Origin of the sequence: Fodinibius sp. (genome assembly GCF_034521915.1) — a bacterium.
GTDB lineage: Bacteria > Bacteroidota > Rhodothermia > Balneolales > Balneolaceae > Fodinibius.
In genome coordinates, this window is the sequence record NZ_JAXHLU010000004.1 from 403,360 (window position 1) to 445,000 (window position 41,641).

Sequence of the window (41,641 nt, forward strand, 5' to 3'; positions counted from 1 at the left end):
TTGGCGAAGCGACCGTCGAACACCGTAGAGTCAGGTCGAATGACCAGCTCCATGCCATCAGCGGGTGTTGCATTGCTGATGAAGTTACGAGCCTGTGAATTAAATCCATTTGAAATATTTACCGAGGCTGTAGAAAATGTTTCTTTACCTGCTACTCCATCGTGTAGCGCTTTATTCCACTGGCTCGTAAAGTTGTTTGAATAATAATTTTTCCACGTATTCTGAACCAGGTCATAACCTTTTGCTTGTTCTCCGTTCAGAATAATATTCAGAAATTCAATTTCGCTTATTCCGGAATACAGAGGTTCAATTTGCGGTTGGATGATAGAGCGTGTTCCTGAATAGGAATATCCATCGCCCCAAGCCTCAAGAAAGTGAGCCCTGTTTATATGCCAGTTGGCCAGCTTTGAAGTTTCATCATAATAATTAGAGAGATGGATAACCTGTCCGGCATTTTCAAGAGCATCTTCAAAGTTTAGGTCAGCCGGTGCCGTGAATGCAGGATTCGTTCCCACAAGCACAACTGTATCTACATTTCCATTGTTCAAATCTTCAACTAAACCGGCAAAAACTTCACGATTGTTTTGGTTATCAACATGTGGAACTTCAAGATAATTAATGGTTTCGCCATTGTTGCCAAGCGCAACATTCATCGCTGCTACGGTGGCATGAAGTTCTGAACTGTGATCGCGTCCGACTGTTAATATAGAATTGCCTCGGTTGTCAAGCAGTTCTTCAGCCAGAATAGCGGTCCATTCGTGATCAGAAAATTTGTTGCTATAACCACTAAAAGCGGACAATCCATTCACAGAATTGGAAAGCTTAGCCGCCAGTGCATATATAAAGAGTTCAATTTCGCCAGATTTAATGCGCAGGCGATTGTCAGCGTTGGAACCGGTAATGCTGAACGTGCTTTCAACAGCATAAAACCGAGACATGTCGTCATCTTCAGACATCACACGACGCCGATCAGTAAAACGCTTAGTGTTTTCAACACTGTTCTTGTCAGCGGCCGGATTCAGAAAGTCATCATCAAAACTTACGATGACATCAGCTTCATCATACTTATTATATGTTCGTAATCGCTCACCGAATGCTATGTTAGTACCTTCAAGGGCATTGTCTTCTCCAAATGGCTCATATGTAATCCATTGCGCATTGGGGAATTGATCCAGCGCCTGATCCTTCATCCTGTTATAAGTAGGAGAAGAGTTCGTTTCAGAAATAAAAGCTATGTTTTGGTCAGTATCAGAAAAATGATCGTTACAAAATTCTGCGAAAGCACTAACCGAAGATCGCTCTCCGTCTTTACGGACGTAACGTGAACGGTCAGGATCAAACATATTTAGGATCTCGGCCTGACCAAAGATGCTGGTATTCCCGCTACTGGCCGGGTGCATCTCATTCCCTTCAATTTTTGTGGGCCGCCCTTCGTTGTTTTCAACAACAATACCATTTAGCGCATCCTGAAATGGCGAAGCGGAAGCGTAATATTGTGGTACGCCTTCTACTAAATCTTCCGGTTGCTTACTAAAGGGTACAATTTTTTGTACCGGTCGCCGGCAGGCAGCAAATCCGGCAAGCGCAATGGAAGCTCCCATCACACGCAGAAAGCTGCGTCGTGATACTTTATCGTTAAGTTCGGTGGCATTTTCAGGAAATTCGCGCTCAACGAACTTTTCATACTCATCATTACGAGCAAGTTCGCCAAGGCTTTTCCAGTAATTGGGATTTTTTACTTCTTCGCTCATTCCGTTACGATTGCGTTAATTCAGATTCGTTCGGTTAAATATTTCTTCTTATTAATAATGGCAACTTTGACAATAGGTAGGGGGAGCAATATTGTGTTTTGCTACAAGCTCACGTCCCATTTCAATCTGATCTTTTTCCGGTTCATATCCCATTGTAGTGACTTCTTCAACCGGACGAACATTTTGCTCCGGATTACGGTGACAGTCAAGGCACCAACTCATACTTAAAGGCTCTTTTTGGTAGACTACTTCCATTCGATCAACACGTCCGTGACATGTTTCACAACCTACCCCAACATTGACATGTGCTGCGTGATTGAAATAAGCGTAGTCCGGAAGATTGTGCACGCGAACCCATTCAATAGACTCTCCCGACTCCCAGCTGTCACGAATTTTTTGTATTTCTTCGGGCTTATTTTGTCCATCAATCTGATTGTGACAGTTCATGCATGTTTGCGTAGCCGGCACATTCGCGAACTTAGAATCAAAAACGTTGGTGTGGCAATATTGACAATCAATATCAAGTTTGCCGGCATGCAGTTTATGGCTGTATTCGATGGGCTGCTCGGGAGCATAGCCTACATCGGTATATTCGGGAGAAAAGTAATACCAAACTCCTGCTACTGTTGCTGTCGCGAAAATAATGAGCCCGAGCAAAATACGTTGAGGTACTTCATTTGCCCATCGGGGAAAAATCTGAGCCATGGGTTAAGTGATATTTGTCGTTACTTTTAAGCAGTTGTCCTCTAAAAGTTTTCGGCATGAAAGTATGGAAAATCCAACTCTTTTAGAACCCATAAAAATGAGCTCCCTAATATTTAAATCGAATCTAAATAGGATAGAGATTGTTCATTCATGCCCAAGAAATTAGTGAGCTAAAATATAATCTATTTAGCAGAAATGCCTAATTGAATTATAGAATTCCGGGGAATTATACCTGTAAACTTGACAGACATTTAAACTAAAATGATCCTGTAGAAAAATTTAATATTATGTATCTTCAGTCTACCAAAAAATGTGTGCGATAATACCAGTTTATGGATTCCAAGAAACCGGTTACGATTGATCTGTTAAAAAATCTTAGTCTCTCCAAAGCCATTGGTGTAATACTATTAATTAGTAGTGTGGCATTCGGCTTTTTAATCTGGCTTATTTATTACAAAGGAGGGAGCGACTACAGTTCGAATCTGATTACGAGTCTGCCTGCACTCAATGCACTATTGAATAGTACGAGTGCAGTACTGCTGATATTTGGATATCGGGCAATACGTCAGCGAGATTTTAGCAAGCATATGAAATTTAACCTCACTGCTTTTGTAACCTCAACTTTTTTTCTGATCAGTTATGTGATCTATCATAACTTTCATGGCAGTACCCCATTTACGGGGGAAGGATTTATTCGACCGATATACTTCTTTATTCTCATTTCTCATATTATTTTATCAGCAGTTGTAATGCCGATGATATTAACCAGTTTTTATCTGGCCTTTTCTGGAAAGCTGAAATTGCATCGCAAGGTGTCTAAAGTTACACTGCCAGTATGGTTGTATGTATCTGTAACAGGAGTGGTGATTTTCTTTATGCTGCGAGCGTATTCCTAAAATTGTAAACTTGTGATTTTAACATGATCTAAGGGGTAGACCAGGAGACTTCCATCCCATCAGAAGTCATAGTAGCTGTTGCGGTAATCTCGACATTTTCATTAGTACCGTTTCCAGTGACGGTTAAGGTATTTCCCGATCCGGAAATTTCGTAACTGCCGTTTTCGTTTTCAGGGTCAATAGATAAAATATGCTCCTCGGAAATTCCATCAAACGAATTCCCGCCACCTCCCAACGCGTCTGGCTTCTTGTAATAGATCTGGGCATCATTGATAACCATCAGTATGTCTTGACGAACTGCCGATTCGTTGGAGTTGTCCCGTGCGTCTTGCATCGTATCAATAGCAACGACGGTTGCTACGCCCACGAGAATACTTACCAGTATGACTAAAAGTAATTGTTGCTGTCCCATAACTCATCTGTTTGAAATATTTCTTTCAAATAAGGAAGAATTTCTCTTTAGATAAACTTGGTTAGCATATCTTAATACATCCTAAAAAGGTCTTTACAGCATCCTAAGCATGGATAAGTACCACTTTTTAAAAAATTAAAGAACTTTAAAGCTATAGGAATTACTTTTTGCGCAATTAGAATAGCTCTCTTAAATAAATTCATGTTGTTCTGCAGATAATTGCGTATCTTCTCCGCAGCTGGTGTTACTTAATATCCCACCTACTCGTTAAACAGGTTCTTACAATCCTTTCTTTGGTCTGTCGGCGCCTCTGATATATACGGTTTTTGGATAGCGGTTTAGAAGACCGGTACTATAAGTATGTTTTTGTGGCGTCAGGTATTCATTAATACTCAATTATATTTTATTTATGACAGATTTAGATTTTAACGAACTTAATATTTCCGATCCTATTCTCAAGGGAATTGAACAGATGGGATTCGAAAAGCCAACGCCCGTACAGGTACAATGTATTCCATCGCTTTTGGATGAGAAGGATGTTGTTGGTCAGGCCCAAACAGGAACTGGAAAAACGGCCGCATTCGGAATTCCGGTGGTACAGAAAACTGATCTTGATATTGCAAATGTACAGACCATCATTATGTGTCCCACTCGTGAGCTGGCGATCCAGGTTACGGGAGAACTTATCAAGATTGGAAAGCACCTTAATGGATTGAATGTTGTTCCTATTTATGGTGGGCAATCCATATCGCGACAGATAAAAGCTCTCAAACGAGGTGCCCATATTGTTGTCGGAACTCCGGGGCGAACTATTGATCACCTTCGCCGTGGGACGATGAAGCTGAATAATTTGAAGCGCGTCGTTTTTGACGAGGCAGATGAAATGTTGAATATGGGATTTCGGGATGATATGGAACAGATTTTATCTTATGCCGATCATCCGGTACAAACAATCATGTTTTCGGCGACGATGTCGAAAGGGATTCGCAAAATTATGAATCGCTACATGAACAATCCGCAGACGATTACAATAGAACGTAAGAAAGTAACAGCTCCCAATATTGAACAGTATGTGGTAGAGGTTCGCGACTCTGTTCGCACCGAAGCTATTTGCCGGTTTATGGATATTAATGATTTTAAGTTGGCGCTTGTCTTCTGTAATACCAAACGTAAAACTGAGCAGGTAACGAGAGAGCTTAAGTCACGAGGATATTCCTCAGATTTTATCAACGGTGATTTAAATCAAAATCAGCGCGATCGTGTGATGGCAAAATTCCGATCCGGAGCAATCGATATTTTAGTGGGAACGGATGTTGCTGCTCGAGGGCTGGACATCGATGATATCGAAGTGGTATTCAATTATGACATCCCGCAAGATCCCGAGTATTATGTGCACCGTATTGGACGAACCGGGCGTGCAGGGCGATCGGGTATGGCGATTACGTTTACCACCCGTCGCAAAAGAAAGGAGCTGCATACCATTGAAAAGCAGATCAAGAATCAGTTGAATCCGCTTGAGATGCCTTCAACGGCTGATGTTAGAATATCACAAATGGCCGGACGCATGGAAGAAGTCGTAGAAGTGCTTGAAAAGGGAGATTTGCGTCCTTATATCGAGCAGCTTGAAGGATTTACCGATGATCGATTTACGACTATCGAAATTGCGGCTGCACTGCTTAAGATGAATACTTCAGTGGAAGATTCTTCTGATGATACTGCTCAAGTCGGGCAGTATGATGATTCTGCAATGATTAAAGTTCATTTTAATGTGGGTAAAAAGAATAATGTATATCCCGGTGATTTAGTCGGAGCAATTGCAGGCGAATCCGGGATTCCGGGGAAAGTGATCGGTAATATCGATATTTTTCCCAAGCACTCTTTTGTTGATGTACCCGGTCAATATGTAAATCAGGTACTCAATGGAATGAATAGAAACAGAGTGAAAGGCAAAAAGGTGCACGTTAAAGTAGCATAGCACATTTTTCCGAAAAATATTAAAGCAGGTGTCTTCCAGGGCATCTGCTTTTTTTATTCAACTTGGGTTCTCCAATACAAACCAGCATTTCTATATAATTACCGAATTTATAGAAATGAATAAATAATTAACTGGGTGAGGACTGTTTGCTTGACATTTTCCTTTTTAAAGGGGTTAGGGGTACCTTCATAATTTGGTATAGGAATAAAAATAACCTTTGTAATGATTTCTTTTTCCTCTAGCTACTCTACTAATTCCACTTCCATTTTTATAACCCATTTGACGGGCAGCTTCAGCAGCAGATTCATACTTTTTTATAAACTTGGTTTTGTCTTTTGAATACTGATATACAGTTTTTCCAGGACTGCTATCTTTTTTAGACTTTGACCTCTTTTTGACTTTACTACTGATTTTTTCATCAATTTCATTTTTCGTCAACTCTTGATAAGACCAAACATAGCCTAGATAAGTTTTCTGATATTTCCCAATTACTGCACCTGAAATTTGTTTGTAATTCCAATCAGGATTTTGACGACAAGCCTCTCTAGCTGAAATCCAAGTATTTACAAGCTCATAACTTTCAGGATTATATTGATATACTTTTTTAGTATTTGGTTTTTCATATGAGTCGATTTGTTGGGGAATATTTTCTCCTTTTTTGTATCGCCACTGGTATTCTCCCGCACGATAATAATCACCTTCTGCTACTCTTTTTATGATATTTCTAAACACACCTGTTTGTTCAGCTGCTTCATCAGTGGTTCGAAATGTGTTGATATAATTTCCTTCTAAGTCATATTGAATAACTGGCTTAGCTTTTTCTTCATAATGTTTTAATAAATCATTCTGTTCTTCCGCAGTTTTAATCTTTTTTGGGAAATCGTCTGTTTCTTGATAACGCCATTGAAAGCCATAAGCGGTTATGTAATTATCATTTTTGGCACATTCTGCAATTTTATTTCCTCCATTTTCAATATCCAGCTTTTCGGCAGCAATAGACGGTGTTCTAAACTTCTGTATAAAGTTACCCTCCTTATCATATTGTAATACCCAATAATCACTTGGCACAGGGCCAATATGTTGGGGAAAATCTTCAGACTTCTTATATCTCCATTGATAACCAAAAGCAACATTTGAAATACCTAGACAAACTCTTGGAATTCCTGAAACAGAATTATCACTTACATTTAAATGTAGATTTGCCTCTTTAATAGAATCCCACTCTCTGATAAATTTACCTTCTAAATCATATTGCAAAACTTTGGTATAAACATCATAGGTTGCTTCACCTCCTGTTGTTTGATTGTAGCCATCCTTGTACGCACCTAATTTTTTAATCCATCGAATTTCCTTTTCATTTAATTTTTCTTCGTATATGTCTCTATGTGAAAATTTGAAGTCTGGATTTATTTTTAAGCAATCTATAATTTCATACTCGAAACAATTCATTCCTTCAGTTCTCATTGCATGGACAATTCCATTTTTTGAGACATTTCTTTCAGAATGTACTGCATTTCTTCTGCTCTCAATCCTTTTCTTTAAATCTGTAGTTCTACCAACATAGATTTTTCCAGTCTTTATATTCTCTACCTTATAAATTACCCCGTAGATATTCTTATCTCGAAGTTCAGATTCAGAATAGATTTTATCTTTATCTATCTGCATATAGATCTTGAAATTTGATTGGTACCCCTAACCTATACTTATCACAACAAGCACAGGTCGTAATAATATTATGACAACCTGTTTTCAGTTTGTTAAATAATTCATCTAAGTACAAATTAATATTAGTGCCCGATATTATGTGAACTCTTGTTGCTATAACAGGTACGGATAATATTCTTGCTGAAAGGAGAGATATATCGTGCTATTTTACTTCCTGCGGACGAGCGGCTCCCAAGCCAAAAATAAGTTTAGCTCCTACAATAATTAACAGAAAAAGAAGAGGGATAAACCATGCGCCGGTGAAGTCGTACATAGCTCCGAACAGGGTAGGTCCGATGGCAGCAAGTAAGTAACCGATGGATTGTGACATTCCCGACAATTCGGTAGCTGTTTCACTGTTGGATGATCGGAGTACAATAAACAAGAGTGCCAGGCCAAAACTGCCACCAAGTGCCAGGCCAATCAATGATGCCCAGAGAGCAACCAAGAATGGATCGGGAAACATCAATCCTATTAAACTTATAGCTTCGGCAATTATAAGTGTCCAGACGATCTTTCTCTGATCGTTAATTTTTTCTGCCAAGACTGGGATAAAGATCGTACCGACGACACCCATAGCCTGTGATAGAGAAAGCATCCACCCGGCGTTACTGGGAGAAAGCCCGCGATCTTGAAGAATTTCCGGCAGCCAGGCTAAGACCACATAAAATGCAAGAGATTGGAGTCCCATAAATAATGCTACTTGCCAGGCCACAAGTGAACCTCCCAGTTCTTTCATGGATGTTAAAAAGTTGCGCTCCTGTTTTGGAACTGTCAGATCTTTTAGCTGGGGAAGCCAAACGATAAAAGCAAGGATAGAAAGGGCTGCCCAGGATCCAAGCGACCAACGCCATCCCCAGCCTAAGTCATGGGCTAGGGGTACGCTAACCCCGGCTGCTACAGTTGCTCCAAGTCCCAGCATGCTGGAATACACGCTTGTCATAATTCCGGTATGATTGGGAAAATCGCGCTTAACCAGGCTGGGCAGCAGTACATTGCCAAAAGCGATTGCAATGCCCAATAATAACGTTCCCGCAAAAAGAGCCCAGTTTGCAGGAACAACCCGAAGTAGAATACCTCCGGAAAGCAAGGCCATAGCCAAAGCCAAGGTCCCTTCAATTCCCATGCGTTTAGTGAACAGCGGCGTTAATGTTGAAAGTACACCGAACGCCAGCAGGGGTAGTGTGGTGAGTAATCCCAGCATGGCATTAGAGAGCCCGGTAGCTTCTCGGATGGTACTTATCAGTGGGCCAACCCCCGCCAGTGCAGGACGCAGGTTCAGGGCAATAAGCACGATGCCCGAAATAAGTAAAATGTTTTTGAGACGAGAATTTTGTTCAAATGGGGAAGATGCAGCCATCCGTAAAGTTGAGAATTCTAAAATTTATATCGTTATAATAAGGCGAGCCAAAGATACAAAACTGAAATGAGTATTCATGAGCATTATCGTTTCTGATAGCTGCTAATAAATTTGTGGTAATGTAGAGTGTACACCTCAAATGAACAGCCTTTAAAGACTAAATTTTATGAGACAAATTGTAAACACATCAAATGGGGGATACGAGGTGCTGGACGTTCAGGAAGTTGCAGACCTCCAGCCCAAATCAAATGAAGTTATTATTAAGGTAAAAGCTTCAGGATTAAACTTTGCAGATATTTTAGCGCGAAAAGGGCAGTATCCGGATGGGCCTGATAAGCCTTGCGTAATGGGATATGAGGTTTCGGGAGTAGTAGCATCCATTGGCAATCAGGTTGATGAGGAATGGCTGGGGAAAGAGGTCATTACCTTTACACGTTTTAAGGGTCAGGCCGAGCAAGTAGCAGTACGTGAATCGCAACTGTTCGAAAAGCCTGATCGATTATCATTTGAAGAAGCGGCAGCCCTGCCGGTTAATTATTTGACAGCCCATATCTTAATTACTGTGATGGGATCGTTGCAATCGTATGAATCTATTTTGATTCACAACGTGGGCGGGGGCGTAGGAATTGCCGCTTTAGATATTGCTCAGCATATAGGCGCCACGACCTATGGCACGTCCAGCAAACGAAAGCACGAATTTTTAGCCGAACGCGGACTCGATTATGCCATCGATTATCGCAATAAGGATTGGTTTGAAGAGTTAATGGAATTGACCGATGGAAAAGGAGTTGAATTAATCACCGATCCTTTGGGAGGTAAAGAATGGAAGCGAAGTTACAAAGCACTGCGTGCAACGGGACGTTTGGGGATGTTTGGTATTTCTTCTGCGAGTGAGGGGACAAGCGGAGGAATAGGAGCAATGTGGAGCATGTTAAAAACAGTTGTACAGATGCCGTTTTATCATCCTCTTCCATTGATTGGCAAGAATCGAGGCGTATTTGGCGTTAATTTGGGACACTTGTGGCACGAGCCGGAAAAAGCTAAAGTTTGGATGCAGGAAATACTAAAAGGAGTAGAAGAGGGGTGGATTAATCCGCATGTGGATGCGATATTTCAGTTTGAGGAAGTGGCTGAAGCGCATCGTTATATCGAAGAGCGAAAAAATATCGGAAAGGTTATTTTAAGACCTTAGCAATAAAAATTATCAGATATGGAAATTGTGTACTTAGATATGGATAACGTACTGGTCGATTTTGAGCATGGCATCGATCAGCTTTCTGAGGAAACCTATAACGAATATGAAGATGATCTCGATGAGGTGCCCGGATTCTTTAGGGATTTACCACCTGTCGATGGTGCCATCGATGCCTTCCACAAATTAAACGAGCAGTATGATGTCTATATCCTTTCAACAGCCCCGTGGCGAAATCCATCAGCATGGATTGACAAATTGCTGTGGGTAAAGAAACATCTGCCCCAAGCAGCACATAAGCGCCTTATTTTGAGCCATAACAAGCACCTTAACAGGGGCCATTATCTTATTGATGATCGTACGGCTAACGGTGCTGGGGATTTTCAGGGCGAACATATCCATTTTGGTCAAAAGCCGTTTCACGATTGGGATGCTGTATTAAATTATCTGCTTGAACGTGTTTAGCGGTTAGATTAGATGGCAAGAACCAAGAAATACCTGCCGTGTCATCCCGGACTCCGATCCGGGATCTCGTAAGGACTATATCGTTGATCTGGCAAGAGTTTTAATCAACGTTTCTTGTCCCTGCGAGATCCTGAAACCCCGAAAAGTCGGGGCAGGCCAAGTTCAGGTGACACATTCACTACTTTTTAACCGCTAAATCCAACTGCTCAAACAGTTCTTCTTTGATCGGATTATATTCCATCACAGTTAGGAAGTGCTGGTCCTAAGTTTTTTGGACTTGAGAAAATTGATTGTGATTCGGTTAAAAACCTCGGGCTTTTCCACATTTACTACGTGACCGCATTTTTCCACTACCTCTAAAATAGATTTTGTGTGCTCCTTAACTACATTTTTGACCGGAGGAAGAAACAGATAATCCTCACTGCCCATAATATATAAGGTGCGGATTTTTAGTTCTTTTTCCCGAAAATATTTGAGTAGCGGATTCACCTCGTGTGTCATATTAAACCACTTGAGAAACTCTTTTTTATAAAGTTTTTTTGCTTCTCGAATAAAAAGATGTCTGGATTCGGAGTGTCGTTGACGAGGCATAATAATCCAGGCAAAAAGCTTATACAGCCACATAAATGGCACTACTTTTTTGAACATATGACCCAGCCAAACTAAAAATCGCGATCTGATATTAAGCCGCATAATGGCTCCGCACATTATCAGCGATTGTACTCGCTCGGGCTGCATTTCACCAATCGTTCGGATGATGATGGTGCCCAGTGAAACTCCGACAAAATGTGCTTCTTTGATGCCGATTTCGTCCAGCACATTTATAATATCTTGGCTGGCCATTTCAAAAGAATATTCTTCCTCATAATATTTTTGAAGCATGCCCTTTGATTTCCCATGTCCCCGGAGATCCACCATGAGCACGTTAAACTCTTTTTTATAGGCACGCAGCTGTTTAAACCAGATCGAAGAGCTTCCGCCTGCTCCGTGGACAAACACGACCCAATCGGTATCTTCATTTTTGAAAAAAGTCTTGTAATAAAGCATAAGTTGCTACTTAAATAAACTAAAAACTACAAAGAGCTGATTAGGTTTCAAATGGGAAGTATGAAAATTGGATAACGAAGTTATGAATATTTGTTTTTTTCTGCTTGTTGAGACAGTTTTTCAATCATACGAGAAAAAATAAGCGAATGAAATGGATATATGCCATACCAATAGAGCAAACCTAGTAATCCTTTTGGAGCGAAATAAGCTGATTGTACTAATTTTGTTGTTTGCGAATCTTGTTCGATAGCCTGAAATTCAAGCCATGCTTTTCCGGGCAACTTCATTTCGGCACGTAGCCGTAGCAATTCGCCGGGTTTAATAGCCTCTACGCGCCAAAAGTCGAGTGCATCACCTACGCGCAATTCTTTGGGATGGCGGCGGCCACGTCTAAATCCCACTCCTCCGACCAATCGATCCAAAATACCGCGTAATTTCCAAGCCCATTGGAATACCGGCCAACCTTTTACTCCACCCAAACTTGAAAAAGTATCAAAAACCTGTTGTGAAGATGCATTCACAGTTTGTATTCGTCGTTCGATATTAAGTCCTTCTTTAGTTTTTAGTATGACCGGTTCTTCATCACCTTTACTACTGATAAGTGCGTCATTCCAAGTTGTTTCCACATCATCGGTATCAATACGTGCCATAGCAAGTTCTACGGCCCGCTTGTAGGAGAGGGGCGTTATTTCGGGGAACAGTTTTTGAGCTTTATCGTTTTTAACAATTACGTCGTTTTTAAGTCCTTCGATTAACGGCCGAGCCAATGAGGCAGGAACGGGTGTCATCCAGTGTACCCAGTATGATGACAGGGTAGGTGATAAGACGGGTACCGGGATTAAAATGCGCTTTAACCCATTAACTTCTGCATAAATTTTCATCATATCAGCATAAGTAATAACACTGCTGCCGCCGATTTCTATGATTTTATCACGTGTTTCAGGCTTTTTGATTGTTGACACTAAATATTGCAGTACATTGCGAATGGCAATAGGTTGGACTTTACTGTATACCCATGACGGACAAATCATCATAGGGACACGCTCTGTAAGATAGCGGACCATCTCGAATGATTTACTACCCGATCCGACTACAATTGCAGCACGAAATTCGGTTACCGAAACCTCTGATTCTCTTAAAATAGCTCCCGTTTTTTGTCTCGAAGCCAGATGTTCAGATAATTGGTCATCAGGGTCACCGAGGCCACCTAAATATATTATTCGATCCACATTTTGTTCGCTGGCAGTCTTGCCAAAATTTCGGGCAGCTTGAATATCTCGGTTATAGAATTCTGAGCTGCCTTCACCACTCATGCTGTGAATCAGGTAATAAGCAACATCAATATCTTGTAAGGCAGCTGGTAATGTTTCGGGTTGTAGTACGTCTGCTTCTACTACTTCGACCTCGTCAATCCAGGGGCGCCCCTGTAGGCGATCGGTATCTCGAGAAAGTACACGGACGCGATATCCTTTTTTGAGTAATTCCGGTACAAGACGTCCACCGATATAGCCTGTAACACCTGTAACGAGGCAGCGTAAATTTTCTTTCAAAGGAATATGTGATTTAGTTAAAGTTTAAAAATATAACAGCAGTAAGGATAAAAAAGGTCCAAAGAAGTAAAAATATTACTGTTCAATTTTTAATAGATGATTAACTTTTGTAGAATGCAATTTATTTTCAGTTTCAGTATTTGCTTTAGGAATTTTTTATCTACATTCGGCTATGAAAAAACCACGTTCACAAAAACAATGGCCGGGCATAGGACTATGCGCGCTGATATTTTTATTACCATTCTTATCTCCCATTGAAGATAGTTTTGGACAAGCGACAGATGATGCTTTTTGGTCTTTTTCGAAAATTAGATCTGATACGAATGCCGATAATGAGCTCGATTATCTAGGTGAAGAGGTAACAATAACAGGCATCGCTAATATTAGCACCAGCTTGCTCCATGAACATTACCTTCAAGCTTTTGTTCAAAATGATAGTGCTGGAATGTCAATTTTCTCAAACGAAATTGATACTCCTTTTGCACCAGGTGACAGTTTGGTAGTAAGCGGGAAAGTTCAGCGCTATAACGGTCTGGCAGAGGTTAATGCAGATTCTTATCGTGTATTTAGCAAAACTTCCCAAGTACCGGCTCCGAAACCTTTGAAAAAGGCCATAGCCAATCCATCTGAATATTTAGGTATGTTAGTGGAAGGGGAGGGAAGCATCATTGAAAAGGGAAGTACCTTCAACGGAAAATATCTGAGAATATCATCAGGAGAGTTGGGAAGTGGCACTATCATGGTATATGTATCCAACTTTCATCGCTTATTCAATCAGTTTAATTTTGATGTATTGAGTGCCGGAGACAAAATATTAGTCAAAGGAATTATTTCTGAGAATAATCCCGATTTTCCGGATAAAAAAACTTATAAACTGTTCTTGCGAACACCTGGAGATCTGGAATATGTGGAGTTTCCCAAATATTATATGTTGCTGATTATTGGCGGCTTGGTACTCCTGACAGCACTTATCATAGGCTGGGTAGTGGTCTTGCGGAAGCAGGTGGATAGCAAGACCAGTAAAATTCAGCAGTCGCTTGAAGAAAAAGAGATCTTGCTTCAGGAGATTCATCACCGAGTAAAAAACAGCCTGGCTATTGTTTCAGGACTCATTGAGCTGCAGTTGGATAGCACTGATAGTGATGAGGCAAAAAGTGTACTTCAGGATAGCCAAACGCGAATCCGATCGATGGCCTTGATTCATGAAAAATTATACCAGACAAAATCGCTTTCTGATATTACCTTGAATACGTATGTCAAAGAGCTGGTTGAAGCCATTCACAGTACTTTTACAGAGTATAATGAAGCGGTTGATTTAAAATTTGAGCTGGATGAGATTGAACTGGATATTGACCGGGTAATACCCTGTGGACTCTTAATTAATGAGTTAGTGGTAAATGCATTTAAACATGCATTTAAAAAGGATAAGAAAGGAATATTAGAAGTCGGCCTTTTCAGGGAGAATGGGAATATTAAACTAAGTGTCGCAGATAATGGCCCGGGGCTGCCCGATGATTTTGCCATTAAAGATAAAGGTAATTTGGGCTCGATGCTCATTTACACATTTGCTGAACAATTGGACGCAGATATTGAAGCCGGTAATACTACTAAGGGATCAAAATTTGTGTTTACCTTTCCAACGAATTGAAAGGAAAAAAATAAATTGAATGATGGAAAAGGGGAGCGGTAGCTACTGAATATTACTCTTTGAATTCATGGGAAAAACATTCCCGGGATTTGGGCCGAGGACTTCACAGTACTTAATGGCCTCATTCTTTTTAGGAAGGGTAACATTTTTAAACTCTGATGTTCGGAACGAGTCTTTTATGAGATCGTGAGTACGCTCACTTATAATAATAGAATTTGGCTTATCCTTGCTGATCTTTTCCAACCTGGATGCAATGTTAACCGTATTGCCAATTACTGTATATTCCATAAAGTCATCGGTTCCAACATTTCCTACAATAACCTCTCCACTATTAATGCCGATACCGATGCTAATTTCGGTACCCATTTTCTCACTGTATTTTATGTTGATACGATCCAGCAGACCAATCATGTCAAGGGCAGCAGAAACGGCATTTTTATGGTTATTCAGGTGAGATACCGGAGCGCCAAAAACGGCTAACAATCCATCACCGATATATTTGTTTATAGATCCCTTATTTTCTTTAATGGCAATTGAAAGCACATCCCAGTAATCATTTAAAAATTGAACGACCTCTGATGGGGGAAGTTTACTGGTCATTTTAGTAAAGTCTCTCATATCTGCAAATAAGACCGAAACCACCCGAGATTCTCCGGGTTTTATCATGTCCTCTTTTTTAGTATTTAATGCCTGAGAGACCACTTCACCGGGGACGTATTTCTTAAATAGATCCAGAATATCTTCCTGCTTCTCTTCATAGGAGGATATTTTTTCCGAGAGTTTTTTATTCTCAAAATGAGCCTTATGAATTTGCAAGGCATTGTCAATAGCCATTTGGAGATCCACGTTTGTAAACGGCTCAGAAATAAACCTGAAAATAAGACCTGTTTTGTAGGCACTTTCCAGAGAATTAGTATCCTGGGATCTGCTTATAATAATATTGGTCAACTCCGAAAATTTATGAGAAATGCTTTCGCAGAATTGTAAACCACTCATTTCCGGCATCATCTGTTCCACAATTACGACGTGGATATCATAGTCGGTTAGAGTACGATGGGCTTCCTTAATGGAAGATGCTGTAAACACATTATAGGACTCAACATAGGCCTGCCGAAACCGGCTTAAAACCTGCTGGTCATCAGAAATAAATAATATGTTTCCGTTATTTTGATACATATAGTTTATGAATGTCAATATATATGCGTATCAGCTAATATAGGTAAAGGGGTTTATTTTCCCAATTTTGGAAAATATGGCCGATAAAAGCTTTTGAAAGGCTTTTCGGGAGATAAGTAGCTATTCATTCATCAGATCAAGCAAGTAATCGGTTTGTTGTTGCTCTACTTTTTGAATAGTAGATTTTGTTGCTTCTGCTTTCACTTCTTTCAGGGCCACATCGTTAAGGTCATTCTCCTCGTCATTCATCTCGGCCCAAAGCCGGTGAAAACGGGCTGCTTGTATAGCTCCTTCTAATGGATTGGGGTTGATGCATTCGCGAGCGGCAAGATAGGCGGGTGCATTTTTGTTTCCCTGCATCATTCCGGTAGTATCAGTGGCAATAGCAGTGCCTTCGGTTTCATCGTATAGCTCTTGCAGCTCTTTTTTGTCAGCTTCTTCCTGTATAGCCTTCTCAGCAAGATCAAGTATTTTTTTCTGTATTGGTTTTAGGTCATCATTAATTTGCCGGGCACACCATACAGCAAATCTTCGAAGCAAGATGGGGTTTTCCTCTTCGTTTAGATATTTTAGCAGTGATGTAACTTGATCATCCTCTTCGTTAACTCGATTACCTGTCTCACCATCAATGACGATGATTTTGTGGTGCTCAGTATCGTAAATATAAATTAGATCTTGCCTTTTGTGCTTCATAAATAAATTGTTTCTTCGTTTTGTCTTTGAGTTTACAATAACAAATTGCATTTCCCAACTATTCCATCCATAATATGGCAGAATTTGAAATATAGTTATTTTGATGTCTCACGATAAAAAAGATCAGATACGCTCGCTGTTTTCATGGGCCCTTTTTGATTGGGCAAACAGTGCTTTCTTTACGGTTATACAAACCTTTGTTTTTGCCACTTACTTTATGCAATCGGTGGTTCAAGACGAAACACTGGGTAGCACATTATGGGGAAATACGATTGGAGCAGCGGGTATTTTAATTGCAGTTTCTGCTCCTTTTGTAGGAGCTATTGCAGATCAGATGGGACGCCGAAAACCGTGGATAGCCTGGTTCTCGCTGCTTTGTATTTTGGCTTCTGCTGGTCTTTGGTTCGTGGAGCCCTCGCAGGATTTTGTGATATTGGCACTGGTGCTGGTATTTATTGGAACGGTTGGTTCTGAGTTCGCTATTATTTTTTATAACGCCATGCTACCCGATTTGGCCTCAAAAGAGCGGATGGGGCGCTGGTCGGGCTGGGCGTGGGGACTCGGATATGCCGGTGGACTTGCCTGCCTGGTAGTGGCGCTTTTTGTGTTTGTGGATGTAGAAAATCCTCCCTTTGGATTAGATAAATCCATGGCAGAACATGTGCGCGCCACTTTTGTAATGGTCGCGGTTTGGTATGCCCTATTTTCGCTTCCTTTGTTTGGATTTTCCAGGGATCGACCTCGGACGGGAATAGCATTAAAAAAGGCCGCTAAATCCGGGTGGAAGCAGCTTAAAACATCTATAGCAAATGTACGCAAATACAAATATATCGTCCGATTCCTCATTGCTCGGATGATTTTTATTGATGCATTGGCAACGGTTTTTGCTTTTGGAGGTATCTACGCTGCAGGGACTTTTGATTTTAGCGAACGCGAAGTATTGATATTTGGTATCGGTTTAAATGTAACTGCCGGACTGGGAGCGGTCTTGTTTGCCTGGCTGGACGATAAACTGGGTAGCCGCACAACAATGTTATTTTCACTAATTGGACTTATTGTTACAACCACTGGTGTTTTGATCGTTACAGAGCTTATATGGTTTTGGGTATTTGGGCTGGTGTTGGGGATATTTGTCGGGCCTGTACAGGCGGCCAGTCGAACATATATGGCACGTGTATCGCCGCCCGATTTGGAGAACCAAATGTTTGGATTAATGGCGCTTTCAGGCAAGGTAACCTCTTTTGCAGGTCCATTATTAGTGGGTTGGCTCACATATATTTCCGATAGTCAGCGTATAGGGATGAGCGTAATAGTAGTATTATTTGTGATCGGTTTTATAACCCTGTACTTCGTGCCCGATGCCGAAGAAGCACGTCCAAAAGAGTAAATCATTTAATTTTGAAATTAAACCATGTTTTTAATCGGGAAAATGCTAAATTAAGCTCATATTTAAAAGGATAAGTTACATCCGGGATGGGGATAAGCTTCATCCAATTACTAACAAACTAACAGAGAATAAAATGAGTCGATTAGACGAAATTAAAGGTATTATCACAGGTATTGAAGATGATATGGTAAAATTTTATGAGAAAGGAAACAAAGCAGCCGGCACCCGTGCTCGTAAAGGGTTGCAAGGACTAAAAAAGCTTGCCCAAGAAGTCCGTCTTGAAATTCAGGATATTAAAAACAACGGATAATTTTTTCCTATCTTACTTTGAAAAGCCACGTAATAGTGGCTTTTTTTATATACGCTTTTTCTTTGCTGTAATCTTTTGAAGGTTTAAACCTCATGCGTTCATCACCGAAAAATAAATTATCACACGATGCCATTAAGGCATGGCGGGTTTCATTATCGATATTCATTTTATTTTTAGTTCTTGGCCTATTTTTTCTTTGGGGATATAAACTACTATCACCCGAAGATGGATTTTTCTCAATGTGGACTCTCATAGCTATAACAGTAATACTTATCGTTATTACGGGGCTGTGCATATTTTTCATTCCTGAGATTCGCTGGCGGCGTTGGTCTTATCAGGTTGATGAGCATGAGGTTGATTTACAAAGCGGCATTTTTATTATTACCCGCACCTTAGTGCCTATTAAAAGAGTGCAGCATGTGGATACCCGACAGGGTCCCATTCTCCGATCCTATAATTTGGCAGATGTCACGATTTCTACGGCAGCAACAACACATCGTATTCCGGCGCTGAATGAAGAGGTCGCAGACCAGGTGCGTGATCAAATTTCTAAATTTGCCCGATTGGCCGAAGAAGATGTTTGAACTACAGCGACAACATCCTGCTGCCGCTCTGGCTAACGCCTTTGATATTATCCGGGCGAACTTTATTACCATCGTGATCCTTATTTTCGTGGGGAGTGGGGGAAGGGAGGCTAACTTTACGCTTTATTGGATCATCGGAACTTTTTTATTTCTGCTGGTTTGGGGAGCCATTTCATGGTATCGATTTCAATTCAGCGTTGAGGATGGGGAGCTTCGAATCGAGCAGGGAGTGATGGTGCGCAAAAAGCTCTATCTTACCTCTGATCGCATTCAGGTAATTGATATTTCTGCGGGAGTTGTTCAGCGATTATTTGGACTAGTGGCCGTAGAGGTAAAAACAGCGGGCAGTAGTTCAAAAGAAGCAAAAATTAGCGCCATTACCCGGGAAAAGGCGGAAAAGTTAAAAGCACTACTCCGTAAGAAAACCGAGAAGTCTGATGATTCACAGGAAGCTGAGCCTGTTTTACAACGTAAAGTATACGCACTGGATACGAGGGATCTGCTAATTGCAGCTTCAACGTCAGGTCGATTTGGGGTAGCGCTTTCAGTAGTCGGTGTAGCTTTTTCTCAGGTTGAGCAGCTTATTTCTGAGGAACAGATGATTCATTTTGTAGAAACGATTATTCCCCGCAGTACTAACGCTTCAATGATTGCCATGTCAATTTTTGCAGTTATTGCAATAGCATGGCTGTTTTCGTTTGCAAGCACTATTTTCAAATACTACGATTTTGTGGTAGAGGTTCGTGAGAACGAATTACTGATAAGTCGCGGTCTGTTTGAGCGCACACAGCTTACAATTCCTTTTAATCGTATCCAAGCTGTGCAAATTAAAGAGGAGTTGTTACGTCAGCCATTGGGATATGCTTCTTTAGTTATTGAAAGTGCTGGTTATGGAGAAAGTGAAGGAAATTCTACTACGTTATTTCCATTGTTGGCTAAGCCCCAAATTTATAATTTTATCAACGAAGTAATTCCCGATTACCAAACTGAGATATCAGAGAATAGTAACGTACCATCGGTGGGATTGCGTCGATATCTTTTCCGAATGCTTTGGATATCACTGCCTGTTATTCTGATTGTCTGGAGTAGTATTCCTTATGGTGTTTACAGTTGGTTCCTGTTGATCCCCGCCTTGCTGTTAGGATATCAGCAGTACAGAGATGCAGAAATAGCAAGGGGAAAAGATATTCTTATTCTCACCTTTCGATTACTCAGCAAAACAACTGCTATGGTTAAAAAATACCGAATGCAGTCATGTCAGGTCCAACAGAATCCCTTTCAAAAAAGATTGAATTTGAGCAATCTAACGATACATGTTGCCAGCGGTAATCAAGGTCGTGCCTTTACAGTCAGAGATGTTGAAATCACTGAGGCCATGGATTATCGGATGTGGTTATCAAATGGTCAAGATGGTAGTGTTATATCTGATGATGAGGATGGTGAAGCGCTAAATGAGGATGTTGATAATCCTGATGTTACCCGGTAAGCCACCAGTGGTAAATGGAGAGGGTACACACTCCAAAAATGATATGGAGACCTAAAATCCAGTAGGGCATAAGTGTTCCCCATTCTCGACCTAAAATACCCGGATTTTTAATAGGTTTGTCTTCTCCGATATATGGATGTGTGTCGGCGATTATTCCGATCATAGCGCCTACAAAGATGCCGTGCCCAAATCCCCACAGAATTCCAGCCGGCCAATTGGGCGTTACTACCATGGCGGTAAGTAGGATAACGTATAAAATGCCCCATCCCGCCCCAATGAGCAGATGTAACAATATACCGACAACGTATACCTGTGATTTATTTTGTATATCTACGAATTGTGTTCCGATGAGGTAGGGAATGTCGAGATCTTGGCCAAATAATTTTAACAGGTATATAAGGAAGGTTAAGATTAGAGCGCCAATAAAACCTGAGATTGCAGCGATTAATAGATTAGGTTCCATAACTCCTCCTGGTTTTAAGAAGTACAGCTGCGAAAAATTAATATAATATGGTTTTCTTACCTACAACAAAGTTATTACTCTTTTATTAAATAGCAATAAAGGGTAGTAGTGAAAAGGAGGGCATAGTTTTAATTAACTCAAGACATTTTTCCAGCAAAAGCTTTGTTGATAGATTTCTTTAAATGACTCATTTGTATTGGCTTTACCAAGTAATCCACATAGTCAGTTTTTTTAGCTCGCTCAAGATTATACTGGTCTGAATTTCCGGTAATATAAATCACATGGACATCCGATTCCTCACGAATCTTCTGCATTGCTGTAATGCCGTCAATATTGTCCTTGAGCTGTATATCCATCAAAATAAGATCAGGCTGCAATTCAAAAAATGAGTCTATAGCGTCTTGGCCGGCGATAACCTTTTTAACAACTTGATGTCCCAGCTTATTGATCATTCGTTCTAACACCATTGAGATGATCATATCATCTTCAACAATGAGAACTTTTTTGTCTGTTAATGATTCACTCATTTTATTACCTAATCCCGTCTGAATTAATTATGCAGTAATAAAATAAATTTTTTGCATTTAACCTAAGGCGACGTCCAAAATCATCATAACGCTGAAACCGATCATGGTGCCAAGGGTGGCTAAGTCGGTATTGCCGTGGAGTTGAGATTCGGGAATAAGTTCTTCAATAACAACATAAATCATAGCACCGGCGGCAAAAGCAAGGGCGTAGGGTAAAAGTGGTTGAACCATGAGCACCGCCGCGGCGCCAATTACTGCTGATATGGGTTCTACTATACCCGATAGTTGCCCGTACCAGAAGCTTTTGCCAGCTGATAGACCCTCGCGCCGCAAAGGCATAGAAACGGCTGTTCCCTCCGGGAAGTTTTGAATGCCAATACCAATTGCCAGGGTAATTGCACCAACTACTGTAGCGCCTCCCGCCGCTTCAATACCGGATGCAGCTGCTCCGAAAAGAACACCTATAGCAAGTCCCTCGGGAATGTTGTGAAGTGTAATAGCAAGAACCAAAAGTGTTGCTCTTCGCCAAGAAGTTTTTACTCCTTCTGCCTCTTCCATTGGTAACCCGATGTGTAGGTGAGGAAGATAGGCATCACAAATCCGCAGAAAAATACCTCCAGTTAAAAATCCAATAACGGCAGGGACCCACTCAATCATACCTTGTGCACCAGCCATATCAATAGAAGGGACGAGCAAAGACCAAAAACTGGCAGCAATCATCACACCGGCAGCAAATCCCATCATGGTATCCAGAAGTTTATGGCCAACAGTCTTGGTGAAAAATACGAGGGCTGCTCCCAAGGCTGTTAAGCCCCAAGTGAATAATCCGCCAAATAAACTTTGTATAATGGGATTCAGTCCATAAAAAGTCTCTTTAATAGCAACTGGGTCAAACATGTAATGAGCTTTTCTGTTTTTGAATTAAATATTTAAACATGAAAATATAGAAATAATAAGTGATATTAAAATAAAATTTAGCCAAGACTAATAATTTTAATATGGAACTTTCCTATACTGATAATCCTTTTTTAAAAGTCATTATCCCAACTAAAATCATGATTTATCAGCTATTAATTTTTCTTAGTTTTGCTTAGTTTCCTGCACTTCTCTTTGCATCTACTCGATCATTGGTAAATGTATTTGGAAGCATCCTGTAAACTTGATTATAGTCGTATTCCCATTCCGAAGAAAATTCAATTTTAAAATTGCGCGAAATGAGTATCAATTTTGATAAAGAACGTTTTATGCACCGCCATAATGGCCCTGACGAAAAGCAGGAAAGTGAAATGCTTTCAGCCATTGGTGCTTCTTCTATTGATGAACTTATTGGACAAACCATCCCCAAAGGTATTCGTCTCCAAGATCAGATTGATCTCGATGAGCCGATGAGTGAATATCGGTTTTTGGAAGAGTTTCGAGATTTGGCAAATAAGAATAAAATTTATGAGTCATACATTGGTATGGGGTATCACGATACGTTGACCCCCAATGTAATTTTACGCAATGTACTCGAAAATCCCGGGTGGTATACGGCTTATACGCCTTACCAGGCTGAGATTGCCCAGGGACGGCTCGAAGCCCTGATCAATTTTCAGACGATGGTTTCAGATCTGACCGGAAGGGAACTGGCCAATGCTTCTTTGTTGGATGAAGGAACTTCAGCGGCCGAGGCCATGTCGATGCTCTATTCTATGCGGCGCGGTGCCAAGCGCAAGAAGGCACACACGTTTTTTGTTTCTGAGCTGTGTCATCCACAAACGATAGATGTAGTACAAGGACGTGCCGAGCCGCTTGATATTGAAGTAGTGGTCGGTGATCACAAAGAGTTGGATGTAACTGACGAAGAGCTATTTGGAATTTTGCTTCAGTATCCCACTACCGATGGCACTGTGGAAGATTATTCGGATTTAATTGCTGCCTGTGAAGAGAATAATGTGCAATCGGTGGTAGCGGCTGACTTGCTGAGCCTTACCTTGTTGACTCCGCCCGGTGAAATGGGAGCCGATGTTGTCGTTGGATCAACGCAGCGTTTTGGGGTGCCCATGGGATACGGTGGGCCTCATGCCGCATATTTTGCGACCCGAGAAAAATACAAGCGCAAGATCCCGGGACGAATTATTGGAGTTACGCAGGATACGGAAGAGAATCCCGTGTACCGGATGGCGCTCCAAACGCGCGAGCAGCATATCCGACGTGAAAAGGCAACATCCAACATCTGCACGGCGCAGGTGTTGCTTGCAGTGATTGCCGGCTTTTATGCTGTTTATCACGGTCCAAAAGGCCTGCGACGCATCGCAGAGCGAATCCATGGACTGGCGAAGATAATGGATAAAGGTCTTGAGAGGCTCGGCTACGAAGTAGCAAACGATCTCTATTTTGATACGCTAAAAGTAAAACTTGAGAATGATAATCAGAAAGAGAAACTTCGTCAGAAAGCGCTTGATCACAAATTAAATCTACGCTATTTCGATGAGTCGGCTGTGGGTATTGCTTTTGATGAGGTAAAAGATTTGGATCATGTCAGGGAACTGCTATCAATTTTTGCATCACTGAACGAGAATGGAGAGGAGGTTGACGTATCCAAGTTATCGGAATCAGTTGAGGTTGATTATCCGGAAAAGCTGACTCGTACATCTGACTATTTACAGCATCCGGTATTTAACCTGTATCATTCTGAGCACGAGATGCTACGCTATTTGAAGAAGCTGGAAAATAAAGATCTCTCGTTGGTCCACTCCATGATTTCGCTGGGCTCGTGCACAATGAAGCTCAATGCCACTTCGGAAATGATTCCGCTAACCTGGCCAGAGTTTGGGAAATTGCATCCGTTTGCTCCCGAAGAACAAGCTGAAGGATATCACGAATTGTTTGATAAATTGGAGCATCAGCTTGCCGCTATTACCGGATTCCCGGCGGTATCGCTGCAGCCCAACTCGGGAGCACAGGGCGAATTTTCAGGATTGATGACCATTCGTGCTTATCATAAACACAGACGGGAAGGTCATCGCAATGTGACTATTGTACCTGATTCTGCTCACGGGACCAATCCTGCCAGCGCGGTTATGGCCGGGATGGATGTAGTAGTCACGGAGTGCGATGAACATGGAAATATCGATCTTGATGATCTGCGAGAGAAAGTAGCGGCCAATAAAGAAAAATTAGCAGCGCTGATGGTGACCTATCCGTCAACGCATGGTGTTTTTGAGGAAGATATCAAGGAAATTTGTCAGGTTATTCACGATAATGGCGGGTTGGTATATATGGATGGCGCCAATATGAATGCCCAGGTTGGGCTTACAAGTCCGGCTGAAATTGGTGCCGATGTTTGCCATCTGAATCTGCATAAAACGTTCTGTATCCCTCATGGTGGCGGTGGACCGGGAATGGGACCCATTGCTGCGACAAAGGATCTTGCTCCGTTTCTACCCGGAAATCCCGTTAAGAAAACAGGAGGAGAGCATGCGATTAAAAGTATTTCGGCAGCGCCATGGGGAAGTGCCAGTATTTTGTCTATTTCGTACGCTTATATCAAAATGATGGGGGCTGAAGGGCTAACTAAGGTCTCTGAGATAGCCATTCTTAATGCCAATTATCTCAAAGAGCGGTTGCAAGATCATTATTCCATCCTCTATACTGGGAAAAATGGACGCACGGCGCACGAATTTATTGTAGATCTGCGGCCATTTCGACAGTCAGCGAATATTGAAGCAGTCGATATTGCTAAACGGCTTATGGACTATGGTTTTCATGCACCGACGATGTCATGGCCGGTACCAGGCACCATAATGATAGAACCAACTGAAAGTGAAACAAAAGAAGAGCTCGATCGTTTTTGTGAGGCTATGATTTCTATTCGTGAAGAGATAAAAGAGATCGAAGAAGGCCAAGTTGATCCCGAGAATAATGTACTCAAGCAAGCCCCGCATACCATGCGGGTGGCAATGGGAGACAACTGGGATCGTCCCTATAGTCGTGAAAAGGCGATCTTTCCGCTGGATTATCTACGGTTTAATAAATTTTGGCCGGCCGTCAGCCGTGTTGATGATGCCTATGGTGATCGCAACCTGATGTGCAATTGCGTACCGATTGATGCTTATAGCGAGGGACAGGAGCCGGCGGCGGTTGATTAATTTTAAGATAATCTTTTTATAGATAGCCTATGGATAAATCCATAGGCTATTTGTTATTGGGAAGCTCACTTAAAGTGAGCTTGTAATTTTAGCCTTATGATTTATCATCAGGTGATCGTTTTATTTTTATATTCGAGATTGTGTATATCCAAAAATCGTACAAACTCATCTGTAAACGATTGGGTGGCATGATGCTTTTTTTGTCTTTCAATATATTTGATTGTTTTAGGTACCAGTGATTGGTTAATTGAAAAAGCGCCATATCCTCTTTGCCAGCGAAACTTATAATCAGTGAAATAGTTTTTGTTTAACCAACGAGATGAACTGCCTTTGATGATTTGTGCTGCTTTGCTCACAGAATATTTGGCAGGTAGATTTACAAGAACATGAAGGTGATTAGTGGTTCCTCCCACAGATAGTATTTGCAATTCGTGATTTGCTGATGATTTTTTGATATAGGAATAAAGGGCATCTTCAAATTTAGATCCTATTTCTGGAGTTCTTTCCTTTGTGCTAAATATTAAGTGTATGAATAGTTTTGAATATGTGTTTCCCATAATGATCTTTTTCTTGATGATTTTATGAGTAAGATCACTTTTGGGAACAGATCCTTACAAATAGTATCCTAATTTTAAGGCCTATGGATGAATCCAAGATTAAAATACCGAAACATTTTAGCTAAAAGGATTCTCTAAATATCTACGGATGAATCCGTGGCCTATACATTTTTAAAGCTCACTTGAAGTAAGCTTATGATTTAGCCTGATGATTCATCATCAGGTCGTAAAGGAAACAATCTTTATTTATGAGTAATAGAACTTTCTAGTCGGATATCACTCATTAAGGTGCGGTGAACAGGACATTTTTGAGAGATATCCAGTATTTTATTGAGCTGTTCCTCCGTAACCTCTCCTTCCACAATTACTTCTTTTTCTATGACATCAATTCTGCTTTTAGGATCCTCACAGTTTTTGCAATCCTCATCATGCTGTTTGTTATGGCGAAGCTCCATGTAAATATCCTCTACATTATCCCATCCCTTGTGCTGAACATACATTTTGATGGTCATGACGGTACAAGAGCCCAGTGACATCAACAGGTAATCATAGGGATCGGGACCTTTATCCTTACCGCCATCAACGGATTTAGGTTCGTCCCCCACAAATTCATGTTTGCCGGCCGTAAGTGTGGTGGTATATGTTTCTTCTTTGGGGAGGTGCGCGTGTACAATCTTTTTCTTATCAGAATCTTTAGCCATGATGTGAAAATATAATTTTTAATTAAGATCAATTGATGTGTTGATTTGAATCTAACTTACAAAATCAGTTGTTGTAATTTTTGTTGATAGGTATTCCATATTTCTCTTCCAAGATATTCAGATGATGTTTTTCATGTCCGGCGATAATAAAAGCCAACGCCCGGACCGAAACAGTAACATCATTCGCCGTACCTTTGCGTGACATTTGTTCTTTAGAGAAACTGCTAAACATGCTGATATTGGCGTTACGCTGAGCATCGTATTCGGTGGATAAACTCTGTAGACTTCGGTTCTCAAAATGAGCGTGCTCTACATAAGCATCATGATCGTAACCGGGTAACGAAGTCTGTTCCCCGCGGCTGATACATAGCGTCCTATAAGCCATAATGCGTTCAGTATCTATCAGGTGGCCAAAAATTTCCTTAACGCTCCATTTGTTATCGGCATAGCGGTGATTGGCCTCTTCTTTGGTCAATTGCCGGATGATAGTATAAATTTGTTGGCCTTGTTGGATGAGTAACTGAATTACATTTGGCTCATCAACAAGATTGATATAGCCTTCATAAAAATCGCTGTATTCATCTGGTTGAGGTCTGTTGTCTTCCCAATCTAAAAGTGCCATTTTGTTCTTTTGATTTTATACTTTTGTCACTTTTTGAAAGTACTCCTGAATTATCATTAATGTAAAATAAAAAAGGCCGGATTACTCCGGCCTTTTGGATCATTAAGTAAGACTTCGTGCTATTTATTTATTTCGTGTTTTTTGTATACAGCCTCACCAGATTTATTTCCATTAATCATGGTTTCTTGCAGATAGGGGTATGCAACACCGTCGACCACATGCCAGTTCGAATTGTGGTTTTCTACAGTGACTTGCTCACCCATTTGAGGATTAAATTGTTTGTAACGGATGATATCCGGATAATGAGTTTCTGTATCCAATAGAAGTTCAACGTTCGAACCATCTACCGTTACGTTAACCTTTTCGTAGCTCGTTCCATCGACTTCCTCAGTGCCCAGGTATTGCGGATTTACGCTCTCTGCATTTAGGGCAATTGAAAGAAAACTTCTGTTCAGGGTGCTTTTTAAGTTTTTAGCCATTTGAGGAGGTAGGGGGCGTTCCTGTCCGCCGACAATCATTTTGCCCGATCCACCTTCATAGTTTAACTTAATTTCACCCATAGGGCCTTTGATAGTTTGTTCAATAGCATCGGGATAGTTTATGGTTGTGGACATTGGCATTTTTTGACCTTGCATATTTATTTCGCCGGTCAGTGAAATACTGTTGAGGTCCATATCACCATCAATGACAGCTTCAGTCATTTTTGATAGCCATTCCTGGCCCTTTTCAGCATTGCCTTCAACCATTTGCTTCTCGCCGCTTCCCGGTTCAGGAATACTAATATCGATTTTATTGACGTCCCCGTATTTTTCGAGCTGATCGCCGATTTCCTCCTTATTTCCAACAACAAGAATTTGAAGATTCTCGGGATTGAGGTACTCTTGTGCTACCGCTTGAACATCTTCAATGGTTGTGGCTTTAACACCTTCAATATACTGTTCAAAGGCATCAGCTGGCAGACCACGATATTCATTTGATAAACGTTCGCTGAGTACTTCTTCGTAGCTGTCGTATTCAAAGACCGCGGAATTAAGAATCTGATCTTTTACATCCTGCAGTTCTTGTTTAGTGATAGGTTCGTCTTGCAGGCGTTCAATTTGTTCGATGATGGCATCAATAGCTTCGGCAGTAGTAGAGCTTTTCGTCATTACGCCGGCGTAAAACAGACCGGGATAAAAGCTATTCATCCCGTACTGACCAAATACCGAATAAGCCAGTCCCATTTCAGTTCTGACTATCTGCATCAGTCGTCCCGAAAATCCACCGCTTAAAACGCGATTCATGACCTGAACCTTGGCATAGTCAGGATTATCACGCATACCTCCTAAGTGTCCCATCATCACAAAGCTCTGATTTACGTCTGACTTTTCAATAAAGTTGATAGAGCTTTGAGGTTCGTAATCTATTTCTGGAAACTTAAGTTGGCTTTCATCTCCGGCCGGAAGTTCTCCGAAAGTTTTACGGAGCTTCTGTTTCATTTCTTCCGTTTCGAAATCTCCGACAATACCAACCATCATATTACTTGCCGAGAAATGCTTGTCATGGAAATTGACTAAATCTTCCCGACTAATGTTATTAATAGTAGCATATTCTGTTGTTCGGCCGTAGGGTGAATCCTCTCCATAAATGAGAGCTTGGAACTCTCGAATACCGATTTGTTGGGGATTATCATTCCGGCGCGAAATTGAAGATTTTTGCTGTGTTTTAGCCAGCTCAATTTTATCTTCCGGGAATGCGGGATTTGTCAAAACATCGATAAATACAGGAAGCAGATCATCGAAATCCTCTTTTAAAACATCCATGCTGGCATTACCGCTGGTAAATCCAATGCCGGTTTCGATACTGGCCGCCCGGTTTTCGAGCAGTGTATTAAGCGAGTCGGCAGGGTAGGTTTCTGTTCCACCGGAGCGCATAACCGTACCCGTAATTGAAGCAAGGCCTGTTTTTTCGTTGGAATTTAACACTCCGCCCGTTCGAACTCGTGCATTAACATTTATAAGGGGAAGTTCATTGTCTTCCACCAAGTAAAAAGTTATGCCATTTTCGGTAGTGAATGTTTCTACCTCAGGCTTCTGAAAATCATTCAGTTCCGGAAAATCCATATTTTCATATGGATTGGTATCGTTTTCCTGGTGACTGTTGCGAACCAGTCATCTGTTCGGTTTGCGAACAGGCAAAAGCAAAAACAGCCAAGAATAAGAATAAGCTTAACCTCTTCATAATAGTAGAATTATGGTTGTTCAAAATTTTTGAAAATGATGAGTTAGTTGTTAGCATCGGCAACCTCCTGATCGGATGAATTGTCTTCTTTATTTACAATAGCACCCACTGTTCGATTGTCTTTGGTCAGGTATTTATTAGCTACGCGCTGGATGTCATCAACCGTTACTTCGTTGAGCTCTTCGATATCAGTAAACACTTTTTTCCAGTCGCCGCGCAGGTTTTCGGCGGATGCAAGAGCCGAAGCCAGCCCCGAGTTAGAGTCCAGACTTCGAATAAGGTTAGCGCGAGCATTGGTTCGAGCGCGGTCTAATGCCTCTTGTGAAATTTCTCCATTTTTAATTTTTTCGATTTCTTCCAAAATCGAGGTTTCCATTGTATCAACACCTACTCCTTGATTTGGGATGGCAAGTGTTGCAAAGAGAGTTTCATATTTTTGGCCGGGATATCCATTAAAAGCGCTAACCTGTAGTGCGGTTTGTTCTTCTTCAACCATTCGCTTATACAGGATAGAAGTACGTCCACCGGAAAGGATGCTCCCTAGCAGTTGCAGGGCTTTGGAATCGGGATGATCCTGTGCAACGGTATGATAACCCATTATAAAAAATGGTTGCGATTGTCCCTGAATGGTAAATCGGCGTTCTCCGCGCTGCTCTGGTTCTTTGGTGTAAACGGGAGGCGGTTCAGGTCCTTCTTTCATGTCTCCAAAATATTCTTCAGCCAACTGTCTGGCTTCCTTCGGATCGACGTCACCCGCAATGGCAAACGTAATATTATTGGGTACATAGTAGGTGTTGTAGAATTCACGGGCGTCTTCCATAGTGGTGGCTGTAATATCAGAATGCCATCCTACTGTTGGACGTCCATAGGGATGGGCCGTATAAGCAACAGCTGCAAACTCTTCAATCAGACGTCCGATCGGTTGGGATTCGGAACGCATTCGCCGCTCTTCGCGGACCACTTCTTTTTCTTTATAAAACTCACGAAAGACCGGGTTTTTAAATCGATCCGATTCCAGGCTAAACCACAGCTCTAACCTGTTTTCAGGCAGGCTATAAAAATAATTTGTACGGTCTTGACTAGTACTGGCATTCATGCCTGTTCCACCATTCCGATCAATAATTTCTGAGAATTCATTGTTCACAACATATTCTCCTGCTTCTTTCTGGAGCTCTTCAAATTGACTCCATAGTGTATCCATTTTGGCAGAATCGGGTTGCGTGCTGTATTTTTCAGCCAGCCATTTTTGGTATGTATTATCGAGCTCTTGAAGTACTTTCTTTTCTTCCTGCCAATTGGTGGTACCCACGGTGTGAGTTCCTTTAAAGGCCATGTGCTCAAAAATATGAGCCATGCCGGTATGTCCCACAGGTTCGTTTGCTCCGCCCACATTTACATAGGTGGCAAAACTGACAACCGGTGCAACCGGACGCTCAATAATAATGAAAGTTAAACCGTTATCGAGTGTGAATTCGGTAACTTTTTCTTCAAATTCGTCTAAGGATTGTGCATTTACGGGCGGTGTGGCGAGATAAAATCCCAACAGCACTACCGTAAGCGACATGAGAACGCGTCGTAGCATCTTTTCTCCTGTTTTAATTATAGTTGAATGAATGGTTTATGATAGATCTAATAGTTTCGAACAATATTGATTTTTTAAGTGAACGACAAGAGTTTAAGTTAGTTTTAACGTTTTGTTTATATATCCGATGTCAGTGTGTTTAGTTCACATTGGAATGTTATATTTGCAACGAAAATTTGAAATCACTTGTAATAATTACCTATGTACTTTAAGCAGATCTTTGAGGAGAAATTAGCTCAATATTCCTACCTAATTGGATGTCAAGCTACCGGCGAAGCTATTATTATTGATCCCATGCGGGACATCGACCGGTATAAAACGATAGCAGAAGATGAAGAATTGGATATTATAGCAGCTGCAGAGACGCATATCCATGCGGATTATTTAACAGGCCTTCGAGAATTTGCCGAGGAAGGTGTTATGATATATGCCTCGGATGAGGGCGATAAGCACTGGAAATATGAGTGGATAAAGGGCAGTAATTATAATTACGAGCTGGTTAAAGATGGAGATCGATTTAGTATAGGTAACATTCATTTTGAGGTTAAGCATACACCCGGTCATACTCCTGAGCATGTAAGTTATATGGTAACGGATGGCGCGGCAGCAAGCGATCCTATGGGTATGCTTACGGGCGACTTTGTTTTTGTAGGTGATGTCGGTCGGCCTGATCTGCTTGAAACAGCGGCGGGGCAAAAAGGAGTAATGAAGTCATCTGCAAGGAGTTTGTATAAATCAGTAGAAAAATTTAAGTCTATGCCTGAATATTTGCAGGTATGGCCGGGACACGGTTCGGGAAGTGCATGCGGAAAAGCTCTGGGTGCTGTTCCTGAATCCACCATAGGATATGAACTGAGGTATAATCCATCTATACAAGCATCAGAAAGTGAACAAGAGTTTGTTAATTTTATTTTGGAGGGGCAGCCCGAACCACCTCTCTATTTTGCTCGCATGAAACGTGATAACAGGGGCGGTCCTAACGTACTTGGCAAGCTTCCTAATCCCCAAAAAATAACCGTAGAAGGATTAGCGAACCGGTCAATGCAGGAGGGAAGTGCAGTCGTGGATACCCGGGAACGTACCGATTTTATGGATGGCCATTTGAAAGGTTCGTTACTTTCTACCTACAATAAGGCTTTTAATACGGTGGTGGGATCGTATGTAAAAGAAGACGAGGATATTTATTTGATTATTGACGAAGATAATCTCGAAGAAGCGGTCCGGGATTTGATCAGGATTGGATTGGATGATATAAGAGGATATGTAACGCCGGATGAGTTAGAGCAGTATTTGGAGAACAGCAAGTCTTCGGAACGAGTTGAAACCATTACTTTTGATGATGCTGCCAAACTTATTGAAGACAGCAACTACCAGGCGCTCGATGTTAGAAAATTAACGGAGTTTAAGGAGGGACATGTCGAAGGAGCATTTAATATTGCACATACTCGTTTGTTAGAACGGAAACAAGAGTTGGATAAAGATAAAACATGGCTGGTTTACTGCCGGACGGGGGCTCGTGCTTCAGTAGCTACATCTTTGTTACACCGAGATGGGTTTAAGGTAAAATATGTAAATGATAACGTAGAACCGTGGTTGGCAAAACAGAAGTTAGCAAAAGTGGAAGAATAGAGGGGGCACTGAACGATTACAATACAGCAAAATAAAAATAATTAGTCTGCTTTATTCGGTATCCTGTTTCTCCAAATATTCGTTGGTTATTTTACGTGTCTGTTCGGCACCCATATATTTTTCCAGATCATAGAGCGTAATCATTTTCTCCCCATCGTGAAACGAGTACGTTAAATGACCACTTTCAATTTCTTTTTCTACATCACTGGTTTTCATATCTAACATTTCTCCAACTTCTTCCAGTGAAAACATTGAACGCATAACAAGTTGTTTCTCTTTAAAATTAGTTGATTAATTTATTTTGCCTCAAATATAGAAAAATTCAGCTTTTTTAATAGCTATAAAAACATCTTTCTAAGCATTAAAATAATGATGATTATAAATTTTGTGCACATTTTGGCCTAATGGTTTTGCATTATTTGTTCATGCCGAAAACATGATGTCAAATGGTCGTTAACTAAACCGGTGGCTTGCATATGGGCATATATAGTGGTACTGCCGATGAACTTGAATCCACGGTTTTTGAGGTCCTTGCTTAGCTCGTCAGAGATTTCGGTAGTTGCCGGAACCTGATCCATTGTTTCCCAGTGATTGTGGATCGGCTTGCCATCCACAAAATCCCAAATATAATTACAGAAGCTGCCATGCTCTTGTTGGATCTCAATAAACCGTTGGGCATTATTTATGGTAGAACGAATCTTGTTTTCGTTACGGATGATATCGGGGTTTGATAGCAATTGCTGGACCTTAGCATCCTCGAAAGCAGCTATTTTTCCGACATCAAAATTGGCAAAAGCTTTACGATAGCCCTCCCGTTTTTTTAAGATGGTGCTCCAGCTTAATCCTGCTTGTGAGCTTTCCAGTACTAAAAATTCAAACTGCGTTTTTTCATCATAAACAGGAACGCCCCATTCCTCATCGTGATAGCGGATGTATTGATAAAAGGTGTTTTCGCACCAATCGCATCGTTTCGGCATAATTGTGTTTTTAAAAATTAAAATCCCATTTTAGAAATACATTTTTAATTTACGAAAAAGGAAAACTATGAAGTGGGATAAACTTATTAAAGAACGAAGTAATCAGAGTGGCATTAGTGAAAAGCTTACAGCGCGTTTGGAGCTTCTGGCAGATTTTCTGGAGAAAATTATTGAAGATAAAGAAGATCAAGAGTTTCTAGAGTTGCTGGTTACATTTTCAGAAGTTGCTCATCAGGCTTTTGATAAACAGGATGAGGAAGCGTTGGCGAAGCTAAAGTCGAGCATAGGAGATCTCTCGACCGATCAAATTGCTCAGTTTCTGCGGTACTTTACGGTTTTCTTCCACTTGATGAATTCGCAGGAACAGCGCGAAATTACGCGCATCAATCACGAACGGGCAATGAATACGGGGCCGGATTCGCCGCGCAGCGAAAGTATTGCAGAGGCTGTTTATCATCTTAAGGAGGAGGGATTTTCGGCTGATGAGGCTGCTGGCGTAATAGCAAAACTCGATATTCAGCCGACTATAACAGCTCATCCCACCGAGGCCCGCCGACACAGCGTGCTAACGAAGCAGCAGCATATCACTGAGATGATTGAGCAATTTAAGGCCGATGATTTGACACCGGATGAGCGCAAAGCACTAACGCTGGATATTTTCAACGAAATATACTTGCTGCTTGCTACTGATGAAGTACGAACGGAGCGCGTAACGGTTGAGGACGAAGTTGAAAACGGCATATTCTATTTTCGGAATGCTATCTGGCAAACGATTCCGATTTTGTATGATGATCTGCGTAACGCCTTTGAGATGTACTATGAGGAGGTGCCGGACTTTGACCCAATTTTGCGTTATCGGTCGTGGATTGGCAGCGATCGGGATGGAAATCCCAACGTAACGCCGGAGGTTACCTGGCAGACCATCTTGGAACAGCGCAAGAATGTGATGGAGCTGTACCTGGATGAGCTCGATGATTTACGCCGATACTTGAGTATTTCCCAGAATAAATATGAGATATCAGATGAGCTGGCGGCTTCGTTGGAGCAGGACCAGCAGGAAGATCCGCTTTCGGATCGCTATGAGCGACTATACAATCAAGAGCCGTATCGTCGAAAGGTCACGCATATGATGCACAAGCTACAGCATCAGCTTGATATGATAAAATCGGGTCGCCCCAATGAAGTTTTAGAGGAAGCTCAAAAATATCGGTTATCCGACTTTATTAATGATTTGGAGCTGATATCCAAAAGTTTGGAAAAATCTGGCTTGCAAAGTGTAGCATCACAGGGAACATTGAGACATTTGCGAGTTCGAGCCCAAACGTTCGGCTTTCATCTGGCAGGTTTGGATATTCGTCAACATTCCGAAAAACATGAGGCTGCTGTTGCTGAACTGCTGGAAGTAGGGCAGGTTACGGATGAATATCGATCTATATCTGAAGAGGAAAAAGTGCAGCTGTTGACCAAAGAGCTTAAAAATCCGCGGCCACTTTCTCCGGTCCAGGCACATCTGGATGAAAATACTTCGCAGATGCTGGAAGTGTTTCAGATTATCGATTGGATGCTGAGATTGGATAAAAATAGCTTTGGTAATTACATCATCAGCATGACCCACGGAGTGAGCGATATGCTGGAGGTACTTATCCTGGCAAAAGAAACGGGACTCTGGAGTTTTGAAGACGACAAAGTTGACAGTAAGATTGATGTGGTTCCGCTCTTTGAAACGATTGAGGATTTAGAGGAATGCGGACGGCTTATGACAGAAATTTATGAAAGCCCGGTCTACCAAAATCAGCTAAATGCGCGGAATAACTTGCAGGAAATTATGCTTGGCTATTCCGACAGCAATAAGGACGGGGGATACTGGATGGCCAATTGGGCACTTGAAAAGGCCCAGCGTGATCTCGGGAAAGTATGTCGAGAGTATGAAGTCGATTTTAGATTATTTCATGGTCGGGGCGGCACTGTTGGTCGCGGTGGCGGGCGATCGAATCAGGCCATTTTGGCGCTTCCTCCTGTCAGTAATAATGGACGTATTCGTTTTACTGAGCAAGGGGAGGTGATTTCGTTTCGGTATTCATTGGCACCTATTACCCGGCGTCATCTGGAGCAAATTGTAAATGCCATGATTCGAGTTACGATCTCAGAGCAGTCTGAAATGCAGCAGCAGTCGCAGTTTGATGAGACTATGGAACAGCTGGCAACAGTATCTATGAAGGGGTATCGCGACCTTATTGATGATGAAGACTTCTGGAGTTGGTACACGGCAAAGACTCCCATCGAGCATATCAGCCGGTTACCCATCGCATCACGGCCGGTTTCTCGTGGAAGTGCCAAAGCTGCTGATTTTGAAAACCTGCGAGCTATTCCCTGGGTATTTGCATGGACGCAGGTGCGATACAACGTACCGGGCTGGTATGGCATAGGAAAGGCCATACAGCAGTTGCTGCAAAAAGAGGGTATGCTTTCTCAGCTTCAGGAGTGGTATGAAGAGGTTATCTTTTTTAAAACGGTACTTGATAATGCCCAGCGAGAAATGGCTCGGACGCATATTCCTACTGCCAATACGTATCATGATATCGATGATGGAACGTTCCACAACCGTATTACAGAGGATTTCGATAAAGCAGAGGATGCCATTAAGCAGATTACGGGACAAGATGAGCTTCTTGATATCAATCCTGTAATAAAGAAATCAATTCGGTTTCGGAATCCATTTACCTATCCGTTAAATATTATGCAAACCGAGCTGCTGGATCGGTGGAGAAGAAAAGGAGAAATGGAAGATGCTAACGAAGAAAAGTTACGTGATGCCCTGTTTTTGAGTATCAATGGCGTGGCGGCTGCCATGCAAAGCACGGGATAAATAGAACACGGTTCGTACGGATTGAACAGATAATCACTGATTTGTCTAATAATGAAAGATTAAATCCGTGAAAATCTACCTAATCTGTGTTATCTGCGTTCTATTAATTGTGTCATCTGTCGACGAAATTTTGGCGCTCCACCGTTGGCGGGATGACGGACAGGCGTATAATTGGAAATCCCGAAGGCGTCCAAACTTTGTTCGCATTTTCGTCCTACGGCAATAATTTGTCCATCAGAAAAGAGCTCTAAGAAAGCTTTTAGTGATGGATATCCCTGTTCCAGTTCATGGTCGGTAGGAGTACGATTGCTAAGTAGTCCGTCATTGGGATCATACGGGTGCCAGGGCAGGGCGTTCCAAAGCACAGTTTCGTAGGGATCAATTCCCAGCTGATAAATTGCTTTCCACATGATGGTAGCAGTAGGTTCTGACATTCCTTTTGCATTTACTTCCGGCTTGCTGGTGCGCTCTGCTTCGATGAATTGAAAAGCTCCATCCGCCGGGATGCCGTGCACCGGCTCGTGGTGACCAAGTAAAATCCGCTCGGAGGTCATGGCAATACCGGTAAAATGTCCGCCCTGGTAGCCCAAAGCTTCGGCAATAAACAGATATTTGGCAGTATCGAGTCGTTCTTTAAGATAGTGTGTTAGCTGTTTTTTACGGATATGGGGACTATTCTCACTTATGTCATGCTCGGGGTCCTTTTGATACCAGGGATTAAAAAAAGCACCATTCGGAGTATTTTTCAGAAGATTTAGCAAGGAGTTTATGCTGCTCATCAAAAATAGATAAACCAGTTAGAATTATTGTTGTCGAGGAATCAGCCAAAGCTTTGTCTGGCGGCCGTCAATATATCGAACAGAATCGCCATCAAAAAAGGCATCTTCTTCGAGCATTATGCGAATATCTTTTTCCCATTCAGGAATGTGTACTGTTGCATTTAATTCGATGGAGTGAGCGGTGTTTGCATAGAGGGGATAATCGCCTTTGCCCGGCACACCCTCCTGTTGATCCCAGAGCCCGATGGTTGGGCCGGCACCGTGTCCGTGATATCCAATAGGATGGGTATAAATACTTGGTTTAATATTCTGGGCAATAGCTTCTTTACGACTTTTTGATAGAATCTCATTACCGGTTAATCCTTCTTTAAAATTATTGGTCAAAATATCCTGTAGGTTATTGCCGGTTTCTAACGCCTTTTGCAAACCTTTTGGAGCTTTGGTTTCTCCGGCTTTCAGCACGTATGCATGCTGCTGGGTATCGGTATTTAGTCCAAGGTAGGTAATTCCCAAGTCTACATGCAGAAGATCGCCGGGGCGTATAATATTTTCAGCGGGACGTTTGGAGAAGTTAGCTAAGAATGAGGTGTCAGGTTCGGCGGCTCGTTGTACCGATACGCTTGGATGGAACCACGCTGTTAGATTGAGATCTCGAATGCGCTCGCGATACCACCACTCTACATCTTTTGTGGTTGTTATACCCGGTTGGATAACTTTCTCTGAGAATCCTTCAGCAATAATATCGTGCGCAATATGACAGATCATCGGATAAACTTGCATCTCGGGATCGGTGCGTGTTTCGAGCCATCCGATCGCTAGCTTTTCTCCCGATACAATACGGTTTCGATAACGCTGTGGAAGGGCGGAAGTAAAAGCTTTGTATTCGGAGTGACTGATACCGTCAGCCAATGCAAAATTCGAGGAATAATTTAGGGCAATGTTATCCGGATCACGCTCCTTAATAATATCAACTAATCGTTTCCACTGGTTTGGTTCTTTGTCTTTATTCCAAGCCGTTTTAAAAAATTTGCCGATATCATAGCGTGCAACGGCCAGCCGCTCTACCTCTTTGCCGTTGTCCGAAAAAACAAGTATTGTTCGGCGGCGCGCGGATTGCCAGGTGGCGGGAAGCATCGTTTTGATAACGGGATCTTCATTATATTCTCGCGCTATAATAACCCACATATCGATATTTTCTCGCTGCATGAGGGTTGGAACAATATTGTCGAGCCGGTATTCCAGCCAGCTGTTCATTACATTGGCTCGTTCCTGCATTGATAGTATTTTGGGCGGTGTAGTTTGTTGGGCCGGTAAAACATCTACGGTTACCAGTAAAAGAATTGAAATAAGGATAGAGGACTTTGATAATGCTTTCATTGGCGATAGATTTTTTTTAATGAGATCAAGCAATTCTAAAAAGCAGAAACCGCTTAAGTTTGTCAACTGATAAAAGGTTTAAATACAGATAGTCTGAGATAGGTTGCCAGAAGTTGTTATTGATTTTAAAAAAAAGCTAATGCTACTTTCGAAGTAATTTCTGAAGAAATTCATCCGTAAAAATTGTATGTTAGCATTCTTGAACTGAAAGATTTTATTATGACTACTGATACTAATTTTAAAATAACAGAAGCATCATCGAGTAGAATAGATAATGTAGATCTGAATAAGCCAGGATTTGGCCTTGAATTTGCAGATCATATGCTCGAGATGGAATATCGGGATGAGAAGTGGCAGCAACCGGAAATAAAACCATATGGTTCTATTGAAGTGACACCGGCCCTAAATGTGCTGCATTATGCCCAGTCGGTATTTGAGGGTACCAAGGCTTATCATGTTGATGAGAATACAATAAATCTTTTTCGGGTGGAAAAGAACTACGAGCGTATGGTCCGTTCTTGTGAACGTATGTGTATCCCAAAAGTTGACCGTGAAGTATTCTTGGAAGGAATTAAAGAGCTTATAAAGCTGGATCATAAATGGGTACCCCAAAATAATAGGAACTCTCTTTATATTCGTCCCTTTGCGTGTGCTTTTGATCCTATTATTTCGGCGCGTGTAGCAGAGAAGTATCGTTTTTACATTATTACATCTCCCGTGGGTTCTTACTACGATCGACCGGTGAAGCTGACAACTACTCAGCAGTATGTTCGAGCTGTAAAAGGTGGCGTAGGTGCTGCCAAGACAGCAGGCAATTATGCGTCCAGCTTTTATCCAGCGCAGCAGGCTAAAAAACAGGGGTTTGATCAGGTGCTTTGGCTGGATGCCGAAGAGCATAAATATGTTGAGGAGGTGGGTACGATGAACATCTTTTTTGTGATTGATGGCGTGTTAGTGACCCCTGATTTGCGGGGTACTATTTTACCGGGCGTTACGCGCGACTCCGTGATCCAATTAGCTAAACATTGGGATATGCCCGTGGAGGAACGTCGTATCAGTATTGATGAAGTAATGCAGGCTGGTAAAGATGGAAGGTTGGACGAAGTTTTCGGTGCCGGTACTGCTGCCGTAGTGGCTCCGGTAGAGGAGGTCCATCATGATGGACAATCTGTGACATTTGATATTGATGGAAGAGGTCCGGTGGGTGAGAAATTCTACGATGCCATCACTGATATTCAGTATGGACAAGCCGAAGATCCGTTTGGATGGATTACCCCGGTGGATGTTAGTTAATATATGCTAGTAATGAGTAACTATGTTCTTTGCTTCTTACTCGCTACCTATCACTAAATCAGTTTAGTATCCGAGCTCACGGTCTACTTTATGATTTAGTTCCATTCCTGAAAGTGCCCGCTTGTAATTTTCTACAATCTGATTAGCCACTTCATTAGGTTTGGTGATGCTGGCAATGTGGGGAGTAATAATAATATTTTCGCGATTCCAGAACGCGTGTTTGTCGGGCAGTGGTTCCTCAGAAAAAACATCCAGCCAAGCCCCTTGCAGGATATTACTGTCTAATGCATAAATCAAATCTTCGTCCACCAAGTGTTCGCCGCGTGCCACATTAATAATCCAACCACGGTCATCCATCTGTTTAAAGATTTCGAGATTAAGAATGCCTCTGGTTTTATCAGTAAGAGGGAGCAGGCAAATAAGGATATGAGTGTTGTTGATAAATTTGTGAAGTTCATCTTTACCGGCAAACGTATTTACGCTCTCGATTTTTTTTGCCGATCGAGACCACCCCGAAACCTGGTATCCCAACTCGGCCAACTGTTTGGCAGCTGGCTTGCCGAGTTCTCCCAATCCCATAATACCCACATGTAGGTTTTTTGGTGACGGATGATTATGAGGTTGCCATCTTTTTTGATCGTTTTGCCGAATGTAATGCACAAAATTCCGTTGAATATTCAGAACGGCCGCCAAAATATATTCCTTCATTTGTTGGACCAGCGATGGAGAAACAACGCGACAGATATCAACCGATTCTGGAAGTGACTTATCTGAAAGCAGGTGATCAGCTCCAGCTCCCAGCGATGAAACAGCTTTAAGATTGGGGAAGCCGTCAAGAAGATGCTGGGGATGATTCCAGCATACAGTAAACTGTACTCGGTTTTTGTCTTTAATAGCCGGCCAAATATCAATTTCGATATTGGGATCAATACTGTGAATTGCATCTTCCCAGGAAGAAAGATCCCGATCGGGAGCAATAAATAGTAGCGACATATTTTATAATGGATATCTGAATTTATAATTACGGAACAAGGTATAAAAAATAGCGATTGTTTTTAGGTTGCCTGGGGAATGAAATAGTGTTGAATCGTTTGTTATTTATATGGAGGTTAGGTTGAACAAAAAAAGTATTGATAGAAAATGGGCACCCAACTTATTATTACTTGTGAGCATGCCGGCAACGAAGTTCCGGAGGAGTTCCATCACCTCTTTGAGGATAATCCTGAAATACTGGAGACCCATCGGGGTATTGATATTGGAGCTTTGGAGTTAACGAATGCCATTTCTGATAGACTAAATAAAGAGCCTTACTTAAATACTGTTACCCGGTTGCTTGTGGATTTGAATCGTTCAACACAAAGCCCAACTCTTTTTTCTGAATTTACCAGGGAGCAGCCGTTGCATGTGCGAGAGCAAATATTCGAGAAATATTATCAACCTCATCGTGAAAAAATAAAAGAAAAAGTTAGTGAGATTATATCAAATGGAGAGCAGGCTATTCATGTTGGTATCCATACCTTTACTCCTATTTGGAAAGATGAGGAGCGGGAGGTTGATGTAGGATTTTTATTTGATCC

General features: G+C 41.6%; 36 protein-coding genes (2 of these 36 running past the window's edge). 14 read left to right on the plus strand and 22 right to left on the minus strand.

Annotation, left to right across the window (positions count from 1 at the left end):
• On the minus strand, window positions 1–1,751 hold the 5' portion of the coding sequence (locus tag U5J89_RS04440; RefSeq protein ID WP_322574403.1) for a TAT-variant-translocated molybdopterin oxidoreductase. It extends 1,300 nt beyond the left edge of the window; only the first 1,751 of its 3,051 coding nucleotides appear in the window; its start codon is at window positions 1,749–1,751; its stop codon lies off the left edge, out of view.
• Window positions 1,752–1,802: 51 nt separating this feature from the next.
• On the minus strand, window positions 1,803–2,456 hold the full coding sequence (locus U5J89_RS04445; RefSeq protein ID WP_322574404.1) for a cytochrome c3 family protein: 654 nt from the start codon (window positions 2,454–2,456) through the stop codon (window positions 1,803–1,805).
• Window positions 2,457–2,788: 332 nt separating this feature from the next.
• On the opposite strand from U5J89_RS04445, the gene U5J89_RS04450 reads away from it, so the two are divergent.
• Window positions 2,789–3,352 carry a DUF420 domain-containing protein gene (locus tag U5J89_RS04450; RefSeq protein ID WP_322574405.1) on the plus strand — a complete coding sequence of 188 codons (564 nt, stop codon included), beginning with the start codon at window positions 2,789–2,791 and terminating at the stop codon, window positions 3,350–3,352.
• 28 nt (window positions 3,353–3,380) lie between these two features.
• Here U5J89_RS04450 and U5J89_RS04455 read toward each other — a convergent pair whose 3' ends face one another.
• The gene (locus tag U5J89_RS04455) at window positions 3,381–3,764 is read right to left on the minus strand and encodes a hypothetical protein (protein WP_322574406.1); all 384 of its coding nucleotides are present in this window, start codon (window positions 3,762–3,764) and stop codon (window positions 3,381–3,383) included.
• Window positions 3,765–4,173: 409 nt separating this feature from the next.
• Between U5J89_RS04455 and U5J89_RS04460 the strand changes: the two genes are divergently transcribed.
• Window positions 4,174–5,739: a DEAD/DEAH box helicase gene (locus U5J89_RS04460; RefSeq protein WP_322574407.1), complete on the plus strand. Its 1,566-nt coding sequence runs from the start codon at window positions 4,174–4,176 to the stop codon at window positions 5,737–5,739.
• Window positions 5,740–5,925: 186 nt separating this feature from the next.
• On the opposite strand, the gene U5J89_RS04465 is transcribed toward U5J89_RS04460, so the two are convergent.
• Window positions 5,926–7,404 (minus strand): NUMOD1 domain-containing DNA-binding protein, encoded by a 1,479-nt coding sequence (locus tag U5J89_RS04465; RefSeq protein WP_322574408.1) that lies wholly within the window; start codon window positions 7,402–7,404, stop codon window positions 5,926–5,928.
• A gap of 202 nt (window positions 7,405–7,606) precedes the next feature.
• Window positions 7,607–8,803, minus strand: coding sequence for an MFS transporter (locus U5J89_RS04470; RefSeq protein ID WP_322574409.1), 1,197 nt, complete (start codon window positions 8,801–8,803; stop codon window positions 7,607–7,609).
• 166 nt (window positions 8,804–8,969) lie between these two features.
• Here U5J89_RS04470 and U5J89_RS04475 point away from each other — a divergent pair, with 166 nt between their 5' ends.
• Window positions 8,970–9,995: a zinc-binding dehydrogenase gene (locus tag U5J89_RS04475; RefSeq protein ID WP_322574410.1), complete on the plus strand. Its 1,026-nt coding sequence runs from the start codon at window positions 8,970–8,972 to the stop codon at window positions 9,993–9,995.
• An 18-nt stretch (window positions 9,996–10,013) separates the two neighbouring features.
• Window positions 10,014–10,460, plus strand: coding sequence for a 5' nucleotidase, NT5C type (locus U5J89_RS04480; protein WP_322574411.1), 447 nt, complete (start codon window positions 10,014–10,016; stop codon window positions 10,458–10,460).
• A gap of 246 nt (window positions 10,461–10,706) precedes the next feature.
• Here the strand turns inward: U5J89_RS04480 and U5J89_RS04485 are convergent, their stop codons facing one another.
• Both U5J89_RS04485 and U5J89_RS04490 read right to left on the minus strand, forming a co-directional pair.
• Window positions 10,707–11,507 carry an alpha/beta hydrolase gene (locus U5J89_RS04485; protein ID WP_322574412.1) on the minus strand — a complete coding sequence of 267 codons (801 nt, stop codon included), beginning with the start codon at window positions 11,505–11,507 and terminating at the stop codon, window positions 10,707–10,709.
• An 80-nt stretch (window positions 11,508–11,587) separates the two neighbouring features.
• Window positions 11,588–13,057 carry an SDR family oxidoreductase gene (locus U5J89_RS04490; RefSeq protein ID WP_322574413.1) on the minus strand — a complete coding sequence of 490 codons (1,470 nt, stop codon included), beginning with the start codon at window positions 13,055–13,057 and terminating at the stop codon, window positions 11,588–11,590.
• A gap of 172 nt (window positions 13,058–13,229) precedes the next feature.
• Between U5J89_RS04490 and U5J89_RS04495 the strand changes: the two genes are divergently transcribed.
• Window positions 13,230–14,705, plus strand: coding sequence for a histidine kinase dimerization/phosphoacceptor domain -containing protein (locus U5J89_RS04495; protein WP_322574414.1), 1,476 nt, complete (start codon window positions 13,230–13,232; stop codon window positions 14,703–14,705).
• A 42-nt stretch (window positions 14,706–14,747) separates the two neighbouring features.
• Here the strand turns inward: U5J89_RS04495 and U5J89_RS04500 are convergent, their stop codons facing one another.
• Together U5J89_RS04500 and U5J89_RS04505 are read right to left on the minus strand one after the other, a co-directional pair.
• Window positions 14,748–15,881, minus strand: a complete 1,134-nt coding sequence (locus U5J89_RS04500; RefSeq protein WP_322574415.1) for an adenylate/guanylate cyclase domain-containing protein — start codon at window positions 15,879–15,881, stop codon at window positions 14,748–14,750.
• Between the two features lie 120 nt (window positions 15,882–16,001).
• Window positions 16,002–16,574, minus strand: a complete 573-nt coding sequence (locus tag U5J89_RS04505) for a hypothetical protein (protein WP_322574416.1) — start codon at window positions 16,572–16,574, stop codon at window positions 16,002–16,004.
• Window positions 16,575–16,677: 103 nt separating this feature from the next.
• Between U5J89_RS04505 and U5J89_RS04510 the strand changes: the two genes are divergently transcribed.
• The 4 genes from U5J89_RS04510 (at window position 16,678) to U5J89_RS04525 (ending at window position 20,341) form a co-directional block, all read left to right on the plus strand.
• Window positions 16,678–17,961, plus strand: coding sequence for an MFS transporter (locus tag U5J89_RS04510; protein WP_322574417.1), 1,284 nt, complete (start codon window positions 16,678–16,680; stop codon window positions 17,959–17,961).
• A gap of 133 nt (window positions 17,962–18,094) precedes the next feature.
• Window positions 18,095–18,271 carry a histone H1 gene (locus tag U5J89_RS04515; RefSeq protein WP_322574418.1) on the plus strand — a complete coding sequence of 59 codons (177 nt, stop codon included), beginning with the start codon at window positions 18,095–18,097 and terminating at the stop codon, window positions 18,269–18,271.
• A gap of 92 nt (window positions 18,272–18,363) precedes the next feature.
• Window positions 18,364–18,855: a PH domain-containing protein gene (locus U5J89_RS04520; protein ID WP_322574419.1), complete on the plus strand. Its 492-nt coding sequence runs from the start codon at window positions 18,364–18,366 to the stop codon at window positions 18,853–18,855.
• The gene (locus U5J89_RS04525) at window positions 18,848–20,341 is read left to right on the plus strand and encodes a PH domain-containing protein (protein ID WP_322574420.1); all 1,494 of its coding nucleotides are present in this window, start codon (window positions 18,848–18,850) and stop codon (window positions 20,339–20,341) included. The genes U5J89_RS04520 and U5J89_RS04525 overlap by 8 nt, the downstream gene beginning before the upstream one ends.
• Here the strand turns inward: U5J89_RS04525 and U5J89_RS04530 are convergent.
• The 3 genes from U5J89_RS04530 to U5J89_RS04540 all read right to left on the minus strand — a co-directional run bounded on the left by U5J89_RS04530 (window position 20,331) and on the right by U5J89_RS04540 (window position 22,228).
• On the minus strand, window positions 20,331–20,804 hold the full coding sequence (locus U5J89_RS04530) for a hypothetical protein (protein ID WP_322574421.1): 474 nt from the start codon (window positions 20,802–20,804) through the stop codon (window positions 20,331–20,333). The two genes, U5J89_RS04525 and U5J89_RS04530, sit on opposite strands and share 11 nt — an antisense overlap.
• 137 nt (window positions 20,805–20,941) lie before the next feature.
• Window positions 20,942–21,331, minus strand: a complete 390-nt coding sequence (locus U5J89_RS04535) for a response regulator (RefSeq protein ID WP_322574422.1) — start codon at window positions 21,329–21,331, stop codon at window positions 20,942–20,944.
• 57 nt (window positions 21,332–21,388) lie between these two features.
• Window positions 21,389–22,228, minus strand: coding sequence for a ZIP family metal transporter (locus U5J89_RS04540; protein ID WP_322574423.1), 840 nt, complete (start codon window positions 22,226–22,228; stop codon window positions 21,389–21,391).
• 317 nt (window positions 22,229–22,545) lie between these two features.
• Here U5J89_RS04540 and gcvP point away from each other — a divergent pair, with 317 nt between their 5' ends.
• The gene (gene gcvP, locus U5J89_RS04545) at window positions 22,546–25,461 is read left to right on the plus strand and encodes an aminomethyl-transferring glycine dehydrogenase (protein WP_322574424.1); all 2,916 of its coding nucleotides are present in this window, start codon (window positions 22,546–22,548) and stop codon (window positions 25,459–25,461) included.
• A gap of 107 nt (window positions 25,462–25,568) precedes the next feature.
• Here gcvP and tnpA read toward each other — a convergent pair whose 3' ends face one another.
• The 5 genes from tnpA to U5J89_RS04570 form a co-directional block, all read right to left on the minus strand.
• On the minus strand, window positions 25,569–26,018 hold the full coding sequence (gene tnpA / locus U5J89_RS04550; RefSeq protein WP_322574425.1) for an IS200/IS605 family transposase: 450 nt from the start codon (window positions 26,016–26,018) through the stop codon (window positions 25,569–25,571).
• 242 nt (window positions 26,019–26,260) lie between these two features.
• Window positions 26,261–26,719 carry an OsmC family protein gene (locus U5J89_RS04555; protein ID WP_322574426.1) on the minus strand — a complete coding sequence of 153 codons (459 nt, stop codon included), beginning with the start codon at window positions 26,717–26,719 and terminating at the stop codon, window positions 26,261–26,263.
• A 64-nt stretch (window positions 26,720–26,783) separates the two neighbouring features.
• Window positions 26,784–27,341, minus strand: a complete 558-nt coding sequence (locus U5J89_RS04560; protein ID WP_322574427.1) for a DinB family protein — start codon at window positions 27,339–27,341, stop codon at window positions 26,784–26,786.
• A gap of 119 nt (window positions 27,342–27,460) precedes the next feature.
• On the minus strand, window positions 27,461–29,443 hold the full coding sequence (locus tag U5J89_RS04565; protein WP_322574428.1) for a pitrilysin family protein: 1,983 nt from the start codon (window positions 29,441–29,443) through the stop codon (window positions 27,461–27,463).
• Window positions 29,444–29,604: 161 nt separating this feature from the next.
• Window positions 29,605–31,143, minus strand: coding sequence for a pitrilysin family protein (locus U5J89_RS04570; protein ID WP_322574429.1), 1,539 nt, complete (start codon window positions 31,141–31,143; stop codon window positions 29,605–29,607).
• Between the two features lie 201 nt (window positions 31,144–31,344).
• Here U5J89_RS04570 and U5J89_RS04575 point away from each other — a divergent pair, with 201 nt between their 5' ends.
• A complete protein-coding gene (locus tag U5J89_RS04575; protein ID WP_322574430.1) occupies window positions 31,345–32,772 on the plus strand; it encodes an MBL fold metallo-hydrolase in 1,428 nt (475 codons plus the stop codon).
• A gap of 51 nt (window positions 32,773–32,823) precedes the next feature.
• On the opposite strand, the gene U5J89_RS04580 is transcribed toward U5J89_RS04575, so the two are convergent.
• Together U5J89_RS04580 and U5J89_RS04585 are read right to left on the minus strand one after the other, a co-directional pair.
• On the minus strand, window positions 32,824–33,033 hold the full coding sequence (locus tag U5J89_RS04580; RefSeq protein WP_322574431.1) for a hypothetical protein: 210 nt from the start codon (window positions 33,031–33,033) through the stop codon (window positions 32,824–32,826).
• A 140-nt stretch (window positions 33,034–33,173) separates the two neighbouring features.
• Entirely contained in the window at window positions 33,174–33,749 is a 576-nt protein-coding gene (locus tag U5J89_RS04585; protein ID WP_322574432.1) for a DNA-3-methyladenine glycosylase I, read from the minus strand.
• A gap of 67 nt (window positions 33,750–33,816) precedes the next feature.
• Here U5J89_RS04585 and ppc point away from each other — a divergent pair, with 67 nt between their 5' ends.
• The gene (gene ppc / locus U5J89_RS04590) at window positions 33,817–36,615 is read left to right on the plus strand and encodes a phosphoenolpyruvate carboxylase (RefSeq protein WP_322574433.1); all 2,799 of its coding nucleotides are present in this window, start codon (window positions 33,817–33,819) and stop codon (window positions 36,613–36,615) included.
• Between the two features lie 89 nt (window positions 36,616–36,704).
• Here ppc and U5J89_RS04595 read toward each other — a convergent pair whose 3' ends face one another.
• A complete protein-coding gene (locus U5J89_RS04595) occupies window positions 36,705–37,394 on the minus strand; it encodes a uracil-DNA glycosylase (protein ID WP_322574434.1) in 690 nt (229 codons plus the stop codon).
• A 24-nt stretch (window positions 37,395–37,418) separates the two neighbouring features.
• Window positions 37,419–38,771 (minus strand): M24 family metallopeptidase, encoded by a 1,353-nt coding sequence (locus tag U5J89_RS04600; protein ID WP_322574435.1) that lies wholly within the window; start codon window positions 38,769–38,771, stop codon window positions 37,419–37,421.
• 219 nt (window positions 38,772–38,990) lie between these two features.
• Here U5J89_RS04600 and U5J89_RS04605 point away from each other — a divergent pair, with 219 nt between their 5' ends.
• A complete protein-coding gene (locus U5J89_RS04605) occupies window positions 38,991–40,064 on the plus strand; it encodes a branched-chain amino acid aminotransferase (RefSeq protein WP_322574436.1) in 1,074 nt (357 codons plus the stop codon).
• Between the two features lie 63 nt (window positions 40,065–40,127).
• Here the strand turns inward: U5J89_RS04605 and U5J89_RS04610 are convergent, their stop codons facing one another.
• A complete protein-coding gene (locus tag U5J89_RS04610; RefSeq protein ID WP_322574437.1) occupies window positions 40,128–41,057 on the minus strand; it encodes a glyoxylate/hydroxypyruvate reductase A in 930 nt (309 codons plus the stop codon).
• Window positions 41,058–41,204: 147 nt separating this feature from the next.
• On the opposite strand from U5J89_RS04610, the gene U5J89_RS04615 reads away from it, so the two are divergent.
• Window positions 41,205–41,641 carry the 5' portion of an N-formylglutamate amidohydrolase gene (locus tag U5J89_RS04615; RefSeq protein WP_322574438.1) on the plus strand. 277 nt of this gene lie beyond the right edge of the window, so 437 of the gene's 714 nt are visible here — the first part of the coding sequence; it begins with the start codon at window positions 41,205–41,207; its stop codon lies off the right edge, out of view.

What these genes read in the sequence shown, in the direction of transcription:
- U5J89_RS04460 (WP_322574407.1), top strand. Translation starts at nt 4,174, where the DNA reads ATGACAGATTTAGATTTTAACGAACTTAATATTTCCGATCCTATTCTC.
- U5J89_RS04600 (WP_322574435.1), bottom strand. Translation starts at nt 38,771, where the DNA reads ATGAAAGCATTATCAAAGTCCTCTATCCTTATTTCAATTCTTTTACTG.
- U5J89_RS04465 (WP_322574408.1), bottom strand. Translation starts at nt 7,404, where the DNA reads ATGCAGATAGATAAAGATAAAATCTATTCTGAATCTGAACTTCGAGAT.
- U5J89_RS04540 (WP_322574423.1), bottom strand. Translation starts at nt 22,228, where the DNA reads ATGTTTGACCCAGTTGCTATTAAAGAGACTTTTTATGGACTGAATCCC.
- U5J89_RS04560 (WP_322574427.1), bottom strand. Translation starts at nt 27,341, where the DNA reads ATGGCACTTTTAGATTGGGAAGACAACAGACCTCAACCAGATGAATAC.
- U5J89_RS04585 (WP_322574432.1), bottom strand. Translation starts at nt 33,749, where the DNA reads ATGCCGAAACGATGCGATTGGTGCGAAAACACCTTTTATCAATACATC.
- U5J89_RS04495 (WP_322574414.1), top strand. Translation starts at nt 13,230, where the DNA reads ATGAAAAAACCACGTTCACAAAAACAATGGCCGGGCATAGGACTATGC.
- U5J89_RS04555 (WP_322574426.1), bottom strand. Translation starts at nt 26,719, where the DNA reads ATGGCTAAAGATTCTGATAAGAAAAAGATTGTACACGCGCACCTCCCC.
- U5J89_RS04500 (WP_322574415.1), bottom strand. Translation starts at nt 15,881, where the DNA reads ATGTATCAAAATAACGGAAACATATTATTTATTTCTGATGACCAGCAG.
- U5J89_RS04525 (WP_322574420.1), top strand. Translation starts at nt 18,848, where the DNA reads ATGTTTGAACTACAGCGACAACATCCTGCTGCCGCTCTGGCTAACGCC.
- ppc (WP_322574433.1), top strand. Translation starts at nt 33,817, where the DNA reads ATGAAGTGGGATAAACTTATTAAAGAACGAAGTAATCAGAGTGGCATT.
- U5J89_RS04455 (WP_322574406.1), bottom strand. Translation starts at nt 3,764, where the DNA reads ATGGGACAGCAACAATTACTTTTAGTCATACTGGTAAGTATTCTCGTG.
- U5J89_RS04565 (WP_322574428.1), bottom strand. Translation starts at nt 29,443, where the DNA reads ATGGATTTTCCGGAACTGAATGATTTTCAGAAGCCTGAGGTAGAAACA.
- U5J89_RS04520 (WP_322574419.1), top strand. Translation starts at nt 18,364, where the DNA reads ATGCGTTCATCACCGAAAAATAAATTATCACACGATGCCATTAAGGCA.
- gcvP (WP_322574424.1), top strand. Translation starts at nt 22,546, where the DNA reads ATGAGTATCAATTTTGATAAAGAACGTTTTATGCACCGCCATAATGGC.
- U5J89_RS04595 (WP_322574434.1), bottom strand. Translation starts at nt 37,394, where the DNA reads ATGAGCAGCATAAACTCCTTGCTAAATCTTCTGAAAAATACTCCGAAT.
- U5J89_RS04575 (WP_322574430.1), top strand. Translation starts at nt 31,345, where the DNA reads ATGTACTTTAAGCAGATCTTTGAGGAGAAATTAGCTCAATATTCCTAC.
- U5J89_RS04480 (WP_322574411.1), top strand. Translation starts at nt 10,014, where the DNA reads ATGGAAATTGTGTACTTAGATATGGATAACGTACTGGTCGATTTTGAG.
- U5J89_RS04475 (WP_322574410.1), top strand. Translation starts at nt 8,970, where the DNA reads ATGAGACAAATTGTAAACACATCAAATGGGGGATACGAGGTGCTGGAC.
- U5J89_RS04515 (WP_322574418.1), top strand. Translation starts at nt 18,095, where the DNA reads ATGAGTCGATTAGACGAAATTAAAGGTATTATCACAGGTATTGAAGAT.
- U5J89_RS04510 (WP_322574417.1), top strand. Translation starts at nt 16,678, where the DNA reads ATGTCTCACGATAAAAAAGATCAGATACGCTCGCTGTTTTCATGGGCC.
- U5J89_RS04445 (WP_322574404.1), bottom strand. Translation starts at nt 2,456, where the DNA reads ATGGCTCAGATTTTTCCCCGATGGGCAAATGAAGTACCTCAACGTATT.
- U5J89_RS04470 (WP_322574409.1), bottom strand. Translation starts at nt 8,803, where the DNA reads ATGGCTGCATCTTCCCCATTTGAACAAAATTCTCGTCTCAAAAACATT.
- U5J89_RS04535 (WP_322574422.1), bottom strand. Translation starts at nt 21,331, where the DNA reads ATGAGTGAATCATTAACAGACAAAAAAGTTCTCATTGTTGAAGATGAT.
- U5J89_RS04605 (WP_322574436.1), top strand. Translation starts at nt 38,991, where the DNA reads ATGACTACTGATACTAATTTTAAAATAACAGAAGCATCATCGAGTAGA.
- tnpA (WP_322574425.1), bottom strand. Translation starts at nt 26,018, where the DNA reads ATGGGAAACACATATTCAAAACTATTCATACACTTAATATTTAGCACA.
- U5J89_RS04485 (WP_322574412.1), bottom strand. Translation starts at nt 11,507, where the DNA reads ATGCTTTATTACAAGACTTTTTTCAAAAATGAAGATACCGATTGGGTC.
- U5J89_RS04505 (WP_322574416.1), bottom strand. Translation starts at nt 16,574, where the DNA reads ATGAAGCACAAAAGGCAAGATCTAATTTATATTTACGATACTGAGCAC.
- U5J89_RS04450 (WP_322574405.1), top strand. Translation starts at nt 2,789, where the DNA reads ATGGATTCCAAGAAACCGGTTACGATTGATCTGTTAAAAAATCTTAGT.
- U5J89_RS04570 (WP_322574429.1), bottom strand. Translation starts at nt 31,143, where the DNA reads ATGCTACGACGCGTTCTCATGTCGCTTACGGTAGTGCTGTTGGGATTT.
- U5J89_RS04610 (WP_322574437.1), bottom strand. Translation starts at nt 41,057, where the DNA reads ATGTCGCTACTATTTATTGCTCCCGATCGGGATCTTTCTTCCTGGGAA.
- U5J89_RS04580 (WP_322574431.1), bottom strand. Translation starts at nt 33,033, where the DNA reads ATGCGTTCAATGTTTTCACTGGAAGAAGTTGGAGAAATGTTAGATATG.
- U5J89_RS04530 (WP_322574421.1), bottom strand. Translation starts at nt 20,804, where the DNA reads ATGGAACCTAATCTATTAATCGCTGCAATCTCAGGTTTTATTGGCGCT.